Source organism: Longimicrobium sp., assembly GCA_036389135.1.
Classification (GTDB): Bacteria; Gemmatimonadota; Gemmatimonadetes; order Longimicrobiales; family Longimicrobiaceae; genus Longimicrobium.
The window spans coordinates 1-55409 of the sequence record DASVQP010000003.1 but is presented as its reverse complement, the minus strand read 5'-3'; the positions used below and the strand labels follow the sequence as shown (position 1 = coordinate 55409).

At 70.9% G+C, this 55409-nt stretch carries 55 protein-coding genes (1 of these 55 running past the window's edge); 38 read left to right on the top strand and 17 right to left on the bottom strand.

Features of this window, described 5'->3' with window-relative positions; genetic code table 11:
• Positions 1-592 carry the 3' portion of a hypothetical protein gene (locus tag VF584_01125; GenBank protein ID HEX8208757.1) on the top strand. 176 nt of this gene lie to the left of the window's left edge, so the window shows 592 of its 768 coding nt (coding positions 177-768); its start codon lies beyond the left edge, outside the window; the stop codon is at positions 590-592.
• Between the two features lie 99 nt (positions 593-691).
• On the opposite strand, the gene VF584_01120 is transcribed toward VF584_01125, so the two are convergent.
• Both VF584_01120 and VF584_01115 read right to left on the bottom strand, forming a co-directional pair.
• Positions 692-1414, bottom strand: coding sequence for a hypothetical protein (locus tag VF584_01120; protein ID HEX8208756.1), 723 nt, complete (start codon positions 1412-1414; stop codon positions 692-694).
• Positions 1411-2334: an ABC transporter ATP-binding protein gene (locus tag VF584_01115; protein HEX8208755.1), complete on the bottom strand. Its 924-nt coding sequence runs from the start codon at positions 2332-2334 to the stop codon at positions 1411-1413. Before VF584_01115 ends, VF584_01120 begins: the two co-directional genes overlap by 4 nt.
• Positions 2335-2405: 71 nt before the next feature.
• On the opposite strand from VF584_01115, the gene VF584_01110 reads away from it, so the two are divergent.
• Positions 2406-3182: a phosphatase PAP2 family protein gene (locus VF584_01110; GenBank protein HEX8208754.1), complete on the top strand. Its 777-nt coding sequence runs from the start codon at positions 2406-2408 to the stop codon at positions 3180-3182.
• A 101-nt stretch (positions 3183-3283) separates the two neighbouring features.
• On the opposite strand, the gene VF584_01105 is transcribed toward VF584_01110, so the two are convergent.
• Positions 3284-4099 carry a L,D-transpeptidase gene (locus tag VF584_01105; GenBank protein ID HEX8208753.1) on the bottom strand — a complete coding sequence of 272 codons (816 nt, stop codon included), beginning with the start codon at positions 4097-4099 and terminating at the stop codon, positions 3284-3286.
• A gap of 281 nt (positions 4100-4380) precedes the next feature.
• On the opposite strand from VF584_01105, the gene VF584_01100 reads away from it, so the two are divergent.
• From VF584_01100 to VF584_01075, 6 genes are all read left to right on the top strand, one after another.
• On the top strand, positions 4381-7422 hold the full coding sequence (locus tag VF584_01100) for a VIT domain-containing protein (protein HEX8208752.1): 3042 nt from the start codon (positions 4381-4383) through the stop codon (positions 7420-7422).
• Between the two features lie 84 nt (positions 7423-7506).
• Positions 7507-10209: a tetratricopeptide repeat protein gene (locus VF584_01095; GenBank protein HEX8208751.1), complete on the top strand. Its 2703-nt coding sequence runs from the start codon at positions 7507-7509 to the stop codon at positions 10207-10209.
• A gap of 227 nt (positions 10210-10436) precedes the next feature.
• Positions 10437-10802 (top strand): type II toxin-antitoxin system RelE/ParE family toxin, encoded by a 366-nt coding sequence (locus VF584_01090; protein ID HEX8208750.1) that lies wholly within the window; start codon positions 10437-10439, stop codon positions 10800-10802.
• 2 nt (positions 10803-10804) lie between these two features.
• Positions 10805-11470, top strand: a complete 666-nt coding sequence (locus VF584_01085; protein HEX8208749.1) for a helix-turn-helix domain-containing protein — start codon at positions 10805-10807, stop codon at positions 11468-11470.
• 182 nt (positions 11471-11652) lie between these two features.
• A complete protein-coding gene (locus VF584_01080; GenBank protein HEX8208748.1) occupies positions 11653-12471 on the top strand; it encodes an alpha/beta hydrolase in 819 nt (272 codons plus the stop codon).
• 2 nt (positions 12472-12473) lie between these two features.
• Positions 12474-12905, top strand: a complete 432-nt coding sequence (locus tag VF584_01075) for a GNAT family N-acetyltransferase (GenBank protein ID HEX8208747.1) — start codon at positions 12474-12476, stop codon at positions 12903-12905.
• Here VF584_01075 and VF584_01070 read toward each other — a convergent pair.
• Positions 12882-14198: a DUF4147 domain-containing protein gene (locus tag VF584_01070; GenBank protein ID HEX8208746.1), complete on the bottom strand. Its 1317-nt coding sequence runs from the start codon at positions 14196-14198 to the stop codon at positions 12882-12884. The two genes, VF584_01075 and VF584_01070, sit on opposite strands and share 24 nt — an antisense overlap.
• 154 nt (positions 14199-14352) lie before the next feature.
• On the opposite strand from VF584_01070, the gene VF584_01065 reads away from it, so the two are divergent.
• The gene (locus VF584_01065) at positions 14353-14778 is read left to right on the top strand and encodes a VOC family protein (GenBank protein HEX8208745.1); all 426 of its coding nucleotides are present in this window, start codon (positions 14353-14355) and stop codon (positions 14776-14778) included.
• Positions 14779-14824: 46 nt separating this feature from the next.
• On the opposite strand, the gene VF584_01060 is transcribed toward VF584_01065, so the two are convergent.
• Both VF584_01060 and VF584_01055 read right to left on the bottom strand, forming a co-directional pair.
• A complete protein-coding gene (locus VF584_01060) occupies positions 14825-15766 on the bottom strand; it encodes a D-glycerate dehydrogenase (GenBank protein HEX8208744.1) in 942 nt (313 codons plus the stop codon).
• 90 nt (positions 15767-15856) lie between these two features.
• A complete protein-coding gene (locus tag VF584_01055; GenBank protein HEX8208743.1) occupies positions 15857-16432 on the bottom strand; it encodes a GNAT family N-acetyltransferase in 576 nt (191 codons plus the stop codon).
• A 119-nt stretch (positions 16433-16551) separates the two neighbouring features.
• On the opposite strand from VF584_01055, the gene VF584_01050 reads away from it, so the two are divergent.
• The 4 genes from VF584_01050 to VF584_01035 all read left to right on the top strand — a co-directional run bounded on the left by VF584_01050 (position 16552) and on the right by VF584_01035 (position 19368).
• Complete coding sequence (locus VF584_01050) at positions 16552-16743, top strand: hypothetical protein (protein ID HEX8208742.1); 192 nt, start codon at positions 16552-16554, stop codon at positions 16741-16743.
• A gap of 25 nt (positions 16744-16768) precedes the next feature.
• On the top strand, positions 16769-16990 hold the full coding sequence (locus VF584_01045; protein ID HEX8208741.1) for a type II toxin-antitoxin system HicB family antitoxin: 222 nt from the start codon (positions 16769-16771) through the stop codon (positions 16988-16990).
• Positions 16990-17205 (top strand): hypothetical protein, encoded by a 216-nt coding sequence (locus tag VF584_01040; GenBank protein ID HEX8208740.1) that lies wholly within the window; start codon positions 16990-16992, stop codon positions 17203-17205. The genes VF584_01045 and VF584_01040 overlap by 1 nt, the downstream gene beginning before the upstream one ends.
• 219 nt (positions 17206-17424) lie before the next feature.
• Positions 17425-19368, top strand: a complete 1944-nt coding sequence (locus VF584_01035) for an ATP-dependent DNA helicase RecQ (GenBank protein HEX8208739.1) — start codon at positions 17425-17427, stop codon at positions 19366-19368.
• A gap of 121 nt (positions 19369-19489) precedes the next feature.
• Here VF584_01035 and VF584_01030 read toward each other — a convergent pair whose 3' ends face one another.
• On the bottom strand, positions 19490-20557 hold the full coding sequence (locus VF584_01030; GenBank protein ID HEX8208738.1) for a hypothetical protein: 1068 nt from the start codon (positions 20555-20557) through the stop codon (positions 19490-19492).
• Between the two features lie 847 nt (positions 20558-21404).
• Positions 21405-22019, bottom strand: coding sequence for a hypothetical protein (locus VF584_01025; protein HEX8208737.1), 615 nt, complete (start codon positions 22017-22019; stop codon positions 21405-21407).
• A gap of 145 nt (positions 22020-22164) precedes the next feature.
• On the opposite strand from VF584_01025, the gene VF584_01020 reads away from it, so the two are divergent.
• Entirely contained in the window at positions 22165-22560 is a 396-nt protein-coding gene (locus tag VF584_01020; protein ID HEX8208736.1) for a DUF4383 domain-containing protein, read from the top strand.
• 65 nt (positions 22561-22625) lie between these two features.
• Here VF584_01020 and VF584_01015 read toward each other — a convergent pair whose 3' ends face one another.
• On the bottom strand, positions 22626-23276 hold the full coding sequence (locus tag VF584_01015; GenBank protein ID HEX8208735.1) for an NYN domain-containing protein: 651 nt from the start codon (positions 23274-23276) through the stop codon (positions 22626-22628).
• Between the two features lie 262 nt (positions 23277-23538).
• Between VF584_01015 and VF584_01010 the strand changes: the two genes are divergently transcribed.
• The 8 genes from VF584_01010 (at position 23539) to VF584_00975 (ending at position 28946) form a co-directional block, all read left to right on the top strand.
• Entirely contained in the window at positions 23539-24330 is a 792-nt protein-coding gene (locus VF584_01010) for a PhzF family phenazine biosynthesis protein (GenBank protein ID HEX8208734.1), read from the top strand.
• Positions 24330-24728, top strand: a complete 399-nt coding sequence (locus VF584_01005; protein ID HEX8208733.1) for a RidA family protein — start codon at positions 24330-24332, stop codon at positions 24726-24728. The genes VF584_01010 and VF584_01005 overlap by 1 nt, the downstream gene beginning before the upstream one ends.
• A 100-nt stretch (positions 24729-24828) precedes the next feature.
• Positions 24829-25623, top strand: coding sequence for an NAD(P)H-binding protein (locus VF584_01000; protein HEX8208732.1), 795 nt, complete (start codon positions 24829-24831; stop codon positions 25621-25623).
• Between the two features lie 17 nt (positions 25624-25640).
• Complete coding sequence (locus tag VF584_00995; GenBank protein ID HEX8208731.1) at positions 25641-26114, top strand: hypothetical protein; 474 nt, start codon at positions 25641-25643, stop codon at positions 26112-26114.
• Positions 26024-27208 (top strand): A/G-specific adenine glycosylase, encoded by a 1185-nt coding sequence (mutY, locus tag VF584_00990; protein ID HEX8208730.1) that lies wholly within the window; start codon positions 26024-26026, stop codon positions 27206-27208. Before VF584_00995 ends, mutY begins: the two co-directional genes overlap by 91 nt.
• Before the next feature lie 105 nt (positions 27209-27313).
• Complete coding sequence (locus VF584_00985; GenBank protein HEX8208729.1) at positions 27314-28018, top strand: TIGR04255 family protein; 705 nt, start codon at positions 27314-27316, stop codon at positions 28016-28018.
• Positions 28015-28482 (top strand): hypothetical protein, encoded by a 468-nt coding sequence (locus VF584_00980; protein HEX8208728.1) that lies wholly within the window; start codon positions 28015-28017, stop codon positions 28480-28482. Before VF584_00985 ends, VF584_00980 begins: the two co-directional genes overlap by 4 nt.
• Positions 28479-28946 carry a hypothetical protein gene (locus VF584_00975; GenBank protein ID HEX8208727.1) on the top strand — a complete coding sequence of 156 codons (468 nt, stop codon included), beginning with the start codon at positions 28479-28481 and terminating at the stop codon, positions 28944-28946. Before VF584_00980 ends, VF584_00975 begins: the two co-directional genes overlap by 4 nt.
• A 43-nt stretch (positions 28947-28989) precedes the next feature.
• Here VF584_00975 and VF584_00970 read toward each other — a convergent pair whose 3' ends face one another.
• Positions 28990-29400, bottom strand: a complete 411-nt coding sequence (locus VF584_00970; GenBank protein ID HEX8208726.1) for an OsmC family protein — start codon at positions 29398-29400, stop codon at positions 28990-28992.
• A gap of 215 nt (positions 29401-29615) precedes the next feature.
• On the opposite strand from VF584_00970, the gene VF584_00965 reads away from it, so the two are divergent.
• A complete protein-coding gene (locus tag VF584_00965) occupies positions 29616-30386 on the top strand; it encodes a hypothetical protein (GenBank protein HEX8208725.1) in 771 nt (256 codons plus the stop codon).
• 273 nt (positions 30387-30659) lie between these two features.
• Here VF584_00965 and VF584_00960 read toward each other — a convergent pair whose 3' ends face one another.
• Both VF584_00960 and VF584_00955 read right to left on the bottom strand, forming a co-directional pair.
• Complete coding sequence (locus VF584_00960; protein HEX8208724.1) at positions 30660-30839, bottom strand: hypothetical protein; 180 nt, start codon at positions 30837-30839, stop codon at positions 30660-30662.
• Positions 30840-30929: 90 nt separating this feature from the next.
• Complete coding sequence (locus VF584_00955; GenBank protein ID HEX8208723.1) at positions 30930-32114, bottom strand: class I SAM-dependent rRNA methyltransferase; 1185 nt, start codon at positions 32112-32114, stop codon at positions 30930-30932.
• A 162-nt stretch (positions 32115-32276) separates the two neighbouring features.
• On the opposite strand from VF584_00955, the gene VF584_00950 reads away from it, so the two are divergent.
• The gene (locus VF584_00950) at positions 32277-33437 is read left to right on the top strand and encodes a HAMP domain-containing sensor histidine kinase (GenBank protein ID HEX8208722.1); all 1161 of its coding nucleotides are present in this window, start codon (positions 32277-32279) and stop codon (positions 33435-33437) included.
• A 110-nt stretch (positions 33438-33547) separates the two neighbouring features.
• On the opposite strand, the gene VF584_00945 is transcribed toward VF584_00950, so the two are convergent.
• Entirely contained in the window at positions 33548-34408 is an 861-nt protein-coding gene (locus VF584_00945; protein ID HEX8208721.1) for a hypothetical protein, read from the bottom strand.
• Between the two features lie 387 nt (positions 34409-34795).
• Positions 34796-36334, bottom strand: a complete 1539-nt coding sequence (locus tag VF584_00940; protein ID HEX8208720.1) for a PAS domain S-box protein — start codon at positions 36332-36334, stop codon at positions 34796-34798.
• A 255-nt stretch (positions 36335-36589) separates the two neighbouring features.
• Here VF584_00940 and VF584_00935 point away from each other — a divergent pair, with 255 nt between their 5' ends.
• The 13 genes from VF584_00935 (at position 36590) to VF584_00875 (ending at position 48693) form a co-directional block, all read left to right on the top strand.
• Entirely contained in the window at positions 36590-37285 is a 696-nt protein-coding gene (locus VF584_00935) for a hypothetical protein (protein ID HEX8208719.1), read from the top strand.
• 46 nt (positions 37286-37331) lie between these two features.
• A complete protein-coding gene (locus tag VF584_00930) occupies positions 37332-37919 on the top strand; it encodes a DUF1990 domain-containing protein (GenBank protein ID HEX8208718.1) in 588 nt (195 codons plus the stop codon).
• Positions 37920-38287: 368 nt separating this feature from the next.
• Complete coding sequence (locus VF584_00925; protein ID HEX8208717.1) at positions 38288-39739, top strand: M48 family metalloprotease; 1452 nt, start codon at positions 38288-38290, stop codon at positions 39737-39739.
• Between the two features lie 428 nt (positions 39740-40167).
• On the top strand, positions 40168-41724 hold the full coding sequence (locus VF584_00920; protein ID HEX8208716.1) for a serine hydrolase domain-containing protein: 1557 nt from the start codon (positions 40168-40170) through the stop codon (positions 41722-41724).
• A 107-nt stretch (positions 41725-41831) separates the two neighbouring features.
• On the top strand, positions 41832-42572 hold the full coding sequence (locus VF584_00915) for an SIMPL domain-containing protein (GenBank protein HEX8208715.1): 741 nt from the start codon (positions 41832-41834) through the stop codon (positions 42570-42572).
• A 29-nt stretch (positions 42573-42601) separates the two neighbouring features.
• Entirely contained in the window at positions 42602-43225 is a 624-nt protein-coding gene (locus VF584_00910; GenBank protein ID HEX8208714.1) for a hypothetical protein, read from the top strand.
• A gap of 18 nt (positions 43226-43243) precedes the next feature.
• Positions 43244-44143, top strand: a complete 900-nt coding sequence (locus VF584_00905; GenBank protein ID HEX8208713.1) for a serine hydrolase — start codon at positions 43244-43246, stop codon at positions 44141-44143.
• Positions 44144-44224: 81 nt separating this feature from the next.
• Complete coding sequence (locus VF584_00900) at positions 44225-44521, top strand: hypothetical protein (protein HEX8208712.1); 297 nt, start codon at positions 44225-44227, stop codon at positions 44519-44521.
• A 112-nt stretch (positions 44522-44633) separates the two neighbouring features.
• Positions 44634-45197 (top strand): thioesterase family protein, encoded by a 564-nt coding sequence (locus tag VF584_00895; GenBank protein ID HEX8208711.1) that lies wholly within the window; start codon positions 44634-44636, stop codon positions 45195-45197.
• A gap of 242 nt (positions 45198-45439) precedes the next feature.
• The gene (locus VF584_00890) at positions 45440-47197 is read left to right on the top strand and encodes a glycoside hydrolase family 3 N-terminal domain-containing protein (protein ID HEX8208710.1); all 1758 of its coding nucleotides are present in this window, start codon (positions 45440-45442) and stop codon (positions 47195-47197) included.
• A gap of 83 nt (positions 47198-47280) precedes the next feature.
• Complete coding sequence (locus VF584_00885) at positions 47281-47745, top strand: hypothetical protein (GenBank protein ID HEX8208709.1); 465 nt, start codon at positions 47281-47283, stop codon at positions 47743-47745.
• Positions 47746-47750: 5 nt separating this feature from the next.
• Positions 47751-48194 (top strand): PaaI family thioesterase, encoded by a 444-nt coding sequence (locus VF584_00880; GenBank protein HEX8208708.1) that lies wholly within the window; start codon positions 47751-47753, stop codon positions 48192-48194.
• Between the two features lie 28 nt (positions 48195-48222).
• Positions 48223-48693, top strand: coding sequence for a DUF1801 domain-containing protein (locus VF584_00875; protein HEX8208707.1), 471 nt, complete (start codon positions 48223-48225; stop codon positions 48691-48693).
• Between the two features lie 122 nt (positions 48694-48815).
• Here VF584_00875 and VF584_00870 read toward each other — a convergent pair whose 3' ends face one another.
• On the bottom strand, positions 48816-49691 hold the full coding sequence (locus tag VF584_00870) for a DUF5715 family protein (protein HEX8208706.1): 876 nt from the start codon (positions 49689-49691) through the stop codon (positions 48816-48818).
• 273 nt (positions 49692-49964) lie between these two features.
• Here VF584_00870 and VF584_00865 point away from each other — a divergent pair, with 273 nt between their 5' ends.
• Positions 49965-51209: a phospholipase D-like domain-containing protein gene (locus VF584_00865; protein HEX8208705.1), complete on the top strand. Its 1245-nt coding sequence runs from the start codon at positions 49965-49967 to the stop codon at positions 51207-51209.
• Positions 51210-51315: 106 nt separating this feature from the next.
• Here the strand turns inward: VF584_00865 and VF584_00860 are convergent, their stop codons facing one another.
• Positions 51316-52932 (bottom strand): PAS domain S-box protein, encoded by a 1617-nt coding sequence (locus tag VF584_00860; GenBank protein HEX8208704.1) that lies wholly within the window; start codon positions 52930-52932, stop codon positions 51316-51318.
• A 113-nt stretch (positions 52933-53045) separates the two neighbouring features.
• Entirely contained in the window at positions 53046-55178 is a 2133-nt protein-coding gene (locus tag VF584_00855) for a S9 family peptidase (protein ID HEX8208703.1), read from the bottom strand.
• Positions 55179-55409 lie beyond the last annotated feature (231 nt).

Genomic DNA, 55409 nt, shown 5'->3' with positions numbered 1-55409 from the left:
TGGCACGTGGGCGTACTTCGCGGGCCCGGAGACGCGGGTGTTCAGGAGCTACCTGGTGGCCCTTCCCGCCGCCAACCACAGCCGCACCTTCGCCATGCTGGCGTTCTGCGTTGTTCTCGGCGTGCTGACGTTCTGGCGGCGGGAGCTGTCGCGGAGTCTCACGCTTCTGTTGAGCGTTGGAGTGGTGCTGGCGGGGATGGGAGTGGGTGCGGTGGTCGGGTGGTACGAAGGCGCGTTCAGAATTCAGCCGCACTTCTCCGCGGTCGCCGTATCCGACGCCTTCGAGCTGGTCTTCCTCCTGGCCGCGCTCTTTGCGGTGCTGATAGGCAACCAGGTGGACAGGCTGCTGTGGCTGGCGCTAACGGCGTACACGTTCAACGTCGCGCTCAACATCCTGTGGATGATCGGGCTGAGTGCGTTGGGGGTAGCGTGGGCTCCCTCCGTGCTGCACATGAACCTGTACCGGGTGACGCTGCTGGCCATCATGGTATGCGCCGCGATGCGGAGGGTCTACCTCGCCCGCAGGGAGATTCCCACTCGCGGCTTGCTGGAAAGTGTTCCTCCGCAGGCTTCCGCGATGAGCATGGGGTGATGGCCGGGAAGCCGCCGCAGGCATAAGCGATTCGCGCGGAAAGAAAAGGGGCCCTGCTCGAGGTTCGAGCAGGGCCCCGTCTCCATGAAGCACGTTGGCTCAGGGCCATTCGCGGTACTTCACGAGGAGGCCGGCCAGGACCAGCCAGAAGAGGCCGTAGCCCAGCGCGTACGCCGCCGCGCCCCAGGCCACGCCGCCGGAAAGGAGCGCGTTGTAGACGTCGCTCACGGCGGAGTGCGGCGGGAGGATGAAGGAGATCGCCGCGCGCACCCCGGGGGTGAAGGGGAGCACCGGCGACGCCTGCATCAGACTCAGCCAGGTGTCGGTGAGGAAGAAGAGGATCACCGCCAGGAACCCGTCGCCTCGCGGCACCAGGGCGGAGAAGAAGGCGGTGAGCCCGCCGTACACCACCGCCAGGAGGAGCGCCTGGAGGAGGAAGGAGGGGCCTACCCGGATCTCTCCCCACGCCGCGAGCTGTGCAAAGAACCAGAAGAAGGCGGCGGCCAGCATCGCCAGCGCCAGGGAGAGCACCCAGCGCAGGCCGTAGAAGGCGAGCGGCCGGGTGGGGTGCGAGAAGGCGAGGCGGTAGTAGCCGCGCCGCCGGTCGGTGGCGATGAAGCCGGCCAGCAACGCCACCATCCCCACCGTCGCCAGGTTGGCGATGGTGAAGGAGATGCCGAACGGCTCCAGCAGCTCGGACACGTCCCCCGGCGACTCGGCGGGGTGCTCGTGGAGCGCGGGGTCGGCCAGGTAGAAGATGAAGCCGGCCAGCGCGAGCGCCGCGATCCGCCAGCGCAGCTGCCGCAGGAGGATGGGGATCATCGCACACCCCCGCGCACGCGCTCTTCCAGGCGCAGCCGCTGCGGCGCCAGCGCGCGCACCACCACCCCGCGGGCCAGCAGCGCCGCCAGCCGCTCGCTGATCTCGCGCGGGGAGGCGGGGTCCACGCGAAAGGCCCAGGGCGCGCCCTCCTCCTCCAGCGCGCCGGGAAAGATCTCGTGCACCACCTTCACCGCGCCGGGGGTGTCCTCCACCTCCAGGCGGTAGGGCGGATCGATGCCCTCGGCGGCGCGCAGGTCCAGCAGCTCGCGCACGCGGCCGGTCTCCAGCACGGCCACGAGGTCGGCGGTGCGCTCCAGCTCGTCCAGGTTGTGCGAGGCGATCAGCAGGGTGCGCTGGGGGTCTTCCGCGCGCCACTCGGCCACGACGCTGCGGAGGCGGGCGATCCACTCCGGGTCCAGCCCGCTTGTCGGCTCGTCCAGCACCATCACGCCGCGCGGGGCGAGGAGGGCCTGCGCCATCGCCAGGCGCTGGAGGTTGCCCTTGGACAGGTAGCCCACCCTGCGATGCGCCACCGCCGCGATCTCCATCCGCTCCATCACGTCGTCCACGCGGGCGCGGGCGTGCTCCACCTCGGCCAGGGCGGCGTAGGCGTCCAGCGCGCCGCGCGTGGTCCACGACGGGGGGATCGCCACCAGCTCGGATACGTAGGCCACGCCGTGCTTCTCCACGTAGCCGCGCGGCGCCATCCCGTGCACCTCCACCCGGCCCTGGGTGGGGCGGATGTAGCCCAGGAGGAGGCGGATCAGCGTGCTCTTGCCGGCGCCGTTGGGACCCACGATCCCCAGCGCGGTGCCGGGGGGCACTTCCAGCGTCACGCCGTCCAGGGCGCGCACGGGGCCGCCGCGCGCGCGCGCCAGCGGCCCGGCGAATTCCTTTACCACGTCGGTGAAGCGGATCATGGGCGGGAGCGTACCGTGGGCCTCCGCCGGGCGCAAGGGCGCGGAACGGTTTCTGCGCCGCCCTTGCGCCCATGAACACGCCCAGGCACGCACACGAGCATCCCGAGCGGGGCGCCCTCCGCCCCCTGCTGCGCGGCATCGGCCGGTGGGTGGGCGGATTCCACGCGGCGGTCGGCACCTTTCTCCTGCTGGCGATGGCGGTGATGCTGGCCGGCGTGGCCGCCTTCGCCGCCCTCGCCGACGCCGTCACATCGGGCGAGACGGAGGCCGCCGACCGCGCCATCCTCCTCTGGCTCAACAAGCAGGCGAGCCCGCGGCTGGACGACTTCGCGATGAACGTGACGGCGCTGGGCTCGGGCCTGGTGGTGGGGATCGTGGTGGCGGTCGCCAGCGTGTACCTGTGGGGGAGCCGACACCGCTACTCCGCCGTGCTGCTCTGGATCGCGCTGGGCGGGTCCTGGATCCTGAGCAGCATCCTGAAGGCTTTCTTCAACCGTCCCCGCCCCGACCTCTTCCCCTGGCGCACGCCGCACGCCTTTCAGGCATCCTTCCCGTCCGGCCATTCCATTACGGCGATGGTGGGCTACGCGACGCTGGCCTACCTCGTCGCGCGGCTGATCCCGCAGCGCGGCCTGCGCTGGTTCACCGTCTGCGCGGCGGCGACGATCGTGGCGCTGGTCGGATGGTCGCGGATGTACCTGGGCGTGCACTGGCCCTCCGACGTGCTGGGCGGCTTCGCCACGGGGCTGGCCTGGGCATCGTTCTGCGGCCTGGGCCTGAGCGCCGTGCGCTACTTCCGCTACCGCCGCCCGGAGCTCACCGCGGAGGAAGAAGACCTGGAGAAGTGAGGAGACAGTGGGCTCACACGGAGACACGGAGCCACAGAGAGAGAGAACTTCTTGCTTTCTCCTCCGTGCCTCTGTGTCTCTGAGTGAGATTGCTGTTCGGATCAGCGCGGCATCGCTTCGCCGGCCGTGGACGCGAGCGCGAGGGTGGCGGTGCGATCCGGCAGGAGGGCTTCCGGGGTGCGCGCGATGCGGAGCGCGGTCGCGGGGCGGGAGCCGCCGAGGCGCGCCAGCACCGGCGCGGGTTCGGCGCCCGCGAGGCGCAGCTCGTCGCCTACCCGCGTGGCGTAGGCGCCGCCGGCGCGCGCGTACACGTCCGGAAGGATGGTCACCGAGTCGGCGGCCACCTCGGTCAGGCGGTACTCGATGCGGGCGCGCACCCGGCCCGAGAGCGCGACTTCGCGGGTCGCGCGCGGCGTGCGGGCCAGGTGCGCCAGCGTGCTGTCTGAGATGGGCGAGCCGTCCGCGCGCAGGATCATCGTGGCCAGCTCCATCACGTCCGCGTTGCGCATGCGGATGCAGCCGTGCGACGCGGGGCTCCCCAGGAAGCGCTCGTTCCCCGCGGGCGTGCCGTGCACGTAGTAGTCGCCGAAGAGGTGGATCTTCACCCGCCCCATCGGATTCGACCACCCGGGACCGGTCTTCTTCTCGCCGCGCGCCCAGGCCGCGCCCGGCGGGGGCGTCCACGTGGGGTTCCACACCATCCGCCGCAGCCCGGTGGCGCCCGTGGGCGTGGCGTAGCGCGCGCGGCCCACCGACACCGGGTAGGAACGCACGCGCTCGCCGCCCTGCATCACGTCCAGCCGGCCGGCGGGGATGTTGACGACCAGCTCCATGGGCCCCTGCGCGCGGGCGGGAGCGGCGATGGCGGAAGCGCCCAGGATCAGCGCGGTCGAGGTCAGGCGAAGAAGAGTGGCCATGGTCGGGTTTGGGTCTGTCGTTGCGGGCCGCGGGGGGCGCTTCCTCCATCCCTCCCGTCGCGACCGCCGGCGCTGCAACCGCCTGCGGCCATCTACGTCGCGCCCCGTGCGGTGTTTCAGGCGGCGAGATCGTGGTGGCAACGTACCCGTATCACCTTCGGGCCACATTGGTCATCTGACCCCCCACCGGTAAACGCTGGACGGACCGGCCGCGACGCCGCACATTGCGGTGCGTCGCCTCCCTGCCGTGCCACATTTCGGCTATCTCCCCGGATCTCCAGATGCGCAGACTCGCCGCGGGTGTCGTGCTCGCCCTTTTCGCCTCCGCCGGATCCATCGCGGCCCAGACGGCGCCGATCGCGCTCTCCGACGCGGACGGGCAGGAGCTCGCCATCGAGGAGATGAACGTGCGGAGCGCCATCGAGGGCGTGTTCTCGCTCACCGAGATGGAGATCGTGTTCCGCAACCCGCACGGGCGGCGGATGGAGGGGCGCTTCACGGCGACGCTTCCGGAGGGCGCCACCGTGAGCCGCTTCGCCAAGGAGGTGGACGGGCGGCTGATGGAGGGCGAGGTGGTGGAGCGGGTGCGCGCCAACCGGGTCTACGCCGAGATCCTCCACCAGATGCGCGACCCCGCGCTGCTGGAGCAGGACCAGGGGAACCGCTTCAGCGCGCGCGTCTTTCCCATAGAGGCGAACGGGCGCGTGCGGGTGGTGCTCGGATATACGCGGCTCCTTCCGCTGGAGGCGGGGGTGCGCACCTACCGCCTCCCCCTGCGCGGGCTGCCGCGGATCGGGATGCTGCGGGTGACCGCCCACGTGCGCCCGCTTCCGCACGAGGAGCAGGCGCGCGCGACGCTCTTTGGCCCCGCCGGCAGCCGCACGGTGGCCGGGGGGGCGATGGCGTTCGAGAACGAGAGCTTCACCCCCACCGAGGACCTGGAGATCGCCTGGCGCCCGCGCGCCGGAGCGCCGCGAAGCTACCTGCTGCGCGCGGGGCAGTTCTACCTGGCGGGTACGAGGCCGACGGTGCCGGCCCCGCGGCCGGAGCAGGGGATGCGCTGGGTCTTCTTCCTGGACACCTCCGCCTCCGCGGCCGAGGGGATGGAGCACCGGCTGGCCGCGCTGCGCACCGTGCTCGGCGCGCTGCCGGGGGGCACGGTGGAGCTGCACGCCTTCGACCAGGCGGTGAGGCCACTGGGCACATTTGCCCCGCGCGAGGCCGGGGAGCGCGTGGAGATGCTCCTGCGCCGGCGCGGCTTCCTGGGCGGCACCGACCTGCACGGGGCGCTGGCCGCCATCGCCGCCCGCGCCGCCCGCGAGCCCGGCACGCGATTCGTGCTGGTGAGCGACGGGGCCGCCACCATGGGCGCCACAGATCCGGCCGAGCTCTTCCGTCCCCTTGCGCGCATGCCGGCGAGGACGCGGCTGAGCGTGCTGGTGCTGGGCGCGCGCGAGGACGGCTCCACCCTGCGGCCGATCACCGAGGGGCGCGGCCGCATCGTGCGCGTGCCCTTTACCGAGCGGATGCGGGAGCACGCCCGCGCCGCCGCCGCGCGCCTGGCGCTGCCGCTGGGGCGCAGCGTGGCCGTGCGCGACGGCGCCGCCGAGCTCCTTCACGTCCGCGGCGCGGACGACCTGCAGGAGGGCGGCGAGGTGCTCGTGCTGGGCCGCCTTCGCGAGGGGGCGGCGAGCCGCCTGTCGGTGGACGGCGCCCCCGTCGGCGGCGCGGCGGCGCTGGACGAGGAGCGCTTCGGCCCCCTGCTGGTGCGCGAGTTCTACCGCGCGCACCTGGAGAAGCTGGTGGACGACGAGCGCGACGCGGACGGTCCGGAGGCCCGCAAGCGGCTGGCGGAGGAGCAGGTCCGCCTGAGCCTGGAGCACCGCGTGATGGTGCCGCGCACCACGATGCTGGTGCTGGAGAGCGAGGCCGACTACGAGCGCTTCGGCCTGCGCCGCACCGCGCTGGCGGAGATCCTGGCCGTGGGTCCGCGCGGGATCGAGCGGCTGGACCGCGCCCGCGCCCCGCTGCCTGGGGGCGCGCTCGCGCTCGCCGATTCGGCCGACGGCGAAGACATGGCGGAGGAGCCGGAGGAGCGGACCGCCGAGGCCCCGCCGGCGAGCGCGCCTCCTCCTCCTCCTCCTCCTCCTCCCCCTCCGATGAGCGCGCCGCCGCCGCCGCCCGCGGTCGAAGTCCCGCCGCCGCCAGTCGCGCCGGTCCCGCCGCCGCCCCCGGCGTCCGTGCCCCCGCGGGCCCCCCTGTCCGCGACGCTCAACCTGGATGGGGCGGTGGCGACGGGAACGGCGTCCCGGGCCCGGGCCGAGTTGCCGAAGTGGGTGAGCGCGACCCGCTTCGCGCCGGGCGAGGTGAGTTCTCTGCGGGCGCGGCTCCGCGCGAACCCGCGCGACCGCGCCCTCTACAATCAGCTCAGCGAGGCGCTGGGCGAAGCCGGCCTGTGGCGCGAGATGCGCGAGGTGGCGTTCCGCTGGCAGCCGATGGACCCCGACAACCCGCAGGTCTACGAGAGCCTGGCGCTGGCGAGCCACGCGCTGGGGCGCGCGGAGGAGGCGGTGCGCGCCACCGGATCGCTGGTGGAGGTGGCGCCCTCCAAGCCGGAGATGCTCCAGCGCGCCGCCCTCCTCCTCTGGCGGATCGGGGCGCGCACCGAGTGGGAGGCGCCGGCCCGCCGCGCGGTGGAGATGCGCCCCGACCTGCCGAACCCGCACCGCACGCTCGCGCTCCTCCTCTGGCAGTCGGGTCGCGCGGAGGAGGCGGCCACCGTGCTGGAGGGGGTGCTCGCCGGGCCCGTCGACCGGTGGTATGGCAACGTGGCAGAGGTGGTGAGGCAGGAGCTGGGCTACGTGTACCGCTCGTGGATGCGCAGCGCGCCCCGCCGCGCGGCCGAGATCCGCCGCCGCGCCGCGCGGCACAACGTCGACCTGGAGCGCACCGAACGCCTGCGCATCACCATGACCTGGGACACCGACGGCAACGACGTGGACCTGCACGTGGTGGATCCCGTCGGCGCCCACGTATTCTACGCGGCCCCGAAAGCCCCCAGCGGGATCAAGCTCCTGGAGGACATCACCGAGGGCTTCGGCCCCGAGGTGGTGCTGACGGACCGCGTGCTTCCGGGCAGGTACCACGTCGGCGTGAAGTACTACGCGGCGGGCCCCATGGGGATCAGCCGCGGCATGGTGGTGGTGATGGAGCCCGCCCGCGCCGGCGACGTCCGCGTGCGGATCGAGCCCTTCCGCCTCCTCCCGGACCGCGGCGACGTGCAGCGCGTCCTCGTCCTCGATCCGGTGGCGGCGAGCCGGTAAACATCCCAGGGAACCCGGGCCGGCCGTCGTCGTATGGAGGCGGGCCCGGGACGGCCCGCCGGCACCATCACCCATCCTGCACCGATGCTTCCAGACCGACACGCGGCAGCCTCCAGGCTTCGCCTGCGCCGGGCGCTGCTCTTTGCGGCGCTCGGCTACGCCTACGTGGCGGCCGTGCTCGCCCTGCTCTGCGGCGTGATCGTCCTTTCCGTGAAGCTCGGGCTGGGCGCGGTCGGCTGGTACGCGCTGGGCGGGCTGGTCTTCTACATGATCATCGCGCTCCTGGTGGGGTTCGCGCCCCCCACCGGAAGGCCCGTAACGCGGGAGGAGTGCCCCGAGCTCTTCCGCGCGATCGACCGCGCACGCGGGGAGATGCGCGCGCCCGCGCTGGACGGCGTGTTCCTGACCCACGAGCTGAACGCGGGTGTGATGGAGCGCCCGCGCTTCGGGACGGTGGGATGGACCCAGCGCTACCTCATGCTGGGCCTCCCCCTGCTGTACGCGCTCTCGGAGGACGAGATGCGCGCGATCCTGGCGCACGAGCTCGCCCACCTCTCGCGCCAGCACAGCCGCTCGCGCCGTCTCCTTGCGCGCGCGGAGGCGACCTGGCAGGTGCTGGTGACGGGCTTCACCCACTCGTTCCGCTGGGCCTCCTTTCTCTTCGTCCCCTTCTTTCGCTGGTACACGCCCCGCCTGGAGGCACGGACCCAGGAGGCGAGCCGGGGCCACGAGTTCGAGAGCGACCACCTCGCCGCGCGCGTGTCCGGCGTGGCGGTGGCGGCGCGCGCCCTCCTGCGCCTCACGTTGTGGACGGTGCGGCTGGAGCGGGTGGTGTGGCCGTCCGTCTTCCGCGGCTCGCTGGAGCGGCCCGCGCCCGCCGTGGACGACTTCCTCGGCGTGCTGGATGCGGTGGGCGAGCCGCTCGGCCGGGCGGAGCTGGAGCGCGGGGTGCGCGCGGCGCTGCGCGACCGCACGCTGGACAGCCACAGCCATCCCAGCCTGGCGGACCGCCTGGAGGCGCTGGGCGCGGACCCGGCGGAGGCGGAGCGCGCCCTGGCGGCGGGGGCCTCAGAATCGGGCGCGGCGGCGTTCCTGGGCCCGGCCGCCCCGGCGCTGGCCGCGGAGGTGGGCACGGCGTGGGCGGAGTCCGCCGGGCCGCTCTGGCGGCAGTGCCACGCCGACGCCCGCGTCTGGACGGATGCCGCGCAACCCGCCGCGGATGCGACGTGGGCGCACGCGCGCTGGGCGGCGCACTGCGAGCCCCCGGAGACCGCCATCCCCCTCCTCCGCCGCGTGCAGGACCGCACCGAGGCGCGCGTGCTCCTGGGCACCCTCCTCCTCCATCAGGAGGACCACGCCGCCCACGACGAGGCCGTGCGGCTGCTGGAAGCCGAGAGCCGCCGCGACACGGCGTCGGCCATCCAGGCCAACGAGGCGCTGGAGCAGTACTACGCGCGTGTGGGGTGGCCGCGCGACCTTCAGCGCTGCCGCGAGCGCCGCACCCGGCTGCGCGAGGTGGCGCTGCGTGCCCTGCAGGAGCGCGCCACGGTCTCGTGGCGCGACACGCTGCGCCCGTACCCCCTTCCGTCCTCCGCGCGCGACGAGCTCGTGGCGGCGCTGCGCGAGTTCCCGGAGATCCGCGGCGCGTACCTGGTGCAGAAGAAGTCGCGCGAGGACGGCGAGGCGCCGGCGGTGGTGCTCGCGGTAGAAGCGGGCACCCCCTGGTACCGGTACAGATCCGAGGGACGCACGCTGGAGGTGTGCCGGCGCCTCCTTCCCCGCATCCAGCTCCCCGAGCCCGTGGACGTAATCCTCCCTGTGGACAGCGCCTACTCGCTCCGCGCGCGGCTGCGCAACCTCGCCGGGGCCGAGGTCTACCGCCGGGAAGGGCCGCCCGCCGCCGCCGCGTCCGTCTCCGTCGGGTGGTCCGCGCCCGCGTGGTACTCGCCGCGCAACCTCCTGGTGGCGGGCGTCGTGGGAGTGGTTCTCATCGCCGGCATCGCCTCCGTCGCGGACCCGGACGACGCGCCCTCCACCGCCGCGGAGCAGTCTGCCGAGGTGGGCAAGCTCCGCGCGGCCGCCACCCTGAACCCCCAGGACCCGGTCGCGGCGCGCGATTACGCGTGGGCGCTGGTGGACGAGGAGAGGTGGGACGAAGCGGTTCCGGCGCTCGACGAGGCGGTGCGCCTCAACCCGAGCGACGTCAATCTGCGCAACTCGCTGGGGTGGGCGCTGATCCAGAAGGAGGAGTTCGCGGACGCCGTTTCGCACCTGCGCATCGCGACCGTCATGGACTCCGCGCACGTGGATGCGCGGCACAACCTCGCCTGGGCGCACCTGCGCCAGGGGCAGTACGCCGCGGCCGAGCCCGAGTACCGCCGAGTGATACGGCTGGCCCCGCGCCGCGCCAACGCGCACGCCGAGCTCGGCTCGGTGCTACTCTACCTGAACCGGCTGGACGAGTCCGAGCAGGAGCTGGACGAAGCGGTGCGCCTGGACGCCTCCGATCCCTGGACCCACCTGGTGCGCGCGCGGGTGAAGAAGGCGGTGGGCGATCTGGGCGCGGCTGCCGAATCGTATCGCAAAGCCGCTGCGCTCGATCCCCAGGCGTACATCTGGGTCGAAGTGGGGCACATCGAGCATCTGCGCGGCAACTTCCGCGAGTCCGCCGCCGCGTTCGAGATGGCCGCAAAGGCGGATCCGAAGTACTTCGAAAAGGACGAGTACCGGCGCGAGATCTGGGAGGCATCGCGCGCGGGGCGGATGTACGTGCCGCCCGAATCGTAGCGAACTGCAACCGCGTCCTCACACAGAGACACAGAGGGGTACAGCAAGGAATAGAGGGAGGGGCTTCTGTTCCTCTATGGCTTGCCGGCTCCCATCGGGCCGTCCGCATGCAGGGTGCGTTCGTGAGGTGGCTGTACGGTTGCGCCTCGGCAGGTTTATCTCAATATTGTGATTGACGGCGCGCGGTCGTCTGTTTATCGTCTCCCTCCACTCCGGAGGAGACGACGATGCCGCAGACCGTGGTGGTGTTCTACGCCGAGGGGAACGTGTGTCCCTTCCTAGAGTGGATGGACGGATTGAGCACCGGCGTGCAGGACAAGCTGATCGCCCGCGTCGAGCTGCTGGAGCGGAGCGGGCACGAGCTCCGGCGGCCGCACGCGGACACGCTGCGGGATGGAATCCACGAGTTGCGCGCGGTCTCTCAGCGGGTCAACTATCGCGTGCTCTACTTCTTCAACGGCAGGGTGGCGGTGATATCCCACGGGATTACCAAGGAAGGGAGGGTGCCACCCGGGGAGATCGACCTGGCGGTGGAGCGAAAACGGCGCTTCGCGGGCGCGCCGGAGAAGTACACGTACCGGGAGGAGCGTTGATCATGGAAAGGGAAGGCCGCACCCGGGGCGCAGGCGGCATCCTCCGGCGCCGCTACGTCGGTGGGAACGCAAGCCGCGCGGCCTCGGTAGAGCGGGAGCGGGCGAACGCGGAGATCGCGCAGTTGATTCACGACCGCCGCACCACGGCCGGCCTCACGCAGAAGCAGCTCGCGGAGCTGATCGGCACGCGCCAGTCGGTGATCAGCCGGCTGGAGGACGCGGACTACGACGGGCACTCGCTAAGCATGCTCCAGCGCGTCGCTGAGGCCCTGGAGCAGAAGGTCCAGGTGCGGATGACCCCGGCCGACCCCGAGGCGGGGACGATCCGCTTCGCGTTCCGCGAGATCATGCGCGGGTTGCGGAAGCGGAAGGGGCTCACCCTGGACGAGCTGGCGGACCGGATCGGCGCGGATCGGGAGGAGCTGGCGGCGATGGAGCGCCAGGAGGGCTACCAGCCGTCTCCGCATCTCCTCGACGAGCTCAGCCGCTTCTATGAGCTCCCCCAGCGGAAGCTTGCCGCGCTTGCCGGCGCCGTCTCGGGGGTGGAGCCGGCGCTCCGGGAGCAGGCTTCGCGCTTCGCCGCCCAGTTGGAATCGTTCGCCAAGCTGTCTGCCGCGGAGCGCCGCACGGTGGACGAGTTCGTGAGCTTCCTGAAGACCAGTCCCTGACCGCAACGGCAACTGCGGTCTCACACAGAGACACAGAGAGGTACAGCAAGGGAGAACTACAAGAAGTTCCTCTGGGTTCTTGCAGTTCTACTCTGCGTCTTTGTGTGAAACTGCCGAGGCATTGTCCCGCCACGGGGGGAAGGGTAGCTTCGGGCACTCCGAATCCACCCCTGCGACCGACGATGCCGAGCGACCCCATCCTCAGCCACAGCCACGTCCACGCCCCCGGCCGCACGCCCGAGCGTTGGCTCCTGGTGCTGCACGGCATCTATGGCTCCGGGCGCAACTGGGGCACGATCGCGCGGCGGCTGGTGGAGCGCCGGCCGGAGTGGGGCGCGGTGCTCACCGACCTGCGCATGCACGGCGGCTCGCGCGGCTTCGCGGGGCCGCACACCGTGGCCGCCAGCGCCGGGGACGTGGCCGCGCTCGCCGGGCACCTGCAGGGCGAGGTGGCGGCGGTGATGGGGCACTCGTTCGGCGGCAAGGTTGCGCTCACCTACGCGGGCACCGCACCGGCCGGGCTGCGGCAGGTGTGGATCATGGACTCCACCCCGGCCGTGCGCGCGCCGGAGGGGAGCGCGTGGCGGATGATCGAGGCGATCCGCTCGCTGCCACCCGAGTTCGCGTCGCGCGCGGAGGCGGTGCAGGGGCTGATGGCGAAGGGGTACGACGAGGGGCTGGGCGCGTGGATGGCCATCAACCTGGAGCCGCACGAGGGGCGCTACCGCTGGCGCCTGGACTTCGACGTGATGGAGGAGATGCTGCGCGACTTCTTCCGCGCCGACCTGTGGGAGACGGTGGCGCGCCCGCCGGAGCGGGTGGAACTGCACTTCGTGAAGGCCAGCGAGTCCAACACGCTGGAAGAGTCCGCCGCGGCGCGCGTGGAGGCGGCGGGGGCGGCCACCGGGCGCGTCTTCCTCCACCGGCTGGAGGGCGGGCACTGGATCAACACCGACAACCCCGAGGGGGTGCTCGACCTCCTCGTACGGAACCTGCCGTAGCCGTGTCGCTCATCATCCGCCGCGCCCACCCCGACGATGCCCCGCGCATGGCCGCTCTGGCGCGCGCCCATGCCGCCGCGGTGACGCCGGAGTACGTCGCGGCGCATCCTGTCTTCACCGCATCGGAGGGGACGCGGCTCGTAGGATTCTACGCGCTGGAGGACGAAGGGGAGCGCTGGACGCTCCGCCACCTCTGGGTCGCCCCGGAGTGGACGGGGCGGGGGCGCGGCCGGTGGATGTTCACCGACGCGGTGCGGCGCGTGCGCCGGGCCCACGCTGCGGCGCTGCGCCTGGTGCCCGAGCGGGGGGCGGAGGCGTTCTTTCTGAAGATGGGCGTCGCCGCGGTGGGGGGTGGGCCGGTGCTGGAGCTGGACCCCGCCACCTGGGAGGAGCCGCTTGCTGAAAGCATGTCAGACTCGGCCTTCGCCGAGTAGCACCAGCACCACGTCGCCCACGTTCGTCCCGGTGGGGCCGGTGACCACCAGCTCGCCGGTGGCGCGGAAGAAGGTGTGGCTGTCGTTGCGGTCGAGCGCGGCGCGCGCATCCTCGCCGCGCTCCCTTGCGCGCGCCACCGTGCCGGAGTCCACGATGGCCCCGGCGGCGGGGGTGGGCCCGTCCACTCCGTCCGTACCCAGCGTGGCGGCCACCACCCCGTCTTCATCGGCGATCTCCAGCGCAAGGGCGAGAGCGAGCTCCTGGTTGCGCCCGCCTCGCCCCTTTCCGCGCACCGTCACCGTCGTCTCGCCGCCGAAAAGGAGCGCGAGCGGGCCGTCGTGCTCCCCGCGCCGCCGCCGGGTGACCGCGGCGATCTCGCGGGCGGCGTCGCGCGCCTCTCCCTCCAGGTCGTCCGCGACGATCTCGGCGCGGTAGCCCAGCTCCTGCGCGGCGCGCGCTGCCCCGGCGAGCGCATCCCGCACCGACGCCACCACGTGCGCCGATGCGCGGCGGAACGCGGGGTCGCGGGGCTTGGGCGTCTCCGGTACCATCCCGGCGGCGCCGGCCTGGAGGTGGGCCATCACGGCATCGGGCGCCCTCAGCCCGTACTTCCGCAGCACGTCCACCGCCTGCGCAAAGGTGGTGGTGTCGGGCACGCCGGGCCCCGAACCGATCACGTCGAGCGGCGACGCTACCACGTCCGAGATCGCGAGCGTCACCAGCCTCGCCGGTGCGGCCGCGCGCGCCAGCCCGCCCCCCGCGATGCGCGACAGGTGCTTGCGCACGGCGTTCATCTCGCCGATCCCGGCCCCGGCGCGCAGGAGGGCCGCCGTCACCTCCCGCACGTCCGTGAGCCCCACCGCGGCCGGCGGGCACGGCCACAGTGCCGACGCCCCGCCGGAGAGCAGGCAGAGCACCAGGTCGCGCTCCCCCGCCGAGCGCGCCACCCGCAGCGCCGCCACCGCGCCGGCGAGGCCGTGCGTGTCCGGCACGGGGTGCGCGGCTTCCCACACCTCGATGCCCGGCAGCTCCGCGCGCCCGCCGTGCGGCACCGTGATGCATCCCCCCGCCGCGCGATCGCCGAGCACCTCCAGGGCACCGCGCGCCATTCCCGCCGCCGCCTTCCCCGCGCCCACCATCAGCACCCGCTCCACCTCCCCCAGCTCCACCCTCTCCCCGCCAACCGTCAGCGCATCGCCCTCACGCCCGAGTGCACGGAGCACGGCTTCGCGCGGGTCCACCGCATCTATCGCGGCGTCGAGGATGCGGCGGGCGTCGTCACGCAGGGGCATGGGCGGGTCTGGGGGTTAGGGCGGCGGGAAAGGGCGTGCGTGAGCTGGTGCGTCTCTAGCAATCGACACCGCATGTACCTACGTTGGCGCGCCAGATCACGCCACCCGTCGTGCAGCTCCGATCCTATGCTCCGGGGATATGACGATCAAGCGAATGGACAACGTTCTCATCGTTGTCGAAGACATCGAGGCTGCCAAGGCGTTCTTCACCGAGCTCGGGATGGAGCTGGAAGGCGAGACGACGGTCGAGGGGCGCTGGGTGGACCAGACCGTCGGCCTCGAAGGCGTCCGGGCCGACATTGCCATGATGCGGACCCCGGACGGCCACAGCCGGGTCGAGCTGACGAAGTTCCACACGCCGCCGCCAGTCAGAGCCGAGCCGGCAAACGCGCCGGCGAACACGCTGGGCATACGCCGCATCATGTTCGCCGTGGACGACGTCGACGACGTTGTTGCCCGCCTGCGCCGCCACGGTGCCGAGCTCGTCGGAGAGATCACGCAGTACGAGGACATCTACCGGCTCTGCTTCGTGCGCGGCCCCGAGGGCATCATCATCGGACTGGCCCAGCAGCTAAGGTGAGACTCTCGATGGCCGCGGCACCAACGCACTAACGCACTTACGCACTTCATCCCTTCACCGGCGTCAGCGCCGGGCGGCCGCCCAGCACCGCGTGCACGTTGCGGGCGGCGAGCATCGCCATCTCCGTGCGGGTGCCGCGCGTGGCGGAGCCGATGTGGGGGAGGAGGACGACGTTCGGGAGCTCCAGCAGGCCCGGGTGCACGGCGGGCTCGTGCTCGTACACGTCGAGCCCCGCCGCGGAGAGCGGCCCGTCGCGGAGGGCATCGACCAGGCCCGCTTCGTCCACCAGCGCGCCGCGGGCGGTGTTGATGAGGACGCTCCCCGGGCGCATCCGGCGGAGGGCGTCGCGGCCAAAGGCGTGGCGCGTCTCGGGAGTGAGCGGCGCGTGGAGCGACAGGACGTCGCTGCGGGCCAGGAGCCCGTCGAAGTCCACGCGCTCCGCCCCGAATGCGCGCTCGTCGTCAGCCGAAAGCGGGGTGCGGGAGTGGTAGACCACGCGCATCCCGAAGCCCCCAGCCCGCCGCGCGACCGCCCGCCCGATGCGTCCCATCCCAAAGATCCCCAGCGTCCGCCCTTCGAGGTCGCCGCCGAGGTAGTCCCAGAATCCCCACCCGCCGAACTCCCCCGCGCGCAGCGAGCGCTCCGCCTGCGGAAGCCGCCGCACCGCCGCCAGGATCAGCGCCCACGCCAGCTCCGCCGTCGCGCCGGTGAGGACGTCGGGGGTGTTGGTCACGACGATCCCGCGCGCGCGGCACGCCGCCACGTCCACGTGCTCGTACCCGACCACGGCGTTCGCAACCACGCGCAGCCGCGGCGCCCGCTCCAGCAGCGCCGCATCCACCCGGTTCGTCAGCAGGCAGAGGAGCGCCTGCGCCTCGCCCAGCGCATCGCGCCATCCATCCGGCCCGGCGACCGTCCCCACCTCGCGCAGCAACGCCAGCGCCTCGTCCGGAAGCGGAAAGGTGGTCGCGATGATCGGCTCAGGCATCATCCTCGAATTCGGCAAAAGCAGCTTCACACAGAGCCGCGGAGGGGAAGGGCAAGGGCACAGAGAAAACCTTTTTGTCGTTCCTTGCCGTTATCTCTGTGTCTCTGTGTGAGGGAAATTCCCGATGGCCTTCTCCCACAGCGATATGCTCGCGCCCGCCAGCCCCAGCTTGGTGTGCTCGCGGATGCTCATTTCGCTGAACCCCAGCGCCTTCACAACGGGATGGATGGCGAGGCGGCGGCGCTGGAAAGCGGTGCGCAGGCGGCGGATGCCAAGCGCGGCGAGGCGGCCTTCGAGCGCGGCCAGGGCCTCGCGCGCCACGCCCGTGCCCCGATGCGCGGGCGCGACCAGGATCATCCCCAGCAACGCCACGTCCGGCTCAGGATGCGCGGCCCACCAGCCAAGCGCGCCGGCATCGGTGCCGTCGGCCAGCGAGATCAGCGCAACCTCGCGGCCGGGGCGCGCGGCCGCCTCGCGGAGCTCGTGCGCGGCGCTCTCGGGCGTGGCACTCTCCAGCCCGGCCACGACGGCGAAGTAGTCCGGCGTGGCGTCGAAGACGGCCTGCAGGCGCGGCGCGTCGTCCAGCCCCAGCGGGCGGATGACGAGACGCGCGGACTCGATGACGGGATCTTCCTGGGACGGCACGCGCTGCACGGTTCGGGACACGGCGGAAGCGGGCCGGGAAGTTGCCCCGGACCGGCCCGTGGCGTCAAGTTACCCACCGCGCGCGTCCGCCCGTGGATGCGGCCGGGGGAGATCCACAGCGGAAGGCGGGGAGCGGTTCGGTGAGCGCACAACTGGAGTCGCGGCACTTCTACAACACGGGCGACGCGGTGCAGCACGTGGCCGGCGTCATGGGCTGGATCGTGGAGGGGTTCGCCCTCTGGGCCGTGGTCCGCTGGGACGATGGCAGGCAGGAAGAGGTGGACCAGCTCGACCCCACCATCTGGGTGGTGGAGCGGGCGGCGAGGGAGTAGCGTTCACCGGAACAGGAGCGGCACGATGAAGTACGCGGTCGTCATCGAACGGGGCCCGACCGGTTTCGGCGCGTACGCTCCCGACCTTCCGGGGTGCGCCGCCGTCGCGGAGAGCGAGGAAGAGGTGCGCGAGCTGATCCGAGAAGCCATCGAATTCCACCTCGACGCGTTGCGCGAGGACGGCGCGGCGATCCCGGCCTCCGTGACGCGCATCGGGTACGTCGAAGTGCCGGATGCGGGGTGCTGATGGCGCACTTCGACCCGAGCTGGTGCGCCCGCATCAACGCGCACAAAGCCGCCGAGCCCGCCGCTCCCCCGCCTGAGCCCGCGCCCCCACGTTTCCGCGAAATGGAGGTGCCCACGCAGCACTTCTGCGACATCTGCGGTGTGGAGATGTACGACCACAACTGCAAGATCGTCTGCCCCAACTGCGGATACAAACGGGACTGCACGGACCCGTGAGCGAGCTGCTGTGATCGATGCTGATGATCAACAAAGCCCGGTTCCGCCGTCGCGGAGCCGGGCTTTTTGCGTAAAGGAGCGCTGGCGGGCTCCGCGCGCCTGCGGCCGGGCAGCGCGTGCGGCGGCTGGCGGAACGTTGCGATTGTGCGCGGCGTGCGGTGCGACGATTTTGGATGCGCAAAGGCACCTCCCGTCACACGACACGAGAGCACACACGCGATGGCGACGATCGATACACCCGGTGCGATGGAGGCCGCCGAGGCGCTCCTGCACGAGCGATTCGGGCTCCCGGAGTTCAGGGCGGGGCAGCGCCAGGTCATCGAAGCGCTCTTTGAACACGGCGGGGCGCTGGCCGTCTTCCCCACGGGCGGGGGAAAATCGCTCTGCTACCAGCTCCCGGCGCTCCTTTTGGATGGGGTGACGGTGGTGATCTCGCCACTGATCGCGCTGATGAAGGACCAGATCGACTACCTGCGCTCGCGCGGGATCGAGGCGGCGCGGCTGGACAGCTCGCTGGAGCGCCAGGAGATCGCCTCGGTGGAGCGCGGGCTGCGCGCGGGGACGCTGAAGCTGCTGTACGTCGCGCCGGAGCGCTTCAACAACGAGCGTTTCCTGGAGCAGCTCGGGCGGGTGAGGATCTCGCTCTTCGCCGTCGACGAGGCGCACTGCATCTCGCAGTGGGGGCACAACTTCCGGCCAGACTACCTGAAGCTCGCCGAGACGGCGCGCACCCTGGGGGTGGAGCGAATCCTTGCGCTCACGGCTACCGCGACCCCCACCGTCGTGCAGGACATCTGCGACAGCTTCGGGATCGCCCCCGGGGGTGCGGTCGTCACCGGCTTCCACCGGCCCAACCTGTTCCTCTCCACCCACCCGGTGGCGTCGTCAGAGCGGGACCGCGTGCTGATGGAGCGCATCCGCTCCCGCCCGCCGGGCCCCGGGATCGTGTACGTGACGCTCCAGAAGACCGCCGAGAGTGTCGCCGAGATGCTTGCCGAGGCTGGCATTCCCGCGCGTGCCTACCATGCCGGCATGGATTCCGAGCTCCGCTCCGAGGTGCAGGAGTGGTGGAAGGGCTCCGACCGCGCCACCGTGGTGGCGACCATCGCCTTCGGAATGGGGATCGACAAGGCGGACGTGCGCTACGTCTACCACTACAACCTCCCCAAGGGGCTGGAGAGCTACAGCCAGGAGATCGGCCGGGCGGGGCGCGACGGGCTGGACTCCACCGTAGAGGTGCTGGGGAGCATGGAGGACGTGGCGACGCTGGAGAACTTCGCCTACGGCGACACGCCAGACCGCGAGTCGATCCGCGGCCTCCTTCGCTGGATCGACGCGGAGCCCGCCACCTTCGAGATCGCGCAGCTCAAGCTGGCCAACCAGCACGACCTGCGGCAGCTCGTCCTGCGCACGGCGCTCACCTACCTGGAGCTGCTGGGGGTGATCCGCCAGGGGACGCCCTTCTACGCGGGCTACAAGGCGAAGCTCCTGGCGCCGCTCCCAGAGGTCGTTGGGCGATTCTCCGGGGAGCGCGCGCGGTTCATCGGGGCTCTGTTCGGACAGGCGAAGTTCGGGCGCACGCTCTACACCATCGAGCCCGACGAGCCGGTGCTGGGCACGGTGGACCGCGGCCGTGTGGTGCGCGCGCTGGAGTACCTGTCCGAGCAGGGATTGGCGGAGCTGCAGGTTACCGACCTGCGCCAGCGCTACTCCAAGCTCGTCCCGCGGCTGGACGTGGAGGCGCTGACGGGCGAGCTGGAGGCGCGCTTCGTCCAGCGAGAGGTGGGGGAGGTGGAGCGGATCGGTCAGGTGGTGGAGCTGGTGGAGCGCGACGGGTGCCAGACCAACGTGCTCCTGGAGTACTTCGGCGAGGTGCGCGCGGCGCCGTGCGGCCACTGCACCTGGTGCTCGACGAGGACGCCTACCCGCTTCCCAGCGCTTCCACCGCACCCGCCGGTGGAGCGCGAGATCGACGCCGGCGCCTTTCGCGCGCTGTGCGCCAAGCACCCGGACGCGCTCGGCACCGCGCGGCGGCGGGCGCGCTTCCTCTGCGGCCTCTCCACCCCGGCGCTCACGCAGGCAAAGCTGACCCGCAACCCCCTCTTCGCCGCCCTCGAGGACCGCCGCTTCGCCGAGGTGCTCGCGTGGTGCGAGGCGATGTAGGAGGGCTTCGGTCTGCTACTGTGGTTCGATCTGGCGGGAGCCTGAGCCACCAGCCGTGGAGAAAGGTTGGCCATCTCCGGGTCAACACTCTCCTCGAGTGCGCTGCCCTCTGGAAAACCCGTTACTGCGCGGATGGCCGTATGAGGGTGGTGTTCGGCTTCGGCGAGTTTTCCACCTCTTCCTCGCCGCGGAGCGCTGCATCGAGGCCCCACCGGGCGCCGTGCGCGCGCTGCAGGGAGCCCATCGCTAGGTGGACCTGCACGTACGCCACGTCCTCGGGTGTGGCGGATGGAGCGCGCCGCTCGGGACAGCGGCTGACGTCCGCTACCACCGAGTACCAAGAACATGTGTGGCCGATCCCGAGCGTGTGCACCATCTCGTGCGCGATCAGCCCCGGCGCGCCCGGCCGGGTGAAGGCGAGGGCATCGTCCAACCGCACGGAGCCGTACCCGATGTCTGCGCCGCTGTACGCCACCGATCCGAGCCCCGCGGAGCGCAGACCCCGCTCCACCCATACGAGCACCAGGTCCTCCGGCGCGTCGTCCACGGGGTCCGTCTCGCTGAAGCGCGCCGGCCGGAAGAGATGTTCGCCCAGGTCGCGCTCCAGCTCGGCTACCTCGCGCCAGAAGGCGGCCGAGTCGCGCGGGCTGATGCGCTCGGAGGTGTACTCGTGGTCGAAGGCCACGCGCAGCGGAAAGCTCCCGGGGCGCCATGCCGGCACGGTGCTCACGCGCGCGCCCAGGCGCGAGGGGACGCCGCGCCGGAAGAAGCCGTTGCTGCACCCCCGGCAGGTGGGCGTGAATCCGCGCCTGGCGCTCACCTCCACGATCTGCCCCACGTGCGTCCCCGCGCGGATCGTCCAGCGGCGCGGCAGCAGGATCATGCGCACCTCCTCGTCCCACTCTCCGCGCGCGAGCAACACGACGGACGGGTGGAAGACGCGCGCCGCCGTCTCCGCCGCGTCCACCACCACCCCCACTGAATCGCCGTCCAGCGAGTCCGGCAGCGGTACCGAGAACCGCCCCTCCGCATCCGTGGACGCGGAGTCCGCCCATGCGCCCGCGTGCACCGTCACCCGCAGCCCGGCCGTCGGCGCCCCATCCGCCGCCCACACCTGTCCGCGGATCGCCTGCGCATCCGCGGCCGGGGCCAGCGCCGCCAGCATCGCCACCGCGCAGAACGCGCGCATGACTATCGATCGTATCGACATCCAAGTACCACTCGCTGAGACACTTGCGCGCCCAACCCGCCGCGCCGCCCGCTCTGTACACCGCATCAGGGGGCAGGTTACAGGGGACAGGGAACACCCGCAAAATCCGCGCGCTGAGCCGCTCGTGTCGTCCCGTCTGGCCTACTCACAACCCCGCCGATCCGCTGCTGGCGCGGAGTGGTCGCGAGCGCGCAAAATGTTGTCATTGTTGGACTTGGTGCGATTGGCGGGCACGAACGAGAGAGTCGACAACAGCCTCGAACCGCGGGTATCCTGGGCGTCGATGCGCGCCTCACATCGACAAGGAATCGCCATGAGCACGAGACCATCCCACGTGAAGGGGAGACTGGCCGCATTTTTCTACGGGATGGCGCACGCCCTCGATCTCGGAGGCACTTTGGCGCGCGACCGTGGGCGGTTCGCGGGTGGATTCGAGAGCGATGCCCGCGCGCTCCGTGGCGACTGGGAACGTGCATTCCAGAGCTTAGACGGGGTCGTGGATGCCGGGGCGGAGAGCGAAGCAGAATAGGAAGGGTGTCGCCGAGCGCGGGGATACCCCCTGCCGTTCCAATGCGGGGCTGTTGGCGGCGCTCCTGATCGCGCTCGTCGGCATGGTCGGTGGATTGTACGTCACCTTGCGCGGAAAGTCTCTCGAAGGAATGGGGACGATCGGGGTCACGATCGTTGCTCTCGTGACGGTATTTGCCCTTCGGAAAGAGCCACCGAGCGAGAGTGACTGACCCGAATCCGTCATACCGAACAGCAGAGCGGGAGCGCTTCGGCCTCGAAGCAGCTCCCGCTCTACCGTTTCCCTTTCCCCGGCCCCCTACCGGTTCGGCTTGCTCGCGCGCGTGCCGGGCTGCGGGTGGTTGCCGGGGGTGAAGCCGCCGCGGTTGTAGCCGGAGTACGAGTGCTCCTGCGGCTGCCTGTGGCGGAGGTGGTCGGCGTAGTTGCCGTCGTAGCTGTGGGCGATCTCGCGGGCGCCGGGGGCCCAGCCGTAGCTCCGGTCGTAGCCGCGCCCCGTGCGGAAGGCCAGGCTGTCGCGGTTGTACTGCTGGAGGTACTGGTTGTCGTAGCGCACGCCGCCGTCGTGGGCGTCGCCGCGCATCTGCCGGTCGTAGCCGCGGATGCCGTTCAGCGGGCGACCCTGCGCGCCGTGGGGGCCGCGGTCGAAGGGGTCCTGAAACCAACCCTCGCGGTTGAAGCCGCCGGGCGGCTGGCGGTAGCGCCCCTCGTAGCCGCCCCACCCGCCCAGATCCTGCGAGTGCTCGCGGCGATAGTGGCCGTACGCGCCCTGCCAGTTCCCCTCATCCTCCCGCATCCCGTGGTAGTGCCCGTCGGCCCAGTTGGGGTCCAGCGGATGCGGGCGGCCCCAGTCCGGGCGCACCGAGTTCTGCTGGATCCCCTTGTACTCGCGGTTGTCGTAGCCATGGCGCGCCATCGTCTGCCTCCTTCTGCATTCGGATCATGTTCCCGGGCCTGCCCGAGTCTTGCATCGCCATCTCGCAAGATCCCTTCCGCTTCGGGAATACCGGTGCGGAAGGGGAGGCATTCGCCCCGGATGGAGGTGGAGGATGAGGAGAAGCATGGCACAGACCGGCGCGCTGGTCTTCGGAGCCGCGTTCCTGCTGTTCGGTGTGCTGGGACTGTTCGTGCACAATGGGATGGGGATGGAGGCCGACAACGAGACCACCGGGAAGCTGCTCGGGCTCTTTCCGGTGAACCTCCTCCACAACATCGTGCACCTGGCGTTTGGCGTGTGGGGGATCGTGGCGTCGCGCAGCCATGCGGCATCGCGCGGCTACGGCCGCATCGGCGCCGTGATCTACGCGGTGCTGGTAGTGATGGCCTTCGTCGATCCCACCACCTTTGGCCTGGTCCCCATCGGCGGCAACGACATCTGGCTCCACGCCGTGCTCGCCGCCGGCCTCGCTTACATCGGCTTCGCGGCCCCCGACACGACGGCCCACGCCCGCGTGTAGCGTGCGGCGGTCTGGTGACGAACTCGATGCCCCTCGCCCGACGGCGGGCGAGGGGCATCGAGCTTTCACCAGCCAGCCGGACGCACGATCTCGGAGCCATCGCGCAGACGGACGCGCGGGGGGAACTGTGATTTCAGCAGAGATCGCTGATCGATCTTGAAGCTGTAGTCCGCATGCTGAGCGAGTTCGCGGTTGTGGCGGAGGAACGGGAAACCAACTCCGATCTTGTGATCCGGGAAGAGGCGGCGCGCCGCTGAGATCGCCGGGATCATATCGGTGTCGCCCGTTACGAGCACCGCCGTCTGGCTCTCACGCGTGGCGAACACCTCCACGAGTTTCAGGCCGATGGCGACATCGGTCTCTTTCTCTTCGTACCTGACGAACCGCTTTCCGCACCCCGGACACCGAACGTCCCTTCGCTTGAAGTGGGAAAGCTGGACCTTGACCCCGGACTCTGTGAGCGCGCGGATGTACGCCCTGTGCCTCTCGACGACCTCTGGGTTGCGTGGGACCAGGTGCTCAGCCAACGCGGAGAAGTAGTGTACCTGCGCGAGTTCGACCCGTTCGCCCAAACCGCCGCGCACGGCCTGGAGGTATCCCTCGCACAGCCCCATCAGGTTCAGCCACTTGACTGACGCGCCTGTCATCTTGCCGAGCGTGTCGAGCGAGTGGTAGAGGTTGAACCCGTCGATCAGAAAGGAGACGTTTTTCGTCACGGCTCGCTCTTGGGCAAAAAAAACCCCCCGGCCCGCAGACCGAGGGGGGCCGGAGTATCGCTCTCGCGATAGCCCCGGGGGTGACGTGCAAGAAATTTAGAGAACTCTGGTGAGGTGCGCAAGCTGTTCTGCGGCTTAGTCAAAACCTCGTTCGGCGGGTGTCGCGGAAGGGACGCGATGCGCTCCATTCGGGGCTCGTGCCGAATCGCGCCGGGGGGACTATCTTCCTGTTCACTCACCTCCCGCTCCCCAATCGCTCCACATGCCGCAGCCGATCATCCAGGTAGACGCCTTCGCGGACCGCGCCTTCACCGGCAACCCCGCGGCGGTGTGCATCCTACCCGCGCCGCGCGAGGAGGGGTGGATGCGAAGCGTGGCGGCCGAGATGAACCTGTCGGAGACCGCCTTTCTCCACGCGGAGGAGGATGGGTGGCGCCTGCGGTGGTTCACGCCGGAGGTGGAGGTGGCTCTTTGCGGGCACGCCACCCTGGCCACCGCGCACGTGCTGTGGGAGGATGGGCATCTGCCGGCGGACGAGGTGGCGCGCTTCCACACGCGCAGCGGGCTGCTGACGGCGCGCAGGGCGGGGGAGTGGATCGAGCTGGACTTTCCCGCGAAGCCGATTCTCGACGCGCCCGCGCCGGAAGGGCTGGCGGCGGCGCTCGGCGTGGAGCCGGTGTACGTGGGGCGCAGCCACTTCGACGTGCTGGTGGAGGTCGCATCCGAGGCGGAGGTGCGCGCGCTGAAGCCAGATCTCGGGCGGCTGGCCGCGGTGGAGGCGCGCGGGGTGATCGTGACCGCGCGGGCGGATGGCGGGGCGGGGTACGACTTCGTGTCTCGCTTCTTCGCGCCGCGCGTGGGGGTCGCGGAAGACCCGGTCACCGGCTCGGCGCACTGCGTGCTGGCGCCGTACTGGGCGGCGAAGCTGGGGCGCGACGAGCTGGTCGGCTTCCAGGCGTCGCGCCGCGGGGGCACCGTGCGGGTGCGCGCCGCCGGCGAACGCGTGCATCTGGGCGGCCGCGCCATCACCGTCCTGCGCGGGGAGCTCGTCTGATGGAGCGGCGCCTGATCTCCAGCGGCACGCCGTGGGAGCCGGTCGTGGGGTACTCGCGGGCGGTGCGGGTGGGCCCCCACGTCCACGTCTCCGGCACCACCGCCACGGGCGCGGACGGCGGCATCGTGGGCCCCGGCGACGCCTACGCGCAGGCGGTGCAGACGCTTCGCAACATCCGGCACGCGCTGGAGCAGGCCGGCGCGCGCCTGGAGGACGTCGTCCGCACGCGCATGTACGTCACCGACATCGCGCGCTGGGAAGAGGTCGCCCGCGCGCACGGCGAAGTCTTCGCCGAGATCCGCCCCGCCACGTCGATGGTGCAGGTCAGCGCCCTGATCGACCGCGCGATGCTCGTGGAGATCGAGGCGGAGGCGTATGTAGCAGGGATTAGGGATTAGGGATTAGGGATCAGGAACAGCAGGCAAACGCGCAGCCGGAGTTGCTGGGCGTTCCCGTTCCCGAGCAGTTCCATCCACCCGTTAACTGAGTCGAGTCTCCATGTCCGTTGATCCTTTCCGCCCGCGCGTCCTCGTCACCGGTGCCAGCGGAGTGCTGGGCCGTTCGCTTGTGGGGCGCGCGGCCGCGGGCGGGTACGTCGTGCGCGGCACCGGCCGCGGCGCCACGGGGCCGGGCGACGAATGGACGCGCTGCAACCTCGCCAGCGGAGAGGGGGTGGACGCGGCGGTCAAGGACGTCCACACCATCATCCACGCGGCCAGCAGCCCCCAAAGCGACACCGAGCGCACGGACGTACAGGGGACGATGCGACTGCTGGAGGCCGCGCGGCGCGCCGGTGTGCGGCACGTGGTCTACGTTTCCATCGTGGGAATCGATCGCGTCCCATTCGCCTACTATCGCCACAAGCTCGCGGCCGAGCGCGAGATGCAGGCGGGGCGCGTGCCGTGGACGATCTTGCGTGGCACCCAGTTCCACGACTTCATCGACACCATGTTCGCGGGGATGATGAAGCTCCCGGTAGGCTTTGTCCCCGGCGACTTCCAGTGCCAGCCGGTGCACGTGGACGAGTTCGCCGACGCGCTGTGGGAGTGCGTGTCCGCCGGGCCCATGAAGCGCGCGCCCGACGTAGCGGGGCCCCAGGTCCTGCGCTTCGGCGCGATGATGCGCGCGTGGAAGGCCGCACGCGGCATCCGCAAGCCGGTGATCCACCTTCCGCTCCCCGGCGGAATGGCCGCCGCCCTGCGCCGCGGAGACGGCACCGCGCCGGAGCACGCCGTGGGACGAATCACCTGGGAAGAGTGGCTTCGGGAAAGATACGGCACGGCCCTTCCGTAACAGAATGTTACAGTTTCGTGAACCGACCTGCGGACCGGGTGTACGGGGTCGTCCGCTGTACGAAGCTGGACCTCTGGAGGATGATGCGAGCTGTGACGAGCCGGTGGAAGCAGGCGGGGATCGCGACCCTGTGGATGGTGCTCTCGGGAGCCGCCCCGCCCCCCGCGGGCCAGGGCGGTGAGCAGACCCCGGTGCGCGTGTCGATCGATCCGCGCGAAGGCACGGGCACGACCGTGTGCCTGCAGGCCGGCCCCGCCGTGAAGGGGCGCAAGCGCGCGTCCGTGTCGCACGGCGGCGGAAACGCGGTCCTTTCCGCCGGCCCGGAGAGCCCCGGCCCGCACTGCGTGGAGCTCGCCGAGCCAGAGGGCACGGTGGCGGTGAGCCTCCAGTACTCGCGGCTCTGGGTGATCCCCTCCACGCTTACCGAGCACAGCTACCCGGCCGCCCAGGTACGCGGGAAGCGGCTCACCTTCCTCTGGGTGCGCGACTGAGCGAGGCCCTCCCCGCCGGCGAGCTGCCTCGCCTGCGCGAGCGGCTCCTGGCCTGGTACGATGCCCACCGCCGCGACCTCCCCTGGCGCACCCCGCCCGGCGAAACCCCCGATCCGTACCGCGTGTGGCTCTCGGAGGTGATGCTCCAGCAGACCCGCGTGGAGACGGTGAAGCCGTACTTCGCCCGCTGGCTCGACCGCTTCCCGACCCTTCAATCCCTGGCCGAAGCTCCCCTGGACGACGTCCTCAAGGCGTGGGAGGGGCTCGGCTACTATTCGCGCGCGCGCAACTTCCACCGCGCCGTGCGCGAAGTGGCGGAGCACCACGCCGGCCGCGTTCCCGACGACCCGGCCGCCTTTCGCATGCTTCCCGGCGTCGGGCGCTACACGGCGGGCGCGGTGATGTCGATCGCGTTCGGCCGCGGCGAGGCGCTGGTGGATGGCAACGTGCGCCGCGTCTTCGCCCGCTGGACAGACGACCCCGCCCCCGCCGATGCCGCCCTCTGGTCGCTCGCCGAGGCACTCGCCCCCGGCCCACGACCCGGCGACGTGAACCAGGCGGTGATGGAGCTGGGCGCCACCGTCTGCGTTCCGCGCGTGCCGCTCTGCGGCGAGTGCCCGGTGCGCGAGCACTGCCGCGCCTTTCGCCACGGCACCCAGGCCGAGCGCCCTGCTCCGAAGAAGGCGAAGCCCACCCCGCACGAAGACACCGCCGTCGCCGTCGTCGAGCACGAGGGCCGCACCCTCCTCGTTCGCCGCCCGGTGGATGTGCGGCTGGGCGGGATGTGGGCCTTCCCCGCCGCCGTGCGCCGCCGCGGCGAGAGCGTCGCCGCCGCCGCCGAGCGCGCGGTGCGCGAGGGGCTGGCGCTGGAGGTGCGCGCCGGAGCCGCCATCGGCACGGTGAAGCACGCCTTCACCCACGTTCGCGCCAGCTACCACGCCGTCCGCTGCACCCTCCTTTCTGGCGACCCGCGCCCCCTGCACTACGACGCCTGGGCCTGGGCCACCCCCGACCAGCTCTCCGCCTACGCCCTCCCCGTCGCCCAGCGCCGCATCGCCGCGCTGGCGGCGGAGCCGTCGCTGTTCAGCGGGTGAGGCAGGACGATATTATTTGGCAGGACGGCGCCGGGCCCTCAAGTTGCACGTGTTATCGGAACGCCACTCCCTCGCATGACACAGCAAACCTCGGCTTAAGTGAGTATGAGCAGATCCGCACCCATGTGGGAGCAGTTCCGAAATCCTCCCATCGTGGAAGCAATTCTCTCATTCCGTGTGGAACCGTCTGCCGCCTCACCCTCGGGGGCCCTGGACAGGTTCTCGTCGTGCATACAAGCGCGCTTTGCCGGTTCAGAGCTAGGCGCGCCGGGACGTTTCGAGGGTGAGCCGGTGCGTGAGTATCGCTCAGCAGACGCCCGCGTACAGGTGCGGGTAACTGGGAGTGAACTGACGGTCCACGGGTTCCGCCCGTATCCCGGCTGGAATACACTCTCTGCGGATGCTGAATGGATTTGGCAAGCGTATAGTGAAGCTTTCGAGCCACGACTCGTCACCAGGCTGGGATTGCGGTATATAAACCGCATCGAGATCCCGCTGCCGCACGAGCGAATAGACGATTACCTGCGCTTGTTCCCGGCCGTTGATTGGCCACTCACGGGCTATCTCGCCCGAATGACGATTCCAGACCTGCGAAGCGGTGCAACAGGGCTGCTGACTATCGCCTTTGAACCTAATCCGGGAGCAGACGCTGTAACTGCTCCCTTTGTGCTGGATCTCGAGGTCTGGCGGCAGGGAAAGTTCGAACTTTCGGAGCGGTTCATCTGGGGAACGTTCAGGCAGTTGCGGGAGTTCCACAACCGTCTTTTCTTCGAGTCCCTCACGGAGCAGGTAAAGGAGCAATTTCGATGAGCGTCGCCCTGCCAGGAGGCCGAGACGCGTTTCCGGGGCTCGACAGTACTGAGCTGACTACCGGCGTTAGTGAAGAGGCCCGGCTCGTCCGTGAGCGTTTGGATGAGGTGTCACTGGCGCGGCGGATTCCGTTCTTTTATCGCGTCTGGCCTGAGCGCACGTCAAACGCGTCGGATATAGCCGAGCCGTTTCGCGAACTAGCCGAGCGCTGGCGGGCAGAGACAGGAGACTCCTCGTCCATCATGCACATCGTGATGCACCCTGCATATCAGCGGATCATAGGGATGGGTCAAGCGGTGGTGCCGTTGATCCTGGGGGATCTCGCGCGCACGGAGTCGCACTGGTTTTGGGCACTGCAGTCGATCACGGGAGAGAACCCGGTTCCATGGGAGGCTCGCGGCTATGTGGACCGTATGGCGCGTGCGTGGCTGGATTGGGGACGCAGCCGAGGGCTAGTAACGTGACGCAACCGGTACATTTTTCCGTGGACCACCACCCGGGGCTCGCCGCCACCCAATGGTGGAAGAGCAGCGAAGCCACGCCTCGCTACAACTGTGTTGCGTTCGCGGCGGGCTTTCAGGACAGGTTCATCTCTCCCGTGCTATACGACGAGATGCTTGGGTTGTACCCTTGGCCAGAGGGAGTGCCGCGCGAGTACTCTGTGAGCGGGTATGCGGCCGCGATGGAAACATTCGGCTACACGCGGTGTGCTGACGCAACGCTGGAGGAAGGAGTCGAAAAGATCGCCATTTACGGGCGGGATGGTACTGCAGAGCACATCGCTCGACAGCTCACGTCTGGAATGTGGACTAGTAAGATGGGACAGTGGGAAGATATCGAGCACGAACTCGAAGGTCTCGCGGGTGGTAAGTACGGCGAGATCCTCCTTCTCATGCAGCGCCCTTGCAACCCCGCACCCGGGGAGTGAGGGGGCACCCAGATGGGCAGGATCATCGTAGTCCCCTCATACCCTAGTCCGCGTACTCGAACTCCACCTCCTTTTTGATCTCCGGAAGCAGCGAGCGGTGCACGGGGCACTCGTGCGCGGCGCGCTCCAGGCGGGCGCGCTGGTCGGGGGTGAGGCCCGCGGGCATGCGGATGCGCACCGGGATCGCGTCCACGCGGCGTGGGTCGGCGCGCATGTGCTTGACGGCGACGAACTCGGCGGAGTCGAAGGGGATCCCCTCGCGTTGCGCCACGATCGCCATGGTGGTCACCATGCACGAACCCAGCGACGCCGCCAGCAGGTCCGTGGGTGAGAACGATGAGCCGTCGCCCATGTTGTCGCGCGGGGCGGCGGTGTGGAGCAGCGCGCCGGAGGGGGTGTGGCGCAACTCCGTCTTCAGGTTGCCGGCGTAGCTGCCGGTGATCTCGACCGCCATCGCGTCCTCGGGGGTATGGGTTTGGGCTGCGTTCCGTCATCACCCGGCGTGTCACACCGTCCTCTGTGTAGGTCAGCCGCGAGGAGCCAATTCGGCGGCTCGTCGGGCAAGATGAAACGGCGCAACTGGTTGCGCAAATGGCGGATTTCGGCACCCGCGTTGCCCTACGGTGAGGCGGCACCGGATTCATCCACCGTACGACCCTCAGAGGCACCATGCGCTCGCGTCCCTCCATCCTCGCACTGCTGTTCGCCGCCGTACTCGTTTTCCCCGCGTCCGCCGACGCCCAGCACTGCCGCCGCGACTGCGACGACCCCGATTACGACCGCGACCACGAGGAGTGGGGCCCGCGCCGGCCGACCGGCGGCTTCCTCGGCGGGCGGCTGGAGCTCGCCAAGCCGCAGGGCGAGTTCGGCGACTACGTGGAGTCGGGTTTCGGCGGGAACGTCCACTACATCCACCGGCTGGACCGCGACGGGCTGATCGGCATCCGCGTGGATGGTGAGGCGGTCACCTACGGCTACGAGCGGCAGCGCGTCCTGCTCAGCCCCACCGTCGGCGGGCGCATCCTGGCCGACCTGGTGACCACCAACAACGTCGCCTTCCTGGGCGTGGGCCCGCAGATCGGCACGCCGAACGGGACGCTGCGGCCGTACGCGCACGGCTTCGTGGGGGTGTCGTACCTCTTCACCTCGTCGACGCTGGAGGGGAGCCACAGCGACGAGGCCTTTGCCAGCACGACCAACTTCGACGACGTGACCTTTGCGTACGGCGGCGGCGCGGGGCTCTACATCCCGCTGCGCCGGGGGCCGGCGCCGGTGTCGCTGGATCTGGGCGCCACCTACCGCAACGCCGGCCGCGCCGAGTACCTGCGCGAGGGCGACATCGTCGACAACCCAGACGGCTCCATCACGCTCTTCCCGACGCGCAGCGACACGGACATGCTCAGCTTCCACGTCGGCGTTACGGTGGGGCTCAGCCGGTAAACCGCGGGCCTCACGCAGCGGCGCGGAGACGCAGGAGGAGGCGCGGAGATGGTTCCGCGCCTTCTTTGTTTTGCGGGTGCGGCGGGGGGCGGTGCGGTGGCGGGCACGGGCAGCCACTTGGGGCGGCCCCTACGAGGATGCGGGTTGGCGGGCGGGGATCGTGGTGGAGGCGAGCGTGGGTGTGTGCGCCCCGCAGAGATCTACGCAAACGCCCCTCCCCCAGGTAGTTATTGGGGGAGGGGCCGCGAGGTGACGAGCGGGCGTGGGGGCCCCTCAGGGCGACGGCGTCGTGGTCGTGCTTTCCGTCGTCGTGGTGGTGGTGGTGCTCTCTTCGTCGTTGCCGCCCATGAAGCGCATCGCGCCCCAGATCAGCGCCGCAAGGAGGACGAGGCCCAGCAGCCAGGGGAGAATGTTGGGTCCGCTGCGCTTCCGCTCGACGTTGATGTCCGCCATCTCGACCTCCAGGGGGGTACGGGGGCAGGCCGGCGTCCGGTGCGCGCCGTCAGGGTGGTGCGCACCTTTTCGCACGCGCCATGCCAGCCGCTACCCGACGCGCACGAAGAAAGCCTTGAGGTACGCCGTCTCGGGGATGGCGGGGTGCACCGGGTGGTCCGGGCCCTGGTGCCCCTGCTCCACCACCTGCAGCGACCGCCCCTGCCGCCGCCCGGCGCGCAGCACGGCATCCTGCAGCGACGCGCGCGGCATGTGGTACGAGCACGACGCCGACACCAGGATGCCGTCCTGCTTCAGGACGTCCAGAGCCAGCGTGTTGAGGCGGCGATAGGCTTCCTCGCCCTGCTTGATGTCCTTTTTGCGCTTGATGAAGGCCGGCGGGTCCAGCACCACCGTGTCGAAGCGCTCCCCGTCCGCCGCGAGCTGGCGCAGCACGTCGAAGGCGTCGCCGCGGATGGCTGACACCCGCTCCTCCACGCCGTTGAGCGCGGCGTTGCGGGCGACCATCTCCAGCGCGGGGGCGGAGGCGTCGACGCACACGACCCGATCCGCGCCGGCGGCGGCGGCCTGCACGCCCCAGCCGCCCACGTACGAGAAGACGTCCAGCACGCGCCCGCCGCGTACGTACGAGGCGAGGCGCGCGCGGTTCATCCGGTGGTCGAAGAACCAACCCGTCTTCTGCCCCGCCACGGGCGCCTCGAACTTCACCCCGTTCTCTTCCAGCGGCAGTACGTCGGGGACCTCGCCCCATGCGGTCTCCACGTACGATGGCAGTCCTTCCAGCTCGCGTCCGCCCACGTCGTTGCGCAGCAGGATGCCGGCGGGGGAGAGCTCGTCGCGGAGCGCTTCCACGATCTCGTTGCGCACGCGCTCCATCCCCGCCGTGGTGATCTGGACGACGAGGTGGTCGCCGAAGCGGTCCACCACCAGCCCGGGGAGCCCATCGCTCTCGCCGAAGACGGCGCGGTAGAAAGGGGTGCCGAGGACGGTGTCGCGCAGCGCGACGGCGCGGCGGATGCGGCCGCGCAAAAAGGCGCGGTCGAGCTGCGCGTTGCGGTCGCGGCTCACCATGCGCACGGCGATCAGCGAGCGCGGGTTGACGTAGCCCACGCCCAGCGGTGCGCCGCGCGCGTCCTGCACCTCGGCCAGGTCGCCGGGCTGGAACGCAACCAGCGGCGTGGCAACAACATCCACCTCGTTGCTGAACACCCACAGGTGCCCGGCACGTAGCCTGCGGTCTTCGTCCTTGCGGAGGCGGAGCGGGGGGAGCGTCATCGGCTTGGAATCCCTGGTCTTCGGAACCGTATCGAGCCCCGCGGCGGGCACTGGCCGCGGGTGCGTGGGCGGTGCGCCCGCGCAAAACATACACCCGCGTCCCGCGCCGGGCACCTCCGCCCCGTCGCGCCGCGCCCGTGCCGCACCCCGTTTCGCAGCCGAATGGCCATCGACACACCCTTCCCCGCCGCACCCACCGACCGCCGCCTTCGCGAGCTGGATCTGCTGCGCCGCCTGGCCGTGGAGACCGCCGCGTCGGTGGAGCCCGAGGAGATCTGGGCGGCCGTCTGCCGCCGCCTCCCCGAGCTGATGGGCGCGGACGCCGCGCTCCTGGCCCTCCCCGGCGAGGAGCCGCGCGAGTGGTGGGCCGCGGCCGAGTGCGAGCACGCTCCAGCCCTGCGCGCGCTGCTGGAGACGGCGCGGCGCGGCGGGCGCACGGCTTCGGCGGGGGGCGAGCTGGCGGCGGTGGCGGTGCCCATGCGCCCGCGCGGGGAGCCGGCGGCGCTGGTGGTGGGATGGATCGATGGCGACGTCCCCCCCGGCGGCACCGCGCTGGTGGAGGCGCTGGCGGAGCAGACCTCGGTGGCGCTGGCCGGCGCCGCGCGCTACGCGGAGATGCGCGACGCGGCGGTGAGGCGCGACCGCTTCTTCTCCGCCATGAGCCACGACCTGCGCACCCCCATCACCGCCATCGTCGGCTACAGCGAGCTCCTGCAGGACGGCATCGTGGGCGAGCTCACCGAGCGGCAGCAGGAGATGATGGGGCGCATCTGCCAGGTCTCCGGCCACCTGTCGCAGCTCGTCAACGACATCTTGGACCTGGCCAAGCTGGATGCCGGCCGCATGGAGTTCCAGCTCCAGCCGATCCCGCTGGGTGAGCTGCTGGAAGCCGCCATTTCCACGGTGGAGCCGCAGGCCACCGCCAAGGGGCTGCGGGTGCGCTTTGCGGACCCTTCGGACGTCGTGGTGTCGGCCGACCAGCCGCGCGTGAGGCAGATCCTGGTGAACCTGCTCTCCAACGCGGTCAAGTTCACCGAGAGCGGCGAGGTCGCCGTTTCCGCGGGCGTCGATGGCGAGCGCGGGTGGATCGAGGTGCGCGACACGGGCCCCGGCCTTCCCGGCGGGAGCGAGGAGGCGGTGTTCGAGGAGTTCTTTCAGCTCCCGACGGGCGGCAAAGGTGGGAAGCGCGAGCCGGGCACCGGGTTGGGCCTGGCCATCGCGCGCCGCCTGGCCCGCGCCATGGGCGGCGACCTCACGGCGCGCAACGTGGATGGCGGTGGCGCCGCCTTCACCCTGTTCCTCGCGCATCACGCCGGGGGCTGAGGTACGGCGGGGCCTCACACGGAGACACAGAGGGGTACGGAAAGACGAACGGAAAGGCGTTCTCTGCGCCCTTTCCGTTCGTCTCTGCGCTCTCTGTGTGATGCTTTTTTCTACTGCGCGGGAGCCGCGGCCGGAGCGGCGGAGGCGCGGTTGGCGAGGGCGTCGGTGTAGACGCGGCGCCAGTCGTTGAGCTGGCGCTGCGCGGCCGTGTCCTGCGGGTTGGCGAGGCCGCTCAGGCCAAGGAGCCCGGCGCTGCCGCCCGCGAAGCCCACCGTGGCCCACATCTCCTCGGTGACGGCGGGGCGGGCGCGGCGCAGCACTTCGAGGTTGCGGCCCACGGCGGAGGTGGTACCCATCTGCTCCTTCGCTGCACGCTCCATCTCGACGGCCTGGTCCTCGATCGCCTTGATGTTCTCCTCGGTGTAGCCCTGGAGCTGGCCCGAGGCCATCTGCGCGCGCAGCTCGTTCGCCTGCTGGCGCATCTGCTGCGCGGACTGCAGCTGCCCCTCGATCATCGGCTTCATCGCCAGGAAGCCGCCCACCTCGCCCATCCTTTCGCGCACGTACTCCATCTCGGCCGGGTTGTACTTGAGCGTGCGCGCCGAGCGGACGTAGCTCCCCCCGATGCGGTCCATCATCCCGGCGGCGTCGCTTATGTTGCGCAGCCCGGCCATCACCCCGCCGTCCTTGGCCCGCTCCTCCATCCGCTGCATGCCGCCCGCTTCCTTGCGCACCAGGTCGAACTGCAGGAGGCTCGTCTTGAGGTACGCCTCCACCTGCTGCGGGGTGAGCGAGCTGTCGGCGGGCGCCTTGAACGACGCCTCCTCCTTCTCGGTCACCGCGACGGAGGTTTCCTGGTCGACGTCCTCGGGAGTGGCTCCTGCCTCGGAATCGTCACCGCCGCCGCACGCGGCCAGCGCGGCGCCCAGCACGAGAACGGAAAGACGGCGGAACGTCATGGGAAAGGTCATCGCTGTAACCTCTTTTTCTGCGGGGAAAACGGGCGTACGGCGGGAGGGAAGCACGCGCCCGTTGGGGGAACGGACGGGGCATACGGTGCACGCAAACGGGTGCGGTGTCAAGATTTTTGATGGCCCATGGGCCCTCACCCCCGCCTCGTTACACTCGCCTGCCCCCTCTCCCGATAACAGGAGAGGGCTGCGCCCTCACGTTATCGGGAGAGGGGGCGTATGTCGTTGGGGCGCGCGCAGATCTGGTAGGGGCGCGGTTCATCGCGCCCGCCCTCGCCCCCACCTCGATTCCTTCCTGCACCCCCGACCCTGCAGGGGCCGCCCCACGTGGCTGCCCCTGCCCGCCGCCGCGCCGCCCTCATGCACCGCGCACCAATGCCGGCCGCCTTACCCGTCGTGCACCGGCAACCGCACCGTAAACGTCGTTCCCGCTCCGGGCTCGCTCTGCACCTCGATGTCGCCGCCCATCAGCTCCACCAGGCGTCTCGCGACGCTCAGCCCGAGGCCGGTGCCCCCGGCGCGGCGGACGAGGGGGTGCTCCACCTGCCAGAACGGCTCCCAGATGCGCTCCATGTGCTCCTGCGCGATCCCGATCCCGGTGTCGGTGATGGCGATGGCCAGCATCGAGTGCTCGCGCCGCGCCTCCACCCGCACCTCGCCGGACTCGGTGAACTTCACCGCGTTGGAGAAGAGCGTCTGCAGGAGGCGCCGCAGACGGGCCGGGTCGGTGAGCGCCATGCACAGCTCCTCCCCCTCCTCCACCCTCAGCGTCAGCCCCTTGGCGCGCGCGGCGGGCTGCGCCTCGGCGGCGGCGTAGCGCAGGGCGGCGGAGACGTCCACCGGCTGGAGGTGGGGTGCCTCGGGGCCGCTCTCCAGGCGGGTGTAGGAGAGCAGCTCGTCGATGAGCTGCAGGAGCTGTCGAGACGCGGCCTGGATGCGCTCCACGTGGCGCGTCTGCACGTCGCTCATCACCCCCGCGTCGCCGTCGTGCAGCAGGTCGGCGAAGCCGGTGATGGCGTTGAGCGGCGTCTTGAGCTCGTGCGAGACGACGGCCAGGAAGTCGGTCTTGGCGCGCGACGCGGCCTCGGCCTCGGTGCGGGCGACGCGCTCGCGCAGCAGCAGGGCCTCGCGCTCGGCCTCGGCGCGCTTCCGCTCCGTGATGTCCTCGGCGATGCAGTAGACGCCGATCACCTCCCCCTCCACTCGGATGGGGACGAAGGTGAGCCGCACCCGCACGCGCCTGCCCACGCGGTGGATCAGCGAGGTCTCGCCGTACCCCGGCTCCCCGGCCGCGGCGCGGTCGAAGAGGTCGTGCACCATCTCGCGGTCCTCTCCCGACACCAGCGGCCAGAAGGAGAGCGCCACGAGGTCGTCCTCGGGGTACCCGGCCAGCTCCGCGGCGGCGGGGTTGGCGGTGCGCAGGGTGCCGTCCAGGTCGAACGAGCAGATGGCGTTGGGGTTGTTCTCGAAGAGGGACCGGTAGCGCTGGCGGCTCTCCTCGTAGCGGCGGGCCACCTCGCGGCGCTCGGTGAGGTCGCGGGTGATCTGGCCGTAGCCCACCACCTGGTCGTCGGCGTCGCGAATGGCGGTGATCACCACGCTTGCCCACAGCCGCGTCCCGTCCTTGCGAACGCGCCACGCCACCCCCTCGCACCTCCCCTCGGTGCGGGCGGTGTGCAGGTCGCGCCCGGGGGATCCGCTCTCCTGGTCCTCGGGGGGGTAGAGGTCCGCCAGGTGGCGGCCCAGGATCTCGTCCTCGGCGTATCCCATCTGCCGCTCCGCCCCCTCCGTCCACGTCGCGACGCGGCCGTCCACGTCCACCACGAAGATGGCGTAGTCGGTCACGTTCTCCACGAGCAGGCGGTACAGCTCGTCCGTGCCCCGAAGGGCGGATGCGGAGTCGGATGTGCGCTGTCGTCGGGGCATCTGCTTGCGGTATGGGGATGCGGGCGCCGGGAAAGTGTACCGGGCACGCGCCGTGGGAGCAACGTCCGCGCCGCAACGGCAGTTCACACAGAGACACAGAGGGTACGGAAAGAACGGAAGGAGGGTTCGCGGTGCCGCTCGTCTTTGTGTCGACCGCCATTTCAGCTTCGGGTCACAGTGCGTAGAATGCAGGTCACTGGCGGAAACATGGACGGGCAATTCGCCCTGCGCGCTGATCCTCCTTCTAAACAACCCATGCATCCTCGCAGAGGTGCCGGGCTCCGCGTCCGGCGGTTCCTGCTGGTCGCGGCGGTGCTGGTCAGCGCGTGCGGTTCGCCGGCGCGGGAGAAGGCTGCGCAGAGCCTCGCCGGCGAGAAGGCGGAACTGCCGAGCCCTGCTGCGGACAGCGTTTCATCCGGCGTTCCGGCGCCGGCGGCGAGCTCCGCTCCGCACGGGCCTCCGGCCAGCCGTGTGGATACGACGCTGTTCGGATCAATGCGGGTGGTGCTGGAGGACACCACGCTCACACTGTCGGATGGGCGGGCGCGGACGACGACGCCGCTGCTCGAGCACATCAACAGCTCGGACGATTACAGGCACACGCTGCTGGATGCGCAGCGGAGCGGCGACGGGTGGATCTACCTGCTGATCCGCACGACGGGGCTGTCTCGTCCGAATGCGGGGAGCGGGTACTGTGCGGCGGGGGAGGAGACGGACCTGGTGTGGGCAGCGGTAGACCCGGCGCTCCGCGTGGCCAGGGCGCAGTCTGCGCTGATCTCGTCGTGCCTGCGGACGCGGGACCCGCTCGACGACTCGATCGAGCTTCGCGGCGAGCCGTGGTCGATCACGTCCTACATCCCCGGCGACAGCCTTACGACCGTGTCGTTCGACCGCCGGCACCCCGAGCTCGGGTTGCGGGTGACGACGGTGCCGGATAACGCGCGGCCATAGCGGCACGCGTGCGCACGACCATCCTCCCACACGCCTCCTAATGTTCGTGATCCGCCGACCTTCTCCCGCGCTGATCGAGCGCGTGCTGGCAAGGGAGAACCAGGGGCTGACCTACCCGAAGCCGGGGATGACGGCATCTGGCGAAGCGCCGGCCGGATACCCGCGCAACCACCACGAGACGCGGCTCGGGTCTGGCGAGGAGACGTTCCTGCGCGGGGTCGCGGCGCTGCGGAGCTGGGCGATGTACGACCTGCCGTGGACGTACGTGCATCCCGCGCCGCCGCCCGTCGCGTCGGGGACCGTCTTCGCCACGATCGTGAGCCACCTGGGGTTCTGGTCGATCAACCCGTGCCGCATCGTCTACGTGGACGAGACCGACACGCCCACGATGCGCACCTCTGCCTTCGCAATCGGCACGCTGCCGCTGCACAGCGAGACCGGCGAGGAGCGCTTCGTGGTGCAGTGGGACCGCTCGACCGACGTGGTGCGCTTCGAGATCCTGGCGTACGCACGCGCCTGGCACTGGATGGCGCGGCTGGGCGGGCCCGTCGTCGGCATCCTCCAGCGCCGCTTCGGGCGACAGGCGCTCGCGGCCGTGCAGGCGGCGGTGAACGATCCCAGCCGACCGAAGTAGTAGCCCGAAAGTCCTTTGGCGTAGCTCCCTGCCGCGATGGGCACGTTGCCACGCGTTGCGCATGTATCCACTAACGTTGTAGCGTGTTGCGATACATCGTCAGTGGATGTACGCCTGGTGAATCTACTGGCGAGGCGAGTGATGGCTGGATTCTCGCGGCCGCCAACCGCTCGCCCGCGAGATCCGCAGAATCCGGAGAGGTCCGCTCGCGTGGCTGCGGCTTTCGAGGCAGGAGGAGGGCGGGCGTGAGGAATCTCGCCCCTACCACACCTGCGCTTGCCTCTCACCTCGTTCCCCACGCGCTGGAACCCCGGGAGCGGAACTTGCCCAACCTGACCGTGGTCCAGGCAAACCACGGAGGGGGGACGATGATGGCTTCGCTCAGGGGGCGGTGCGGGTGCGCCGCGGTGCTGGTGCTGGCGGCCGGGTGCGCGACGAACCCGGTGACCGGACGGAGGCAGCTTTCGCTGGTCTCCGAAGCGCAGGAGGTGCAGCTCGGCCAGCAGTCCGCCGTGCAGGTGACGCAGGAGATCGGGCTGGTGCCGGACTCGGCGCTTCAGCGCTACGTGCAGAACATCGGCGGCACGCTGGCGGCGACATCGGAGCGCCCCGCGCTGCCGTGGACGTTCCGCGTGGTCGACGACCCCACGCCCAACGCCTTCGCGCTCCCCGGCGGCTACATCTTTCTCACGCGCGGGATGCTGGCGCTGATGAACTCAGAGGCGGAGCTGGCGAGCGTGCTGGGCCACGAGATCGGGCACGTGACGGCCAAGCACCAGGTCACCATGATGAGCCGCGCCCAGCTCGCGCAGATCGGCCTGGGGCTGGGGAGCGTGCTGGTGCCGCGCCTTCAGAACCTGGGCGGGCTGGCGAGCGGCGGGCTGCAGCTCCTCTTCCTCAGCTACAGCCGCGACGCCGAGCGCCAGGCGGACGACCTGGGGTTCCGCTACGCCGTGGGCCAGCGCTACGACGCCCGCGAGATGGCGCGCGTCTTCCAATCGCTGCAGCGGGTGAGCGAGACGGAGCGCGCCCGCTCGGGACGCAGCCCGCTCCCCAGCTACCTCGCGTCGCACCCCGGCGAGCCGGAGCGCATCGCGTCGGTGCAGCGGCGCGCGGCCACCGTCCCCGCCGGCACCGCCACGAGGGTGGAATCCGCGTCGTACCTCAACCGGCTGAACGGGATGGTGTACGGCGAGAACCCGCGGCAGGGGTACTTCCAGCAGGGCATCTTCCTGCATCCCGACCTGCGCTTCTCCATCGTCTTCCCCAGCGGATGGCGGACGCAAAACCTGCCGCAGGCGGTCACCGGCGGCAGCCCGCGCCAGGACGCCGTCATCCGGCTCACCATGGCCGAGCAGGTGCGCACCGCGGACGATGCGGCGCGGCGCTTCTTTCAGCAGCAGGGGGTGCAGGCGGGGCAGGGGGGACGCACCACGGTGAACGGCTTCCCCGCCGTGGTCGTCTACTTCCAGGCGCAGACGCAGCAGGGGATCATCGCCGGGATCGCGCAGTGGCTGGAGAAGGACGGGCAGGTGTACCAGGTTCTCGCCTACTCGCCGGGGCAGGTATTCCAGCAGTACGAGGGCACCTTTCGGCAGACGCTCAACAGCTTCGCGTCGGTCACGGACCCGGCGGTCCTCAACATCCGCCCCAACCGCATCCGCGTCGTGCGCCTGCCGCAGGCGATGACGCTGGCCCAGTTCAACACCCGCTACCCCTCCAGCATCCCCATCGAGGAGCTGGCGATCGTGAACCAGGTGGCGGGCGCCGGCACGTCGCTGCCGTCCGGCGCGATGGTGAAGCGGGTGGTGCGGGAGTAGGGACGAAAGTGCGTTAGTGCGTTAGTGCGCACGGCTGGCCCCCGCCCCCGCTCGTCACCTCGCGGCCCCTCCCCCAATAACTACCTGGGGGAGGGGCATTTGCGTAGATTGGGGCGGTGCTTCGATGTCTGCGTTTGCCGAAGATCCGGTCATTCGCCCGCCCGTTCGGCACGATCTCGGCCGCGCCGCACGAATGTTCGAAGGGGCAGCCCCGCGTGGCTGCCCGTGTCCCGTCGATGCGCCGCAGCCCGCCTTCCACGAGCCGGCTTCAGCCGCCTTCCCGTGGTTCCAGCCGGGGGCTTCAGCCCCCGGCGTTCATCCCCCGGCGTCGCGACACCGTTGCCACCCGCCGCCGCCGGAACGATGTTGCAGGGCAGGCGATCCAACCGGCCGCCATGTTTTCCCACCAACCGGCGCCTTACCTCCCGATGAAATTGCGCTCCATCCTCCCCGCCCTGTGCGCCACGCTCGCGCTGACCTCCGCGGCGCACACGCAGGCCCCCGCGGACCCGCAGCGTCTCGCGAAGCTGAGCGCGGCGTTTCCCGAGATCGACCGGCTGATGAAGGGCTTCGCGGAGCGCCAGCACGTGCCTGGGATCGCGTACGGCATCGTGGTGGACGGGCGCGTGGTGCACGTGGGGACGGCCGGGCACCGCGACGTCGCGGCGCGCGCGCCGGTGGACACGGGCACGGTGTTCCGCATCGCGTCGATGACCAAGAGCTTCACCGCGGCCGCCATCCTCCAGCTCCGCGACGAGGGAAAGCTGTCGCTGGACGACCCGGCGGAGCGCTACGTCCCCGAGCTGGCCGCGCTGCGCCCCGCCGCCAGCGACGCGCCCAGGATTACCATCCGCCACCTGCTGACGCACTCCGCGGGCTTCCCTGAGGACAACCCGTGGGGCGACCAGCAGCTCGCCGCCACCGACGCGGAGATGTCGCGGATGATGCGCGAGGGGATCTCCTTCTCCACCTCGCCGGGGACCGCGTACGAGTACTCCAACTACGGCTTCGCCATCCTGGGCCGCATCATCGCCAACGTGTCGGGGATGCCGTACCCGCGCTACCTGCGCGAAAAGGTGCTGCGGCCGCTCGGAATGAACGCGACGACGCTGGAAGCCGCCGACGTCCCCGCGCAGCGGCTGGCGCACGGGTACCGCAGGCAGGACGAGCAGTGGCTGGAGGAGAAGCAGCTCCCCGACGGCGCGTTCGGGCCGATGGGCGGGATGCTCACCTCGGTCAGCGACCTGGGGCGCTGGGTGGGCTTCATGCTGGACGCCTGGCCCGCGCGCGACGGCCCGGACGCGGGCCCGCTGCGCCGCTCCTCGCGCCGCGAGATGCAGCAGGTGGCGCGTTACAGCGGCGCGTCGGCCGTGCGCGACACGTCGGGGCGGGTGATCCTGAGCGCGGGCGGCTACGGCTACGGGCTGGGCGTTCGGCAGACGTGCCTCTTCCGCACCTCGGTGTCGCACAGCGGCGGCCTTCCGGGGTTCGGGTCGCTCATGCGCTGGCTTCCGGAGCACGGCGTCGGCATCGTGGCGATGGGGAACCTCACCTACACGCCGTGGGGCGGCGTCTTTGAGCAGGCGCTGGAGATGCTGTCGAAGACGGGCGGCCTCACCGCGCGCATGCCGCAGCCCGCCCCCGTGCTGCTGGAGCGCCGCGAAGAGGTGTCGCGGCTGGTGGCGCGCTGGGACGACGCCCTCGCGGACCGCGTCGCCGCCATGAACCTGTACCTGGACGAATCAAAGGAGCGCCGGCGCGCCGCCATCGACCGCCTGCGCACCGCCGCGGGTGGCGAGTGCCGCAACGAGGGCCCGTTCGTCGTCGAGAACGCCCTGCGCGGCCGCTGGCGCATGCGGTGCGCAACCGGCGACCTGCGCGTCTCCATCACCCTCGCCCCCACCGAGCCGGCCCGGGTCCAGTTCCTGGATGTCCGCCCGATGGCGCGAGAGGAGAGCCTGGAAGCGGCCCCGGTCTGTCGCTGATGGGGGTGAACAGGGCCGCTGCGGAGCGCGGCCTTGTTCCGCGAGGGAATGCGCTTCACATTGCGCCTTTCCTTGCACCCCCTTCCCTTAGACAGGAGACCCCCTTCATGCGGCACCTCACCCGCGCTTTCCTCCTCCTGTGCGGCATCGCGGCGGTGGATGCCACGGCGGCGCGCCTCTGCCATGCGCAGTTCTTCATGGGCGGCATCGGCGACAGCATTCCCCGGATCTCCGCGATGGGGAGGGTCACGATCCCCATCGCGCCGGACCGGGCCGTGGTCTACGCCTCGGTGGCGGGGCGCGACAGCAGCGGTGCGGGCGCGCTGGCGCAGGCCTCCGCGACTCGCGACCGCGCCACCACCGCTCTGAGCCGCCTGGGCGTGCAGGTGGCGCCGTGGGGCTTCGCGCTCGGGCGCGAGGACGGGCCCGGCATGCGGCCGCGGCCGGAGACGGCTCCCGGCATGAACACGACGGCGCGCTGGGGAGTGCGGGTGGTGGTGGAGCGGATCGACCAGCTGGACGCGGTGCTCCGCGCGCTCACCGGGGCGGGGATCGAGGGCACCCCGCACGTCAGCCTGGAAGCCGATGGCGCCGCCGATGTCCGCCGCCGTGCCACCGAGCAGGCCGTGGCCGAGGCGCGCCGCGAGGCCGAGGCGATGGCACGCGCCGCCGGCGGACGCCTGGGCGACCTCGTCAACCTCACCAACATGTCCGAGCTGGGTGCGAGCCTGTCGGGCGATACGCGCTTCTTCTTTGGCCAGGGATTCGAGCGCGGCGCCACCCTGAGCCCCAGCGACGCGCGCATCCGGGTCGCCGTGCAGGGGGTCTGGCGCTTCCACGGCAACTGAGCCTCCCGGTTTCCTCAGAGGAGTCCACGATGCACCTGACCAACCGCGCCGCGCTGGCGGCGATCGCGCTCTGGACGTTCCACGCCGCGCCGGCCGCGGCGCAGCCTGGCGGGCCGCCACTCGGCCAGCCGCCATCGGAGATCGAGGCGCCCGCCAAGGTGGGCGATTTCCTGCGCGGCGAGCGGCACGACTTCAAGGATCCCAGGTACGGGGTGGGGTACCAGTACGCACCTTCGCAGAGGTCCGACTCCAGCTACGCGACCGTCTACATCTACCAGCCCGTTCCCGCGGATTCCGTGTGGGACACCGCCCGGGTGATCGCGGAGGAGCTCCAGGAGTTCGGCCAGACGCTGGAGTATCAGCGTGCGCGCGGCGTGTACGAGAGCTACGAGATCGCGCACGAGGGGGCCGACACGGTACGCGCGGGCACTCACGTGCTCCCCGGCTTCCGCGTGCGCTATGTGTACAGGGTGCAGGGAGGAGGAGCCGCGGTGTCGTTCTACAACGTGTACGCCGCGGGCCGCACGCTGGTGAAGGTGCGGGGGACCGTTCCCCAATCACAGTTCCAGAAGTCGCGGCTGCCGGCGTTCGCCCGGGAAGTGGCGGCGGAGATCGTTGAGGCAAACTCGTCCGCTCCCCCCACGACACCCTGACCCCGCCGGTAATCGGGTATGACTCGACTCATCCTCCTGCTCGCCCTGCTCTTCGCCGCGCCGCTCCAGGCGCAGGAGCGCACCGATGCCGCGCTCGCCGCGAAGCTGCGGAACGTGGTGCGCGGGTTCCGCGGCGAGGTGGGGATCTACGCGCGCAACCTGCGCACGGGCGCCACCGTGGCCATCGACGCGGACACGGTCTTTCCCACCGCGAGCATGATCAAGGTGCCCATCCTCCTCACCCTCTACGACCGGGTGGCGCAGGGGAAGAGGGATCTGGAGGCGAGGGTGCCGCGCCCGGACACGCTCAACTACCGGTACGTGGAGAGCACCGACGTAGTCGCGTACATGGCGCCGGGCGACACGCTTCCGCTGCGCGAGCTGGCGTTCCTGATGCTCACCGTAAGCGACAACGTGGCGAGCCTCTGGATACAGGCGGAGGTGGGCGGGGGCGTGGCGGTCAACGAGTGGCTGGCGGCGCACGGATTCCGCCACACGCGCGTCAACTCGCGCACGCCCGGTCGCGAGGAGGCGCGCACGAAGTACGGATGGGGCCAGACCACGCCGCGCGAGATCGCCGAGGCGCTGGTGATGATCCGCGAAGGGCGCGCGGTGAGCCCGGCCGCGTCGGAGGACATGTACCGCATGCTGACCAACAGCTACTGGAAGGGCGAAGCGCTCTCGCAGATCCCGCCCACCGTGCAGGCCGCGTCGAAGCAGGGCTTCGTGGACCGCTCCCGATCGGAGGTGCTGCTGGTGAATGCCCCAACGGGGGACTACGTGTTGGCCGTCATCACCAAGAACCAGGCGGACACCGGCTATCAGGAAGGGAACGAGGGCTCGCGCCTGCTGCGCGCCGTGTCGCGCACGGTGTACCAGCACTTCAACCCGCGCGACCCCTGGCGTCCGCTGCGCTGAGACCGCCTTCCGCCAGACGGGGCGCCGCGGTATTATCGGGTTCGGATGATGACGCACCCCGCCCCAGCTTTACGAGACTCGATGACCTCAGCGCGGAACGACGCCCCGAAGGCGGATTGGGAACAGGCCACCGAAGCGGTCTTCCACGCGGTCCACGCGCAGCTGCGCAGCAAGGAGAAACGGCCCGTCCTGCAGTCGTCCGAGGCGGCGGTGTGGCTCACCTGGCACGGCGCGGGGAAGCCGCCGCTCCAGTTCCGCATCGAGGAGCCGGAGTGGTGGAAGCCGCTCACCGAAGCGCACGCATCCGATCTGGCGGCGCGGCTGCTGGCGGGATTGCGCGAGGAGCTGCGGCTTTACCAGGAAAAGGCCGGCGCCTGATGCGCCCGGCGGATTCGGAGCGGGGCCGCCCCACGCAGAGGCGGCCCCGCTTCGCGCGATGGTTGTATGGCGGCGTGGACGGCTGCTACGTTGTCGGCCGGAGTGGGGCGGCGTGGAACCGGGTTCGCTGGAGATGCGCGTGAGGGATGGTGCGGCGTTCGAGTGCCGGTTCGAGGTGCGCTGGGACGACCTGGACGGCAACCGGCACGTCCGGAACACGGCGTTCAGCGAGTACGCCACGCACACGCGCTTCCGCCTGCTGGGCGCGCACGGCTTTACGCAGGCACGGCTGGAGGCGCTGCGCTTCGGCCCGGTGATGATGCGCGAGGAGATCCGCTACCGCCGCGAGGTGCTCTTTGGCGACGAGGTGGTGGTGGACGTCCGCTGCGCCGGCCTCTCCGGGGACAGCTCGCACTGGCGGGTGCACCAGGACGTCCGCCGCTCCGACGGCCGCGAGGCGGCGGTGCTCACGATCCAGGGCGGGTGGCTGGACCTGGACGCACGCAAGCTCGTCGCGCCACCCGCCGAGCTCGCCGCCGTCCTCCTCTCCCTCCCGCGCACCCACGACTTCGAGGAGCTCCCGTCGCTGATCCGGCGGCGGGGTGGGAGCACGGGTGGCTCGGGTGACTCGGGCAGCTCAGGTGGCTTGGGCAGCTTGAACAACTCGGGCGAGTGAACTCGCTGCAACAAAAGCACAAAGTCCGCCTTCGCGGACTCCGGGTCTGATGCCGCGTTTTTCGAGCCCACTTCAGTGGGCTTCCCGTGGTTCCAGCCGGGGGATTCATCTCCCGGGGAAGCGGCACCGGACCCTCGCCACCCGGCGCCGACCCCGCTCCCCCGGAGCCTGCGAAGGCAGGCTTCCCGCGGTTGTTGCAGCGGTTTCAACCGCCGGATCTCCACACTATGCCCACACACCCGATGACGCGCCTCCTCCGCACCCTGCTCCCAACCCTCCTCACCCCCGCGCTGGTGCTGGCCGCCTGCGCGCCGCCTGCCGGCCCGCGGGCGATCACCGCCGACAGCCCGCCGCTCGCGACCGATGCGGCGGGGGAGGCGTGGGTTGAGAGGACGCTCGCGGGGATGACGCTGCGGCAGCGGGTGGCGCAGCTCGTCTTCCCCTGGATCAGCGGCAAGTCGCCCGCGCAGGAGCCGGAGGAGGCGGCGCGGATGCTGGAGTGGGTCGGGCGCGGGGAGGTGGGCGGGCTGATCGTCTCCATCGGCGCGCCGGCGGAGATGGCGGCGAAGCTGCACGCGGCCCAGCGCGGGGCCCGCGTGCCGCTGCTGATCGTGAGCGACCTGGAGACGGGGCCGGGGATGCGGCTCACCCCCGGCGGTACCTCCATGCCCCCCGCGATGGCGTTCGGCGCGGCGGACGACGAGGCGCTGGCGCGCGAGGCGGGCCGGGTGACCGCGGCGGAGGGGCGCGCGGTGGGCATCCACCTGACCTTTGGGCCGGTGCTGGACGTCAACTCGAATCCCGACAATCCCATCATCAACGTGCGCTCCTTTGGCGAGCGGCCGGACCGGGTGGGGCGGCTCGCGTCGGCGTGGATCGAGGGGGCGCGGGCCGGGGGGCTGCTCACGGTGGGCAAGCACTTTCCGGGGCACGGCGACACGCAGGTGGACTCGCACGTGGGCCTCGCCGCCATCAGCGCCGACTCGGGGCGTCTGGCGCGCGTGGAGCTGGTCCCCTTCCAGGCGGCGGCGGGCGCGGGGATGGACGGAATGCTCGTAGGCCACATCGCCATGCAGGGGATCGAGGGGCCGAACGCCGCCCCCGCCACGCTCTCCCCGCGCATCACGACGGACCTGCTGCGCGGGCAGATGGGCTTCCGCGGCATCGTCTTTACCGATGCGCTGAACATGGGTGCGGTGACGCGCACCTACCCCATCGCCGAAGCGAGCATCCTCGCGCTCCTGGCCGGCGCGGATGCGCTGCTCCAGCCGCCGGGGCACGAGGAGGTGATCGACTCCGTGGTCTCGGCGGTGCAGTCGGGGCGCATCCCGGCGGCGCGGGTGGAGGACGCGGCGCGGCGCATCCTGCGGGCGAAGGCGGCGGCGGGGCTGCACCGCGCGCGCACCGGCGGACCCGTGCCGGGCGCGGGCGTGGGATCGGCGGAGCACGCGGAGGTGGCCCGGCGCGTCGCCGAGCGCTCCATCGTGCTGGTGCGCGACCGCAACGGGGCGGTCCCCATCCGCCGCGGCGCGCGCGTGCTCCACGTCACCTACGCGGGGCGCGCGCGGGCGGGGATGGCGCTGCAGCGGGGGCTGGCGGCCGGCGGGCTGATGGTGGAGCACGTGCTGGTAGGTCCCTCCACCCCGGAGGCGGTGTTCGACTCGTTGCGCACGCGCGCCGCGTCCGCGGACGTGGTGGTGGCGAGCGCGGCCATCGCGCCGGTGCACAACCAGGCACTGGGGCTGGGCGGCGGGTTCGCGGCTTGGGTGGAGGCGCTTTCCGCGTCTGGGCGGCCGGTGGTGGCGGTGTCGCTGGGGAGTCCGTACCTGCTGAGCGGCTTCCCCTCCGTCACCGCCTACCTCCTGGCCTGGGACACGACGGAGGCATCCGAGGGCGCCGCCGCGCGCGCGCTGCTGGGGACGGGCGCCATCCGCGGCCGCCTTCCCGTGTCGCTGCCGCCGCACCACCGCGTGGGCGAGGGGCTCGATCGCGGCCGCTGAGCCGGCGGGTGTGTCAGGACGCGACGGGTAGCGCGTTCTCCGCAACGACGTCCATACAAACCCCCACCCGAAGGCCGATCCCAATGCGCCCGCGAATCCTGCTTGCCCTCGCCCTCATGGTTCCCGCCGTGCTCGCGTGCGAGTCCGACCTCCTGCCGCAGCCGGAGCCGGAGGCTGCGGGTACCTTCGTCCTGGATCTCTCGGATGGGCCGGTCGTGCTCCAGTGGGCCTCGGTGCGCGCGACGCTCCTGGCGGACACCCTCCGCTTCAAGTCGGACGGGAGCCTCGTGCGCTCGGGGCGCACGCACTACGATTACGACACCTTCCGCGACACGACCCTGCACTCGTCAGTTCCCTATCTCCACCGCACGGAAGGCTTTCGCATCGAGCTCGAGTACGTCTGCCCGCCGAACGCGCTTTGCAGCGGGCCCCCGCACCTGTGGGGTGTCATCAGCAGCGAGGCGCTCGTGCTTCACGCGGCCGAAGATCCACGCCCCCAGCTGCGCTATCGCCGCATCTCGGAGGAAGTCGGCCCCTATGCCAGGTAGGCCACGTGCAGCCGCAGGACCCTGATTTCGAGGCGCGCGTGCGGGCGAGCTTCCAGCGCCAGCAGGTGATGGCCACGCTCGGCGCGCGTCTCACCCGGGTCGCGCCCGGCGAGACGGACGTCGAGCTTCCCTTTCGGAGCGACCTCATACAGCAGCACGGCTTCCTCCACGCCGGCATCGTGACGACGATCCTGGACAGCGCCTGCGGATACGCCGCATTCTCGCTGATGCCGGCGGAGGCGGAGGTGCTCAGCATCGAGTTCAAGACGAACCTGCTGGCGCCCGCGCGCGGCGAGCTCCTTGTGGCCCGCGGCCGCGTGGTGCGCGCCGGCCGCACCATCACCGTCTGCCAGGCGGACGGCGTGATGGTCAATGGCGGCCGCGAGGTGCACGTCGCCACCATGACCGCGACGATGATGACCGTCCTCGGCCGCGGCGTGGCGGGCTAGGACGCCACCCATACGCCAGGTGACGAACATGGTGCAGAACGCAGCCGCGACGGCCGAGGAATACGTGCAATCGCTCCCCGATGACCGCCGCGAGGCGGTGGCGGCGGTGCGCGACGTCATCCTGCGCAACCTGCCGGACGGGTACACCGAGACGGCGAGCGGTGGGATGATCACGTACGGCATCCCGCTGGAGCGTTTCCCCAACACGTACAACAAACAGCCGCTGAGCTACGTGGCGCTGGCGTCGCAAAAGAACCACATCGCGCTGTACATGATGGGCGCCTACGGCGATCCCGCGCACGCGAAGTGGATCGAGGAGGGCTTCGCGCGGGCCGGAAAGAAGCTGGACATGGGCAAGTCGTGCATTCGCTTCCGCAAGCTCGACGACCTGCCGCTGGAGGTGATCGGGGAGGCCGTGGCCCGCATGCCTCCCGAGGAGCTCATGGCGCTGCACGATGCCGCCCACCCGCCGAAGCCGAAGAAGCCCCGCTCCACCTGATACGGCAGATGGCCTCACACAGAGCCACAGAGGCAACGGAGGGAAAAGCAGAAGGGGTGCTCTGTGGCCTTTCCGTTCCCCTGCGCGTCTCTGTGTGATGCTTTCCTCTCGTTGTCTCCGCGCTACTCCACGTGCTCGGGGGCACGGATGCGGGCTGCGACGGTGGTGTGGTAGACGGGCTGCTGGCGCTCCATCATCACCTTGACCTTGCCCTCCCTGCGCATGTCGCCGAGGACGCGGCCCAGCTCGCCCTGCAGCGCGCTGGCGTGGCGCTTGGCCACGTCCAGCATCAGCGAGTCCTGGAGCTGCGCCAGCTCGGGCGGCAGACCCGGCCTGGCCGCGGGCGGGGCGAAGCGGATGTGGGAGATGTCCATCGTGGTGCCGTACTCGTGCGTGCTCACCCCGGCCGCCGCGTTGGAGTTGCTCTGGCGAAGGTCTGCCTGCGACTCGTCGGTGCGCAGCACGGAGGTCACGGTCAGGCGGAAGCGCGGGAGGCCCATCTCGTCCATGCGCGCCTGGAACCGGCGCGACGCCTCCAGCAGCATCCCGCGCGCGGAGGGTGTCGAGAGGGGGACGGAGTGGGTGAGGTCGCGAAGCACCCAGTAGCTCGTGGTGTCCTCCAGCTCCACCAGCCGCCCGGAGCGGCGCAGCCGTGCGACCTCCGCCTCCCCAGAGGCGCGCACGCCGCCCGACTGCGCCACGGCGAGCTGCGTGGCGTTCACGTCCTGGCGAAGCGCGGCGCGCTCCTCCCGCGTCAGCCCGCGCACCTTGCGCAGCGCGCGGTCCACCGAGTCCACCCGCGCCACGATGCGCGCGCGCTGCACGGACATGTCGGTCGGCGCCACGACGGCGGCGAGCTCGGCCGGAGCGGCCGCGGGTGCCGCCCTCTCCACGCGTGCCGGCTGGGTCTCGGTGAGCCCCTCGTTCTCCGCCCGCCCGCAGGCGACTCCCGCAGCCACCAGCAGCCCCGCTCCGCTCCAACTCCGGATTGCACGCATCTTTCGCCCCGCTCGCTGTGTGTTTCCGCTTGGGGGTCATGTAGGCTAAAACCGTGCCGTGCAATCACGTAGCCGTCATCGGTCCACCACTTGTTTCCAAAAACAGCGGCTTCACACAGAGACACGGAGGGGTACTGAAAGAACTGCTGAAGGGGTTCTCTGTGGTCTTGTAGTACCCTCTGTGGCCTCTGTGTGATGCTGTTGCCGAGGGCGGGCGCAATTCTGGCGGCAAGAGGGCATCCCGATCCTCCTTCCCGCTCATCCGGAGACACCATGCACCATCCCATCTTGCGGTACGCCCTGGCCGCGACCCTCGCACTGCTCGCCGCGTGTGAGCGCGAGCCCGTCGCAACGCCGATCGCGGCGCCCATCGCGGCACCGGCCCGGGTGATGGCGGCATCGACCATCGGCGTCGTGCGGCTGGAGGCGCACTTCACCGACATGCGCGCCGGGGTGACGCAGGACATGTCGATCCTCAACCACCTGATCCACCTGATCGACAACGCGCCGGCCGGGGCCACGATCCGCACCGCCATCCACAACATCAGCGCGAACGTGGTGCAGGCGGCGCTGCAGCGGGCCAAGGACCGGGGCGTCAGCGTGTACGTGGTGCTCAGCGGCAACCATCATCCCGGTGACCCGGAAGACGACGGCGACACCTCGCCCGAGGACCTGCAGAAGTACCTCGACGGCGGCGCGGGGACTCGCTTCCGCTGGTGCGTCAACGGAGGGACGTACACGGGGCTGGGATGGGACGGGTGCATCGCGCGCGAGGCGAGCGCCATCATGCACTCCAAGCTCGTCCTCATCAGCTCCACAAAGGATGCGACGGGTGCCGCGCGCAGCTACGTGACCTGGTTCGGATCGGCCAACATGACGTACGCCACGGGCTCCAACACCTACAACAACACCGTGACGGTGTACGGCGACCGAACGCTGTACGACAACTTCGTGGGCGAGTACTGGACGAAGCTGTGGAACAAGACCAGCTTCGCCGGCAACGACTACTACGATTCGGGGACGGGGCGCGGCTACTTCGGCGGGTCGGTGGCGAACCTGCAGGTGTACGCGTCGCCCGAGCAGCAGACGGACCTGGTGTACAACCGGCTCACCTACATCGACCCGGACACGAGCTGCGCCATCCGCGTGGCCGAGAACATGTTCAACGACACGCGCAGCAACGTCGCCGAGCTGCTGGTGGCCAAGAAGCGGGCGGGGTGCTGGGTGTCGGTGGCGGTGGGGTCCATCGGATCGCAGTCGCTCTCCATCCTGCGCAACGCCGGCATCGAGGTGCGGCGCATCAACACGCACGACAAGTTCATCCTGGTGAAGGGGAAGTACGCCGGCTCCACCGTCACGCGCCGCATCGTCTTCACCGGCTCGCACAACCTCTCCCACTCCGCCAACTACCTCAACGACGAGCTCTTTGTGAAGCTGGAGGACGATACGATCTACGCCGGCTTCCGCTATTCGTGGGAGCGGATGACGGCGGACGAGGACGTCTACGAATATCCGTGAGGGGTCGGGCGTCGGTGGGGGAAGTCCTGGAGTGCTAAGTGCTAAGTGCTAGTGCTGAACGGCAGCTGAGCCCAGGACTTAGGACTTAGGACTCAGGACTTAGGACTCAGGACTTAGCACTTGTTTTTACTCCCGCACTTTCCAACGCCAGCGTAAACACCGCCCCCTCCCCCGGCGTGCTGCGCACCGTCAGGTCGCCGCCCATGGCGCGGGCGAGGTCGCGGCTGATGGCCAGGCCCAGGCCCGTGCCCTCGTGGCCGCTGGTCAGCGAGCGGCCGAGCTGCACGAACGGCTCAAAGATGGCGGCGTGCTGGTCCGGCTCGATCCCCTCGCCCGTGTCGGTGACGGTGATGACGATGCGCGCGGCCTCCGCGCCACAGGTGACGGTGACGCTGCCGCCGGCGGGGGTGAACTTGACGGCGTTGCCCAGCAGGTTCAGCACGATCTGCTGCGCCTTGGCACGGTCGGCGAGCGCCACCAGCCCATCTTCGCAGGGGGCGCGGAGCAGGACGAGGCCCTTTCTCAACGCCTGCGGCTCCACCATGGGGAGCACGGCATCCACGATGTCGCACGCTTGGACGGGGGCGAGGTCGTACTCCACCTGGCCGGCCTCGATGCGGCTGTAGTTGAGCAGGTCCGTGATGATGCCCAGCAGGTGCTGCTGCGTGCGGCGGATGCGCTCCAGGTACTCGCGCTGCTGCGCCGTCAGCGCGCCCGCCACCCCCATCTCCATCAGCTCCGTGTAGCCCAGCGTGGCGTTGATGGGCGTGCGCAGCTCGTGCGACATCGCGGCCAGGAACTCGCTCCGCGTGCGGCTCGTCGCCTCCGCTTCGGCGATGCGCCGCTGGTCGGCCATCAGGCGCTCCTGGGCCGCGAGGCGCTCCGTGAGGTCGCGCGTCACCTTGGCGAAGCCCACCAGGCTGCCCTCGTCGCCGAACAGCGGCGCGACGAGGACGCTCGCCCAGAAGCGTGTGCCGTCCTTGCGCACGCGCCACCCCTCCTCCTCGAACTTCCCGTCGCGCGCCGCGGTCTCCAGCTCCCACACCGGCTTGCCGCTTCCGCGCTCCTCGGGCGGGTAGAAGATGGAGAAGTGCAGGCCGATGACCTCCTCCGGCGTGTACCCGTTGATGCGCTCGGCGCCCGCGTTCCAGCTCACGATTTGGCCGCGGGGATCCAGCATGAAGATGGCGTAGTCGCGCACGCTCTGCACCAGGAGGCGGAAGCGCTCCTCGCTCTGGCGCAGCAGCTCCTCGGAGCGGCGGCGCTCGGTGAGGTCGCGCGTGACCTTGGCGAACCCCACCAGCGTCCCCGACTCGTCGCGCAGGGCGGTGATGACCACGTTGGCCCAGAAGCGCGTGCCGTCCTTGCGGATGCGCCACCCCTCGTCCTCCACGCTCCCCTCGCGGATCGCCGTCTCCAGCTCCCACTCCGGCTTCCGCGCCTCGATGTCCACGGCCGGATAGAAGGTGGAGAAGTGCCGGCCGATGATCTCGTGCGGCGCGTAGCCCTTGAGCCGCGCGGCGCCCGCGTTCCAGCTGAGGATGTGCCCCCCCGCGTCCAGCGCGAAGATGGCGTAGTCGCGCACGCTGTCCACCAGCAGCCGGTAGAGCCCGGCGCCCTCGGCCACGGCGGCGCCGCCCGCGTAGGCCGCGGCGGCGCTCTCGGCCAGCGAGGGGGCGGCGCCCTGCCAGGCGCCCTCCCTCTGGGGGTCGGACGGATTCATCTTGCGGCCTCCATCGGTCTCAGCGTCGCGGTTCAGCGATCCCCAGGGCGAAACGTCACTGCTCAAACTATTCCACGACGTGCCGGGAGTGCCGTGCGCACGTGAGGCGCCGTTCAGCGCACCTCGGGCCGCACGTGGCGCTCGAACCACTCCACGATCCTCAGCATGTGGTCCACGCGGTGCGCGGGCTCGCCGGAGCGGGTGAGCTCGTGGCCCTCGCGCGGGTAGCGCACGAACTCCACCGGCCGGCCGAGCACGGTGAGGGCGCGGTAGAACGCCTCGGCGCCGGCGATGGTGGTGCGGTAGTCCTGCTCGCCGTGCAGCATCAGGAGCGGGGTGCGCACGTTGGCGACGTGCGTCAGCGGCGACTGCTCGCGGGCGATGTCGGCCTGCTCCCACGGGCGCCCGCCGAACTCGCCCTCGAAGAGGCGGAAGGTGTTGGACGCGCCCCACCAGATGGACAGGTCGTACACGCCGCGCTGCGCCGCCGCCGCCTTGAAGCGCTGCGGCGCCTCCTTGGCGATGATCCACGCCGTCAGGTAGCCGGCGTAGCTCCCGCCGGTGACGGCCTGCTTCGCCGGGTCGGCCAGGCCGCGCGCCAGCACGCTGTCCGCGCCGATCAGGACGTCGCGCGCCGGCGGCGTCCCCCAGTTGCGGTGGATGCTCTGCAGCGTCTCCTCGCCGTAGCCCCCCGATCCGCGCGGGTTGCTGAAGAAGACGGTGTACCCCGCCCCCGCCAGCGACTGGTACTCCAGCCACATGCTCGATTCGCCCGGGCCCCACATGGCGTGCGGGCCGCCGTGCATCTCCACCGCCAGCGGCGGGCGCGAGCCGGGGGTGTAGCCGATGGGCTTCATCACCCATCCCTGGATGCGACGCCCATCGAACGAGCGGTACCACATCTCCTCGTAGTCCGCCACGTACACGCGGGCCAGGAGCGAGTCGTTGAGCGTGGTCAGCCGCCGCTCGCGCGTGCCGTCCAGGGCCGCGGAGTAGACGTCGCTGGGGCGCTGCGGGCTCATCTGCGCCCACGCCACGGTGCGCCCCTCCACGTCGAACGAGGTCACTCCGCGCGGCCCCGACGCCACCCGCCGCGGCGCGATGCGGTCCAGCCGCGTGCGGTAGAGCGGAATGGCGCCCTCCGACTGCACGGTGAAGTACAGCCATCCGCCGGCTCCGAAGTGGAAGGCGCCCACCGAGCGGTCCATCGGCCCGGTGACGCTGCGGCGCCCGCTGCCGTCCGCCCGCATCACCACCAGCTCGTTGTTGACGGCGGTGGGGAAGCGGCCGGCGACGTGCTGGCGGACGTACGCGATGTACTGCCCGTCCGGCGAGTAGCGCGGCGAATTCTCCTCGTACCCCGCCTCCGCGATGCGCCGCGGCGCCCCCCCGCCCGCGGGGATCACCACCAGGTCGGACTCCTCCTCGACGTCCGCGTGGTAGGCGCCGCGCGGCTCGGCGGAGGAGAAGATGATTGAGCTCCCGTCCGGCGACCACGACGGCGCGCTGCTCCCCCACAGGCCGGAGGTCAGGCGCACGGGCTTCGCCTCGGGGCGCGCGTCCACCACGTACACCTGCCGCCAGCGCTCCCCCTCGATCCCGGTCTCGCCCATGAAGTTGAGGCGGGTGACGATGCGCGGGTCGTCGTCGCGGGCGTCCTCGCGCAGCTTGGCGCGGATGGCGGCCAGCGCGGCGGCGCGGTCCTGGTCGATGCGGCGGATGGCGGCGGTGTTCACCTTGCTCGTGTCGCGGCGCGTGCTGTCCAGCTCCATCGGCGTCAGCGCCGAGGTGAAGGCGACGCGGTCCCCCCGTGGCGACCAGACCGGCCCCGTGGCGCCGGTGCGCAGGTCGGTGAGGGGCCACGCCTCGCCCCCCTCGGCCAGCGGAAGGATCCACACCTGCCCCCGCCCCCCGTCGCGCGCGCTGACGAAGGCGAGCCGCCCGCCGTCCGGCGAGAAGACCGGCCCACCGGTGGCGGCGCTATTGGTCCAGGTGAGGCGGCGCGGGGTGCCCGAGCCGTCGGTGCGTGCGATCCACAGGTCGCGGCGGTACTTGTTGGTGGCGGAGTCGGCCTGCGTCACCACGTACACGACGCTCCCCCCGTCCGGCGCCAGCGCCACGTCCGACGCGGTGCGCATGTGGTACAGGTCGAGCGGCACCAGCGGGCGCCGCGCCTGGGCCGTCGCGGCGCTGGTTGCGGCGAGCACGGCCGCGGCGAGTGCTATGGCGGTTCGGAATCGATGCATCGTCGGTCTTGGAGCACGGGGGAGCGTGGGGTGTGTGCGGCACACTACGGCGCGGGCGGAGCGGGGGCAAGGCGGGGGTGCGGTCGCCGGGGCGAGGCACCGGGGGCGGTCGCGGGGGGGGCGCCGGGGGCTGAAGCCCCCGGCTGGAACCACGGGAAGACCGCTGAAGCGGTCTCGCACATCTACGGACCTACGCGGAAACGCAGAAATCGAAGCACCGCACAGACGTAA

Excerpts from the sequence above, each read along its gene's own strand:
- VF584_01120 (HEX8208756.1), bottom strand. The coding sequence starts at position 1,414 with ATGATCCCCATCCTCCTGCGGCAGCTGCGCTGGCGGATCGCGGCGCTC.
- VF584_01115 (HEX8208755.1), bottom strand. The coding sequence starts at position 2,334 with ATGATCCGCTTCACCGACGTGGTAAAGGAATTCGCCGGGCCGCTGGCG.
- VF584_01110 (HEX8208754.1), top strand. The coding sequence starts at position 2,406 with ATGAACACGCCCAGGCACGCACACGAGCATCCCGAGCGGGGCGCCCTC.
- VF584_01105 (HEX8208753.1), bottom strand. The coding sequence starts at position 4,099 with ATGGCCACTCTTCTTCGCCTGACCTCGACCGCGCTGATCCTGGGCGCT.
- VF584_01100 (HEX8208752.1), top strand. The coding sequence starts at position 4,381 with ATGCGCAGACTCGCCGCGGGTGTCGTGCTCGCCCTTTTCGCCTCCGCC.
- VF584_01095 (HEX8208751.1), top strand. The coding sequence starts at position 7,507 with ATGCTTCCAGACCGACACGCGGCAGCCTCCAGGCTTCGCCTGCGCCGG.
- VF584_01090 (HEX8208750.1), top strand. The coding sequence starts at position 10,437 with ATGCCGCAGACCGTGGTGGTGTTCTACGCCGAGGGGAACGTGTGTCCC.
- VF584_01085 (HEX8208749.1), top strand. The coding sequence starts at position 10,805 with ATGGAAAGGGAAGGCCGCACCCGGGGCGCAGGCGGCATCCTCCGGCGC.
- VF584_01080 (HEX8208748.1), top strand. The coding sequence starts at position 11,653 with ATGCCGAGCGACCCCATCCTCAGCCACAGCCACGTCCACGCCCCCGGC.
- VF584_01070 (HEX8208746.1), bottom strand. The coding sequence starts at position 14,198 with ATGCCCCTGCGTGACGACGCCCGCCGCATCCTCGACGCCGCGATAGAT.
- VF584_01065 (HEX8208745.1), top strand. The coding sequence starts at position 14,353 with ATGGACAACGTTCTCATCGTTGTCGAAGACATCGAGGCTGCCAAGGCG.
- VF584_01060 (HEX8208744.1), bottom strand. The coding sequence starts at position 15,766 with ATGCCTGAGCCGATCATCGCGACCACCTTTCCGCTTCCGGACGAGGCG.
- VF584_01045 (HEX8208741.1), top strand. The coding sequence starts at position 16,769 with ATGAAGTACGCGGTCGTCATCGAACGGGGCCCGACCGGTTTCGGCGCG.
- VF584_01040 (HEX8208740.1), top strand. The coding sequence starts at position 16,990 with ATGGCGCACTTCGACCCGAGCTGGTGCGCCCGCATCAACGCGCACAAA.
- VF584_01035 (HEX8208739.1), top strand. The coding sequence starts at position 17,425 with ATGGCGACGATCGATACACCCGGTGCGATGGAGGCCGCCGAGGCGCTC.
- VF584_01030 (HEX8208738.1), bottom strand. The coding sequence starts at position 20,557 with ATGCGCGCGTTCTGCGCGGTGGCGATGCTGGCGGCGCTGGCCCCGGCC.
- VF584_01025 (HEX8208737.1), bottom strand. The coding sequence starts at position 22,019 with ATGGCGCGCCATGGCTACGACAACCGCGAGTACAAGGGGATCCAGCAG.
- VF584_01020 (HEX8208736.1), top strand. The coding sequence starts at position 22,165 with ATGGCACAGACCGGCGCGCTGGTCTTCGGAGCCGCGTTCCTGCTGTTC.
- VF584_01010 (HEX8208734.1), top strand. The coding sequence starts at position 23,539 with ATGCCGCAGCCGATCATCCAGGTAGACGCCTTCGCGGACCGCGCCTTC.
- VF584_01005 (HEX8208733.1), top strand. The coding sequence starts at position 24,330 with ATGGAGCGGCGCCTGATCTCCAGCGGCACGCCGTGGGAGCCGGTCGTG.
- VF584_01000 (HEX8208732.1), top strand. The coding sequence starts at position 24,829 with ATGTCCGTTGATCCTTTCCGCCCGCGCGTCCTCGTCACCGGTGCCAGC.
- VF584_00985 (HEX8208729.1), top strand. The coding sequence starts at position 27,314 with ATGAGCAGATCCGCACCCATGTGGGAGCAGTTCCGAAATCCTCCCATC.
- VF584_00980 (HEX8208728.1), top strand. The coding sequence starts at position 28,015 with ATGAGCGTCGCCCTGCCAGGAGGCCGAGACGCGTTTCCGGGGCTCGAC.
- VF584_00970 (HEX8208726.1), bottom strand. The coding sequence starts at position 29,400 with ATGGCGGTCGAGATCACCGGCAGCTACGCCGGCAACCTGAAGACGGAG.
- VF584_00965 (HEX8208725.1), top strand. The coding sequence starts at position 29,616 with ATGCGCTCGCGTCCCTCCATCCTCGCACTGCTGTTCGCCGCCGTACTC.
- VF584_00960 (HEX8208724.1), bottom strand. The coding sequence starts at position 30,839 with ATGGCGGACATCAACGTCGAGCGGAAGCGCAGCGGACCCAACATTCTC.
- VF584_00955 (HEX8208723.1), bottom strand. The coding sequence starts at position 32,114 with ATGACGCTCCCCCCGCTCCGCCTCCGCAAGGACGAAGACCGCAGGCTA.
- VF584_00950 (HEX8208722.1), top strand. The coding sequence starts at position 32,277 with ATGGCCATCGACACACCCTTCCCCGCCGCACCCACCGACCGCCGCCTT.
- VF584_00945 (HEX8208721.1), bottom strand. The coding sequence starts at position 34,408 with ATGACCTTTCCCATGACGTTCCGCCGTCTTTCCGTTCTCGTGCTGGGC.
- VF584_00940 (HEX8208720.1), bottom strand. The coding sequence starts at position 36,334 with ATGCCCCGACGACAGCGCACATCCGACTCCGCATCCGCCCTTCGGGGC.
- VF584_00935 (HEX8208719.1), top strand. The coding sequence starts at position 36,590 with ATGCATCCTCGCAGAGGTGCCGGGCTCCGCGTCCGGCGGTTCCTGCTG.
- VF584_00925 (HEX8208717.1), top strand. The coding sequence starts at position 38,288 with ATGATGGCTTCGCTCAGGGGGCGGTGCGGGTGCGCCGCGGTGCTGGTG.
- VF584_00920 (HEX8208716.1), top strand. The coding sequence starts at position 40,168 with ATGAAATTGCGCTCCATCCTCCCCGCCCTGTGCGCCACGCTCGCGCTG.
- VF584_00915 (HEX8208715.1), top strand. The coding sequence starts at position 41,832 with ATGCGGCACCTCACCCGCGCTTTCCTCCTCCTGTGCGGCATCGCGGCG.
- VF584_00910 (HEX8208714.1), top strand. The coding sequence starts at position 42,602 with ATGCACCTGACCAACCGCGCCGCGCTGGCGGCGATCGCGCTCTGGACG.
- VF584_00905 (HEX8208713.1), top strand. The coding sequence starts at position 43,244 with ATGACTCGACTCATCCTCCTGCTCGCCCTGCTCTTCGCCGCGCCGCTC.
- VF584_00900 (HEX8208712.1), top strand. The coding sequence starts at position 44,225 with ATGACCTCAGCGCGGAACGACGCCCCGAAGGCGGATTGGGAACAGGCC.
- VF584_00890 (HEX8208710.1), top strand. The coding sequence starts at position 45,440 with ATGACGCGCCTCCTCCGCACCCTGCTCCCAACCCTCCTCACCCCCGCG.
- VF584_00885 (HEX8208709.1), top strand. The coding sequence starts at position 47,281 with ATGCGCCCGCGAATCCTGCTTGCCCTCGCCCTCATGGTTCCCGCCGTG.
- VF584_00875 (HEX8208707.1), top strand. The coding sequence starts at position 48,223 with ATGGTGCAGAACGCAGCCGCGACGGCCGAGGAATACGTGCAATCGCTC.
- VF584_00870 (HEX8208706.1), bottom strand. The coding sequence starts at position 49,691 with ATGCGTGCAATCCGGAGTTGGAGCGGAGCGGGGCTGCTGGTGGCTGCG.
- VF584_00865 (HEX8208705.1), top strand. The coding sequence starts at position 49,965 with ATGCACCATCCCATCTTGCGGTACGCCCTGGCCGCGACCCTCGCACTG.
- VF584_00860 (HEX8208704.1), bottom strand. The coding sequence starts at position 52,932 with ATGAATCCGTCCGACCCCCAGAGGGAGGGCGCCTGGCAGGGCGCCGCC.
- VF584_00855 (HEX8208703.1), bottom strand. The coding sequence starts at position 55,178 with ATGCATCGATTCCGAACCGCCATAGCACTCGCCGCGGCCGTGCTCGCC.